Below are 57671 nucleotides of genomic sequence, written 5' to 3' on the forward strand. Positions count from 1 at the left end.
GGGTGGGTGGGCGTCACCCGGGGGGGGGGGGGGGGGGGGGGGGGGTGGGGGGGGGGGGGGGGGGGGGGGGGGGGGGGGGGGCCGGGCGGGGGCGGGGGGGGGGGGGGCCGGCCCCCCCGCCCCCCCCCCGCCCCACCCAGCCCCGCGGCGTCAGCCGTCCAGCTCCGCGAGGAAGTCCAGCGACGCCGCCCAGGCCCGCTCCGCCGCCTCCTCGTCGTAGTCCGGCAGCTCCGGGTCGGTGAACAGGTGCCCGGCACCCCGGTAGCGGTGCACCTCCACCTCCGCACCGGCCCGTCGCATCCGCAGGTACCAGGCGTTCAGCCAGTCCTCGGGCTCGAACGGGTCCGGCTCCGCGATGTGCAGCTGCACCGGGATCTCGGTGGCCGCGTCCTCCCGCAGGTCCGAGGTGCCGTGCAGGAGCAGCAGCCCGCGCGCCTTCTCGTCGGCCAGCGCCAGGTTCTGCGCCACCGCGCCGCCGAGCGAGAAGCCGGCGTACACCAGCCCGCCCTCGGAGACCGGCGCGACCGCCGTCACCGCCCGCCGCAGCAGCTCGTCGCGGCCGCCGAGCTCCTCCTGGAACTCCTGCGCCTCCTCGACGGACTCGAAGGTCCGCCCGTCGAACAGGTCCGGCGTGTGCACGGTGTGCCCGGCGGCGCGCAGCCGGTCGGCGGCGGCGCGCACGGCGGGGCGCAGCCCGTAGGCGGAGTGGAAGAGGACGATCTGGGCCACGGTTCGGGTCCTTCACCAGGGGGGTCAGCTACCCGTCCATGATCCCGCATCCCCCACCGGGCCCCTCGCTCCGCGTCCGGCTACGACACCACGTCCTTGCGCGCGAAGCCGCGGAACGCCAGCGCCAGCAGCACCAGCGCGTACGAGAGCGACAGCGACACCCCCTGCACCATGCCGCCCCACTCCAGCTGCGGTTGCAGGGCGTCCGCCCAGGCGTACTGCCAGTGCGCCGGCAGCCACTCCCGCAGGTCGCCCAGCGCGGTGACGGCGTCCAGCACCCCGGTGATGATCGAGGCGAACACCGCGCCGCCGACCGCGCCCAGCGGCGCGTCGGTGGCCGTGGAGAGCCAGAACGCCAGCGCCGCGATCACGATCTCGCCGAGGAACACGAAGGCCACCGCGATGGCGATCCGGGGCAGCGCCTGCCCGGCCGGCAGGCTGACCCCGGCGGGCAGCTTGAGGTCCCCCCAGCCGTACGCCGCCGTGCCGACGACCAGTCCGATCGCGGGCAGCATCACCACAGCCACGGCCGAGAACAGCAGCCCGACCGCGAACTTGCGGGCCAGCAGCCGGGCCCGGGGCACCGGCGCGGCCAGCAGGTAGCGCAGCGAGGACCAGCTGGCCTCGGAGGCGACGGTGTCCCCGCAGAACAGCGCGACCGGGATGACCAGCATGAAGCCGGTGCCGACGAACAGCATGGTGACCGCGAAGTTGGCCCCCGAGGCGGTGGCCAGTTCGATGAAGCTGGTCCGGTCCGGACGGCCCGGGGTGCCGCCGATCTGGAACGCGGCCAGCAGGACGAACGGCATGGCGGCCAGCACCGCGCCGATCACCAGCGTGCGGCGCCGGCGCAGCTGCCGCATCGCCTCCACCCGCAGCGGCAGTGTCCGGCTCGCCCGGTACCCCTCGGCGTGGTCCATCGACTCCGCCGGGTCCTGCGACCCGGCGCGGTCCGTCGCGACGACGCTCACGCTCCACCTCCGATCAACGACAGGAACGCGTCCTCCAGCCGCCGCTGCGGCCCGGCGCTCTCCACCGGCACCTCCAGCCGCACCAGTTCGGCCAGCAGCTCGCTGGCCGCGAGCCCGTCCAGGCGCACCAGCAGTCCGCCCTCGACGGCCTCCACCGAGCCGACCCCGGCCAGCGCGCCGACCTTCTCGACCACCGGCACCGGGTCGTACGGGCCGGCGACGCCGATCACCAGCAGCTCGCCGGCGCCCACGATGTCCCCGACCGGGCCGGCCGTGACCAGCCGCCCGCGGTCCATCACCACCAGGTCCGTACAGCTCTGCTCGACCTCGGAGAGCAGGTGGCTCGACACGATCACGGTCCGCCCGCCGGCCGCGTACCGGATCATCACCTCGCGCATCTCGCGGATCTGCGGCGGGTCCAGCCCGTTGGTCGGCTCGTCCAGGATCAGCAGGTCCGGCATCCCGAGCATCGCCTGCGCGATGGCCAGCCGCTGCCGCATGCCCTGCGAGTACGTGCGCACCGCGCGGTCCAGCGCCTCGCCGAGCCCGGCGATGGCCAGCGCCTCGTCGAGGCGCGCGTCCGCCTCCGGCCGTCCGGTCGCCTGCCAGTACAGCCGCAGGTTGGCCCGCCCGGTGAGGTGCGGCAGGAAGCCCGCGCCCTCCACGAACGCCCCGACCCTCGACAGCACCGGCGCGCCGGGCCGCACCAGGTGCCCGAAGATCCGGATCTCCCCGGCGTCCGGCCGGATCAGGCCCATCAGCATCCGCAGCGTGGTGGTCTTGCCCGCGCCGTTCGGCCCGAGCAGTCCGAGCACCTGCCCCTGCTCCACCCGGAAGCCCAGCTCCCGTACGGCGTAGCGGTCCTGGGCGCCCTTGTAGCGCTTGCTCAGCCCGCTGATCCGCAACGGCACCGCGGCCAGCTCCGGGTCGAAGCCGGGCCCGTCGGCGGTCCGCCGGCGGCGCAGCCGCGGCGCCAGCACCAGGGCGGCGGCGGCCAGCACGGCGACCACCGGCAGCACCCAGGTGCGGGAGGGCAGCGGCGCCGACTCGGTGACCAGCTCCTCGACGGTCGGCACGGTGACCGCCCCGGCCGGCGCCACCCGGTAGGTGGCCGGCTCGACCGGCGAGGCGTACGCGAGGTCGGTGCTCGCCAGCACCAGCCGCACCCGGTGCCCGGCCGGGAAGGTGTGGTCCACGGTCGGCAGCGCCACCGTGACGGTCCGTCCGGCGTCCGCGCCGGTGACCCGCAGCGGGGCGGCGAGCTGCTGCGGCAGCACCGCCTTGCCGTCCGGGCCGACGTCGTACAGCTTGGCGAAGAGCACCGCGTCCGGCCGGTCCGCCGTCACCCGCACCGGTACGGTCGGCTGCCCGGTCAGGTGCAGCGGCGAGTCCAGCGGCGCCGAGTCGAAGGCGGCGTTCTGCCCGGGGAAGTCCAGCGACAGCCCGGCGCCCAGCGAGGCCGCCTGGCTGAGCGCGCCGACGCCGGGCAGGGTCGAGATCCCGGGCGGGGCGCCGCCGGGCGGGTTGGCGAGGGTCTGCTCGCCGCCCGTCAGCTCGACGGTCCGCGAGCCGGTCCCGCCCAGTCCCGGGTACCGGTCGGCGCTGGCCCCGCGCAGCACGGCCTGGAAGCCGGTCGAGTCCACCCCGCCGGTGCGGGTGACCCGAAACGCGGCGCCGGTGTCGTCGCCGAGCCCCTTCAGATGGTGGTCGAACCAGGCCGTCACCCGGTCGTCGACCCGCGCGGAGGTGTCCGTCCCGCCGTCGTGGCCGCCGGCGAACCAGTCCACCGCCACCGGCGCGCCGTTGGCGGCCACCGCCCGGGCGATGCGGTCCCCCTGGTCCAGCGGGAACAGCGAGTCCTGCTGCCCCTGCACCACCAGCGTGGGCGCCTTGAGCCGCTCCGCCACCGAGGACGGGCTGGAGCGCTCCAGCAGTGCGACGGCCTCCGGATCGGCGTGTCCGGCGGTGGCGACCCGGTCGTACATCCGGCAGAGCGACTCCAGGAACCGCCCGCAGCCGACCGGCCCGTCCTCCTTCGGCCCCGGCCCGGCGTTCTCCCGCGGCGCGCCGCCGGACGGCCCGAGCTCCCCGGCCGAGCCGGTGGTGAAGAAGATCCCGGCCCACAGCTTCTTGAACACCCCGTCCGCGGCGTCCGAGCCCCGCACGCCCTGCGGGAACAGCGCGTCGGCCAGGTTCCACCAGGTGATCTGGGTGGCCACCGCGTCGATCCGGGGGTCGTAGGCGGAGGCCAGCAGCGAGACCGCCCCGCCGTACGAGGCACCGGTGATGCCGACCTTCGGGTCGCCGGCCGCGTCCAGCCGCACCTCGGGCCGCTGGGCCAGCCAGTCCACCAGGTGCCTGACGTCCTCGACCTCGCGGTCCGGCGCGTTCAGCCCGATCCGGCCGCCCGAGTGCCCGAAGCCGCGTGCCGACCAGGTCAGCACCGCGTACCCCTGCCGGGCCAGCTGCTCGGCGCGCTCGCGCTCGCCCTCCTTGGAGCCGCCGAAGCCGTGCGCCAGCAGCACCGCCGGGCGCGGACCGCCGCCGGTGGTGAAGAAGGAGGTGTCCAGCTGGACCTGCTGGGCGCTGCCGGGCGTCTCCGGCATGCTGAGGAAACGGTCCTCCTGCCGGACCGCCCGCTCACCGCCGGACGCCACCGTCGCGGTGCCGGCCGCGGCCACCGCCACCAGGGCCACCGCCCCGGCCAGCAGCCTGCGTCTCACCGATGTTCCCCGGGCGCGCCAGCGACGCCATGCCCCACCGAACTCCATGGCCGCTGATCGTATCGGCCGTCCGGGTAGGCGTCCGATAAAGCCGCCACACCGTTTGACCCTTTTCACCCCGGTCTGCCCGAGTATCGTACGGCGCATGCCCTGGCCGCTGATCTCGCTGCTCGCCACCGTCGCCGCCACCCTGGCGGTCGGCTGGACCGTCGACCAGGCCCTCCAGCGGATCGCCGCCCGCCAGCCCTCGGCCCCGGTCTGGCCGCTGCTCCGCCGCTGCCGGGTCCCGCTCCAACTCACCGTCGTGTCAGGCCTGTTGCTCGCCGCCAAGCCGCTCTAGCGGACCTTCCGCCTGAAGCACGACGACGGCGCGCACCATCTGCTCCTGCTGTTCCTGCTCGCCGCGCTGGGCTGGCTCACCGTCCGCGTGGTGGCCGCCGTCCTGGAGGCGCTGCTCGGCCGCTACGAGACCCGGGTCGACGACCCGGCCCGGATCCAGCGGGTGCGCACCCAGATCAGCATGCTGCGCCGGGCGGTCAACGCGCTGATCGTCGTGGTCACCGCGGCCGTGATGCTGCTGACCTTCTCCGCCATGCGCACCATCGGCGCCAGCCTGCTCGCCTCGGCGGGCATCCTCGGCATCGTGGCCGGCATCGCCGCCCAGAGCACCCTGGGCAACTTCTTCGCCGGCCTCCAGATCGCCTTCGGCGACACCGTCCGGATCGGCGACACCGTGGTGGTGGACGGCCAGCAGGGCACCGTCGAGGAGATCACCCTCACCTACCTGGTGGTCCGGCTCTGGGACTACCGCCGACTGGTCGTCCCGGTCTCGTACTTCGTCAGCAGGCCCTTCGAGAACTGGACCCGCCGCGACCCCGGCCTGCTCGCCGCCGTCCTGCTCCACCTCGACCACACCACCCCGGTGGACGAACTGCGCGCCGCCCTGCGCGCCCGGCTCGACCGGCACCCGCTCTGGGACGGCGCCGAGTGGGCCCTGCAGGTCACCGACACCACGCCCAGCACCATCGTGGTCCGCGCCACCATGACCGCCCGCACCCCCGACGACGCCGCCCAGCTCCGCTTCGACATCCGCGAGCAGCTCATCGCCCACCTGCGCGACGAGCACCCCCAAGCCCTCCCGCGGCTCCGCACCACCGACACCTGACCGGCACCCCGGGAAGCAGGAGTTCCCCGCACCCCGACCGGGGCACGGGGAACCGCGGCGAACGCCTACAGCACCCGGGTCATCGTCCGGTGCGGGATCCCGGCGTCGTCGTACACCGGCCCCTGCGCCACGTACCCCAGCCGCTCGTAGAACCCGAGCGCCCCCACCTGCGCGTGCAGCTCGACCTCCACGGCCCCGCGCCCGGCCCCCGCGGCCTCGACCGCCCGGACCAGCTCGGCGCCCAGCCCCGTCCCCCGGGCCGCCGCGACGACCGCGAGCCGCCCGAGCAGCACCCGTCCCTCGACGCCCCCGGTGAGCTCGCGCGCCTGCTCCCCGAAGATCAGCCGCGCCGTCCCGACGGCCCTGCCGTCGGGACCGATCGCCAGCAGGTGCTCGGAGGTCCCGTCGAGGTCGTCCCACTCCTCGTCCTCGGGGATCCCCTGCTCCACGATGAACACCTCGCGCCGCACGCCGTGCACCAGCGCCAGGTCCGCCTCGCCCTCGGCGACCCGGACCGTCACCCCCGCCGCGGTCACGTCAGCTCTCCGCCGCGATGACGTCCAGCGCCTTGCGCAGGTCGTCCGGGTACTCGCTGGAGAACTCGACCCACTGCCCGTCCGCCGGGTGCTCGAAGCCGAGCGACACCGCGTGCAGCCACTGCCGGGTCAGCCCCAGCCGCTTGGCCAGCGTCGGGTCGGCGCCGTACGTCAGGTCGCCCACGCAGGGGTGGCGCAGCGCGGACATGTGGACGCGGATCTGGTGGGTGCGCCCGGTCTCCAGCTTGATCGCCAGCAGCGACGCGGCCCGGTACGCCTCGATCAGGTCGTAATGGGTGATCGACGCCTTGCCGTCCTGGGTGACGGCCCACTTCCAGTCCGAGCTGGGGTGCCGGCCGATCGGCGCGTCCACCGTCCCGCTCATCGGGTCCGGGTGGCCCTGCACCAGCGTGTGGTAGCGCTTTTCGGTGATCCGGTCGTGGAACTGCCGCTTGAGGTCGGTGTAGGCGCGCTCGGACTTGGCGACCACCATCAGCCCCGAGGTGCCGACGTCCAGCCGGTGCACGATGCCCTGGCGCTCGGCGGCGCCCGAGGTGGAGATCCGGTACCCGGCCGCGGCCAGTCCGCCGATCACGGTGGGGCCGGTCCAGCCCGGGCTGGGGTGCGCGGCGACGCCGACCGGCTTGTCGACCAGCACGATGTCCTCGTCGTCGTGCACGATCCGCATGCCCTCGACCGCCTCGGCGACGATCCGCACGGGGGCCGCCGGGGCGGGGATCTCGACCTCCAGCCAGGAACCGGCGGTGACCCGGTCCGACTTGCCGGCCACGGCGCCGTCGAGCGTCACCTTGCCGTCGGCGGCCAGCTCGGCGGCCTTGGTCCGGGAGAAGCCGAACATCCGGGCCAGGGCGGCGTCGAGGCGCTCGCCCTCCAGGCCGTCGGGTACGGGGAGGCTGCGGATCTGCGCTGCGGTACTCACCCGTACGAGTATGCCGGAAACGCGGCCCTCCCCCGCCCGCCGGTGGCCGGGCCGGCCTCCGGGGCCGGTCCCCGGCCTGCTTCCCGACGGCTACTTCCCGGCCTGCTCCGCCTTGTCGGCCTTGTCGGCCAGCTGGTGGACGGTGCCGTCCGGGTTGCTGCCCCGGAAGGAGAGCAGGACCACCAGGATCCCGCCGCAGACGATCGCCGAGTCCGCGAGGTTGAAGACCGCGAAGTGCTGGACGGAGATGAAGTCCACCACGTGCCCGCGGAAGACGCCGGGCGAGCGGAACAGCCGGTCGGTGAGGTTGCCGAGCGCCCCGCCGAGCAGCAGCCCGAGCGCGATCGCCCAGGGCAGGCTGTACAGCCGGCGGGCGATCCGCCAGATCACCACGATGACGGCGGAGGCGATCATCGTGAAGACGACGGTCAGCGCCTGCCCAATCCCGAAGGCCGCGCCCGAGTTGCGGATCACCTGGAGGGTGACCACGTCCCCGACCACCTTGATCGCCGCGTGGTTCTCCAGCCGGGCGACCACCAGCAGCTTGCTGCCGAGGTCGATCAGGAAGGCGAGCACCGCGACGACCAGCAGCACGCCGACCCGCCGCGGACCCCTGGGCCGCTCGGCCTTCGCCTCGTCCACGGACGCGGACCCGGACTCCCGGGCCGGCTCGGTCGGCTCGGCCACGGGCACCTCCACGGCATCGGCGGGGGACGGGACGGCGTCGTCCCGGGTGTGGGGGGAACCTTGCGTACTGATGATCCGCTCCGCTGCCGATGGAGCTCCCCCGGTCCGCAGGAGGGGGAGGGTGGTGGGCCGGTGACTACCTGCCCGCGTTCGCGAACGCGTCAGGCGACGTTACTCGGGCGACGATACGGGGTCGAGCGTACGGCAAGCCCGACCCCCCGCGTCGCCCCGGTCGCCCGGGTCAGCGGCGTTCCTGCTTGGCCTTGCACTGCACGCAGAGCGTCGCCCGCGGGAAGGCCTGCATCCGGGCCTTGCCGATGGCCTGCCCGCAGGACTCGCAGGTGCCGAACCCGACGCCCTCCAGCCGCTCCAGCGCGCGCTCGGTCTGGGCCAGGCTGTCCCGCGCGTTGTTGGCCAGCGCCAGCTCGCTCTCCCGCGAGATGTTCTTCGTACCGGCGTCCACCTGGTCGTCGCCGGCTCCGTCGTTGGAGTCGCGCATCAGGCCGGAGATGGCCGCCTCGGCGGCGTCGATCTCGTTGCGGAGCCGCTCCAGGTCACTGATCAGCTCGTCGTGCAGCTCGTGGACCTCCTCGGTGGTCCACGGCTCCTCGCCGGGCCGGACCGGCAGCGTGGCCGGGTCCACCGACTCGGCGCCGCGCGGTGCGGTGACGGTGTCGGTGCTGCTCTTGGATGCGGTAGTGGTCACGGTCCCCTCCCCTGGGTCGACCGCCACGGCCTTGCGTGCCCGCTTGGTGGCGGTGCCCGCGCCGGTTCCCTTCTCAGCCATGGCTTTCGACCCCATCTACGAACGAATCGAGCCGCCGGTTCCCGGCGGCTTCCAGTGCCGGAACGATAATCCCGATCAAAACCGGTCACAACCTGACATACCGACGCCCCATGACGATCCCACCCAGGCAGCCGCCCCAACCGTCCCGCCCCGTGTGCCCATGGATTTGTGCCCAGATCGACTCCGGCTAACCTCCGCCGCCGAACGCCCCCGGACCGGCCGCCCGAACACCCGCCCGAGCAGCCGCGGGCCGCCCGCCGGAAACGGTTTGGACAAACCGACTCGCCCGGCCGATACACTGGCCCTGCAAGGCGCAGATGGGACGAGTACCGACGTACGCAGCCACCAGCGACCCGGGGACGGTGCGAGCCCGGGGGTGTGCACGGCGGGAAGATCACCCCGGAGCCGCCGGAAGAACGGCCGCCGCGATGCCGCGGTGGCCCACTAGACCCGGCAGCAAGCCCAAACAAGAGGGCCGCGAACGCAGCACCGCGGCCAAGGAGGGTGGTACCGCGGGACGGCCGGGCCGTCTCGTCCCTCCGGAGGATCCAGTCCCAGCATCCGCCGGAGGTAGACGCCGCGATGGCCAGCTCCCAACCCGCCACCCACCACCACCCTTCCGACGACGCACCGCGTGCGACCGCGCTGTACCACCCCGTCCCCGCGCAGGTGGATCTGCCTGCCCTGGAGCACCGGATCCTGTCGTTCTGGCAGGACAACAAGATCTTCCAGCGCAGCCTGGAGCAGTCCGAGGGCCGCCCCGAGTGGGTGTTCTACGAGGGCCCGCCCACCGCCAACGGCATGCCGGGCGCCCACCACATCGAGGCCCGCGTCTTCAAGGACGTCTTCCCGCGCTTCCGGACCATGAAGGGCTACCACGTCGCCCGCAAGGCCGGCTGGGACTGCCACGGCCTGCCGGTCGAGCTCGCCGTCGAGAAGGAGCTGGGCTTCTCCGGCAAGCAGGACATCGAGGCGTACGGCATCGCCGAGTTCAACGCCAAGTGCCGCGACTCGGTGACCCGCCACACCGACGCCTTCGCCGAGCTGACCACCCGGATGGGCTACTGGGTCGACCTCGACGAGGCCTACCGCACGATGGACCCGTCGTACGTCCAGTCCGTCTGGTGGTCGCTCAAGCAGATCTTCGACAAGGGCCTGCTGGTCCAGGACCACCGGGTCGCCCCCTGGTGCCCGCGCTGCGGCACCGGCCTCTCGGACCACGAGCTGGCCCAGGGCTACGAGACCGTGGTCGACCCCTCGGTCTTCGTGCGCTTCCCGCTGACCAGCGGCCCGCTGGCCGGCCGGGCCTCCCTGCTGGTCTGGACCACCACTCCGTGGACCCTGGTCTCCAACACCGCCGCCGCCGTCCACCCCGAGGTCACCTACGTGGTGGCCACCGACGGCGACGAGCGGCTCGTCGTCGCCGAGCCGCTGGTCGCCAAGGCGCTCGGCGAGGGCTGGGAGACCACCGGCGAGTCCTTCACCGGCGCCGAGATGGAGCGCTGGGCCTACCGCCGCCCCTTCGACCTGGTCGAGATCGAGGACGCCCACTACGTCCTCAACGCCGACTACGTCACCACCGAGGACGGCACCGGCATCGTCCACCAGTCCCCCGCCTTCGGCGCGGACGACCTCGCGACCTGCCGCCGGTACGGCCTGCCGGTGGTCAACCCGGTGCTCGCCGACGGCACCTTCGCCCCCGAGGTCCCGCTGGTCGGCGGCCAGTTCTTCAAGAAGGCCGACGAGGCCCTGGTCGCGGACCTCAAGGAGCGCGGCCTGCTCTTCCGCCACCTGCCGTACGAGCACAGCTACCCGCACTGCTGGCGCTGCCACACCGCGCTGCTCTACTACGCGCAGCCGTCCTGGTACATCCGGACCACCGCCGTCAAGGACGCGATGATCCGCGAGAACGAGGCCACCAACTGGTTCCCGGACACGGTCAAGCACGGCCGCTTCGGCGACTGGCTGAACAACAACATCGACTGGGCGCTCAGCCGCAACCGCTACTGGGGCACCCCGCTGCCGATCTGGCGCTGCGAGGAGGGCCACCTCACCTGCGTCGGCTCGCTGGCCGAGCTGTCCGAGCTCACCGGCACCGACCAGAGCGGCCTCGACCCGCACCGCCCGTACATCGACGCGGTGACCTTCGACTGCCGCGACTGCGGCGGCACCGCCACCCGCGTGCCCGAGGTCATCGACGCCTGGTACGACTCGGGCTCGATGCCCTTCGCCCAGTACGGCTACCCGTACCGGAACAAGGAGCTGTTCGAGAAGCGCTACCCGGCGCAGTTCATCTCCGAGGCGATCGACCAGACCCGCGGCTGGTTCTACACGCTGATGGCGGTCGGCACCCTGGTGTTCGACAAGAGCAGCTACCAGAACGTCGTCTGCCTGGGCCACATCCTGGCCGAGGACGGCCGCAAGATGTCCAAGCACCTGGGCAACATCCTCCAGCCGATCCCGCTGATGGACCAGCACGGCGCCGACGCCGTCCGCTGGTTCATGGCGGCCGGCGGCTCGCCCTGGTCGGCCCGCCGGGTCGGCCACGGCACCATCCAGGAGGTGGTCCGCAAGACCCTCCTCACCTACTGGAACACCGTCGCCTTCCAGGCCCTGTACGCCCGCACCTCGAACTGGGCGCCCTCGGCGAGCGACCCGGCCCCGGCCGACCGTCCGCAGCTGGACCGCTGGGTGCTCTCCGAGCTGAACACCCTGGTCCGCGAGGTCGACGCGGCCTACGAGGCGTACGACACCCAGCGCGCCGGCAAGCTGCTGTCCGGCTTCGTCGACGACCTGTCGAACTGGTACGTCCGCCGCGGCCGCCGCCGCTTCTGGCAGGGCGACGCCGCGGCGCTCGCCACCCTGCACGAGGCGCTGGAGACGGTCACCCGCCTGATGGCCCCGCTCACCCCGTTCATCACCGAGCGGGTCTGGCAGGACCTGGTCGTCCCGGTCGCCCCGGAGGCCCCGGCCTCGGTGCACCTGGCCACCTGGCCGGAGGCCGACGAGTCGCTGATCGACACCGAGCTCTCCCGGCACATGGCGCTGGTCCGCCGCCTGGTCGAGCTGGGCCGGGCCACCCGCGCGGAGTCCGGCGTGAAGACCCGTCAGCCGCTGTCGCGCGCGCTGGTCGCCGCCCAGGGCTGGGAGGAACTGCCCGCCGACCTGCGCGCGCAGATCGCCGAGGAGCTCAACGTCGCCGCCCTGGAGTCGCTGGCCGAGGTCGGCGGCTCGCTGGTCGACACCAGCGCCAAGGCCAACTTCCGCGCGCTGGGCAAGCGCTTCGGCAAGGGCGTGCAGGACGTCGCCAAGGCGGTCGCCGCCACCGACGCCGCCCGCCTGGCCGCCGAACTGCGCGCCACCGGCGAGACCTCGGTCGAGCTGGACGGCGCGACGATCACCCTCTCCCCGGACGAGGTGGTCATCACCGAGACCCCGCGCGAGGGCTGGGCCGTCGCCAACGAGTCCGGCGCCACCGTCGCCCTCGACCTGGCCATCACCCCGGAGCTCAAGCGCCTCGGCATCGCCCGCGACGCCATCCGCCAGATCCAGGAGGCCCGCAAGAACTCCGGCCTGGACGTCGCCGACCGCATCGTCCTGCGCTGGCGCGCCACCTCGGAGGAGACCGCCGAGGCCGTCGCCGAGCACGGCCCGCTCGTCGCCGAGGAGGTCCTCGCGACCGACTTCGCCGCCGGCGCGGCCGACTGGGACTCCGAGACCTTCGCCGACGAGTCCCTCGGCCTCGCGTTCCAGCTCCGCAAGGCCTGACGCTCCGCCACGAAGCCGCCGTCGCCCCCGGGGTGACGGCGGCTTCGTCGTATCCGCCCACGTCCCACGCCCGCCCCGGCTCCCGTACGCCCCCTCCCGGTTCCACGCGCCCCGCGCTGCTCCACCGAGCGCGCCCCCCGCCCTGCCCGCACGCCCCCTTCCCCCGACGCAGAAGGGCGCCCCCTCCCCGACCCGTGGGTCGGAAAGGGGGCGCCCTCGAAAGGCCCTGCTACAACCTCAGTTGTCGCCGTCCTCGTCGATCAGGAAGCCCCGCATCGGCGCGGGAGCCTGCTGCATCGGCTGCGGCGGCTGCGGACGGACCGCCGCCATCGGCTGGGTCATCCCGGCCGGCTGCATCTGCGGAGCACCGCTGTTGCCGCCGCTCGACTGCCCGCCGAAGCTCGGCGCCGAGGAGTTGCCGCCGAAGGAGCCGTTCCCGCCGAAGGACGGCGAGTTGCCCCCGAAGGACGGCTGGTTGCCACCGAAGCTCGGCGCGCCACTGCTCATCGCACCGGCACCGGCCGGAGCCATCGACGAGGCCGCCGGCGGCAGCGACGCGGTGGCGGGGATCCGCGGCGGGGCGAGCGAGTCGTCGGCCTGCGACTCCAGCTGGCGCAGCTGGGTCTCCAGGTACGACTTCAGACGCGTGCGGTACTCACGCTCGAACGCCCGCAGGTCCTCGACCTTGCGCTCCAGCGTGGCCCGCGCCGACTCCAGGGAGCCCATCGCGACCCGGTGCTTCTCCTGCGCGTCCCGCTCCAGCGCGTCGGCCTTCGCACGGGCGTCGCGCTCCAGACCCTCGGCCCGGCTGCGCGCCTCGCCGACGATCTTGTTGGCCTCGGAGCGGGCCTCGGAGATCGCCTGGTCGGCGGTCTGCTGGGCGAGCGCGAGCACCCGGGCGGCGCTGTCGCCACCGGGGCCCTGCTGCTGCATCGGGGCGCCCATCGGGCCGCCCATCTGCTGCGGGCCGCCCATCGGGCCACCCATCGGCTGCATCTGCTGCTGGCCCATGCCCTGGCCCATCGGGTTGCCCATCTGCTGCGGGCCACCGGGGCCGCCCATGGGCTGCAGCATCTGACCGCCCATCGGCTGGACCAGCTGCTGCTGGCCGCCCATGGTCTGGTTCATCTGCTGCTGCTGGCCGCCTCCGGCGGGAAGCTGCGGGGCGGAGCCGGCGGGCAGGCCGAGGGGCTGGTTGCCCATCTGCTGCTGCGGGCCGCCGGGGCCCATCTGCTGCGGACCACCCGGACCCATCTGCTGCGGACCGCCGGGACCCATCTGCTGCGGGCCGCCCGGACCCTGCTGGCCGGGGACCGGAGGACCGGATATGGCGGCCGGCACGGGGGCGCCGCCCTGGCGGGGGGCGTCCTGCTGCGGCTCCTTGCGCAGGTTGGCCTGGTTCTGCGCGGCGGCACGAGTCGCGGCGGCCAGCTTGGCGCGCAGGTCCTCGTTCTCCCGGAGGAGGCGGGTCAGCTCCGCCTCGACCTCGTCGAGGAAGGCATCGACCTCGTCCTCGTCATAGCCTTCACGCAGGCGGACGGTCGTGAACTGCTTGTTCCGAACGTCCTCGGGGGTCAATGGCATCTCTTCACCTCAACGTGATCGTCGGCACACCGGCATCCTGTCGCATCGCTCACCTACGACTAGGGGTGCACAAGCGAGATCAGGACATACACAATGATCATCAGTACGAAGAAGGACAGGTCGAGCGCCACGCCCCCGAAACGCAACGGCGGAATGAGCCGCCGAAGAAGCTTGAGCGGCGGATCCGTGACAGTGTACGTGGCCTCCAGGACCAGGACCATGGCCTTGCCGGGCCGCCACGAACGCGCGAACTGGAAGACCCAGTCCATGACCAGTCGTACGAGCAGGAACACCAGGAAGACGGTCAGGGCGTAGTAGAGCACCGCCCACACGATGTCCATCGCGTTTCCCTCTCCCCGGTCCCGATCCCTCGGGCCTGCCGCTCGTCACCTGTCGCTAAACCACTGTTGATCAGATCCACACGTAAAGTCGTGGCCGGGTCAGCTCTGGTTGAAGAACCCACCCTCGGCGATCCGAGCCTTGTCCTCCGCCGTGACATCGACGTTAGCAGGCGACAGCAGGAACACCTTCTGTGTCACGCGCTCGATACTGCCGTGCAGACCGAAGACGAGTCCAGCGGCGAAGTCTACGAGGCGCTTCGCGTCGGTGTCGTCCATCTCGGTCAGATTCATGATCACGGGGGTCCCGCCGCGGAACTGTTCCCCGATGGTACGGGCCTCGTTGTAGGTCCGGGGGTGCAGCGTGGTGATGCGGTAGGGCTCTCGTTCGTTCACGACCTTGGGCATGATCACCGGTGCGCTCTTCTCCAGGTTTTGGCGACGTTCGGGTGTGATGGACGACACGGGTGCCATCCTCGGAGTCTCCTGTCGGATCGGCACCGCCGCGGGCACCGGCTGCGGGGTGATGGAGGAGACCGGGGCGGGCGCGGCGGCCGCGGGAGCCGGTGCCGGCCGGGGGATGTCCTCGGTCCGCTGGCCCGTCCGGATCGGTTCGGGATCCGCGTCGTAGTCGTCGTCGGGGTCGTACCCCTGGCCGTCGTACGTCTCGTCCTCCACGAGGCCGAGGTAGACCGCCATCTTGCGCATTGCGCCGGCCATGCTCCTGTCTCCTCCGCTCATAGCCACCTCGCTGACGCTCGGTGGCGGCTTCGCGATGCGCGCGCCTTCTGGTGGTCGCCCGCTTCGCTCGCTCCGTACGGACCGGCTCCGGCCCGGGCCGTACGGCCCCGCCTGCGGATTCCGTGGCCCTTCCACGACGGCGTGTCAGCCCGACGGCCGGTCAGAGTGCGTGGAGCGGGGGCCGCGGAGCTGCGATCCACGGTTCGCTAGCGCTCCGAAGAGCTGCTAGATTCTGTCCTATTTTGTCCTGCTGTCTGATCTACTTACCCGGTGACGTTACCTGAGCGGTGACCTCACTCCGAGGACCGCCGTTCCGACGCGCACATGTGTCGCTCCGGCGGCAATCGCCTGCTCAAGGTCGCCGCTCATCCCTGCGGAGACCATGGTGGCAGCCGGATGGTCCGCCCGTACGGCGGATGCGATTTCCGCCAGCCGATCGAAGGCGCGGGCCGGGTCCCCGGCCAGCGGACCGGCCAGCGGAGCGACGGTCATCACACCGTCCAGCCGCAGCCCGGGCGTGTCGGCGATCGCGTCGGCCAGTTGCGCGACGTCCTCCGGCGCGACCCCCGCCCGGTGTTCACCCTCCCCGTACGCCTTGTCCAGTGCCACCTGCGCCAGGCAGCCCAGCTCCGGGCGCTCCGCCTTGAGCACCGCCGCGGAGAGCGAGCCGACCAGCCGGAGCCGGTCCACCGAGTGCACGTGGTTCGCGTACCGGACGACCGAGCGGACCTTGTTGGTCTGCAGCTGGCCGACGAAGTGCCAGTCAAGAGGAAGGTTTCTGCACTGCTCCGCCTTGGGGGCGGCGTCCTGGTCGCGGTTCTCCGCGACGTCCGTCACGCCGAGTCCGGCCAGCAGCGCGGTGTCCTCGGCGGGGTACGTCTTGGTGACGACGACCAGGGTGACCTCGCTCCGGGCGCGCCCGGCGGCCGCGCAGGCGTCCGCGATCCGGCGCTCGACCACGTCGAGGTTGGTGCCGAGTTCCTCGTACCGGGCCCGCTGGCCCTCCGTCAGCGCGGCGGTGAACCCGGCGCTGCCCGGGAACGGTCCGTAGATGTCGTTCGTCATCAGTGATCAGAGCCCAACCAGACGTAGCTCGCGAGCCGGCCGGTGCGCTGCTCGCGGCGATAGGAGTAGTGATCGGCGGATTCGAGGGTGCAGACCGGTGACCGCACCAGCTCGTTGACCCCGGCCGCGGCCAGCTGGGCCGCGACTCCCTCCGGCACGTCCAGGGCCGGAGTCCCCCAGGACGTCTCGGCGAAGGCCTCCGGCACCACCGCGGCGACCTCGGCGCGCAGTTCGGCCGGCACCTCGTAGCAGCGGCCGCAGACCGCGGGCCCCGTGGCGGCGGTGATCCGCCCGGGCTCCGCGCCCAGGGCGACCATCGCCCGGACGACCGCGGGGACCACCCCGGCCGCCAGCCCGGGCCGGCCCGCGTGGGCCGCGCCCACCACGCCCGCCACCGGATCGGCCAGCAGCACCGGGGTGCAGTCGGCGGTCAGCACCGCCAGCGCGAGCGGCCGGTCGGAGACCACCGCGTCCACCGCGGGGGCCTCGCCGAGCGGCTGGCGCTCGGTCACCACGGCGACCTCGGCGCCGTGCACCTGGTTCATCCACACCACGTCGGCCGGGTCGAGCCCCAGCCGCCGGGCGGCCAGCGCCCGGTTCTCCCGCACGGCCCCGGGGTCGTCCCCCACCGCGCCGCCGAGGTTGAGCTCCCCGTACGGCGAAGTGCTCACCCCGCCCCACCGGGAGGTGAAGGCGAAGTGAGCACCCGCGCGGATCGAGTGATCGATCACTTAAGGAAGTCCGGGACGTCGAGCTCCTCGGCCGGGCTCTCCACGAACGGCTGCCGGGCCGGCTGCACCTGCGGCGGCACCGGGGCGGCGGCGGTCGTGGCGGCCGGGGTCTCGGCGGTCCGGCTCGGCGCGGAGGCCGGGGACTCGCCCTCCGAACGGGACGTCACCGAACCGATGGTCCCGTACGGGCGGCCGGCCGGACGCTCCGGCGCGGCCGGCGGGGTGGCCGGGCGGTCCGGGGTGGTGGACTTGACCACCGGGTCGCGGACGATCGCCGGCGGCTGCCCGCCGTCGAAGCCGGCCGCGATGACGGTGACCCGGACCTCGTCGCCGAGCGCGTCGTCGATGACCGCGCCGAAGATGATGTTCGCCTCGGGGTGGGCCGCCTCGCTGACCAGCTGGGCCGACTCGTTGATCTCGAACAGGCCGAGGTCGGAACCGCCCGAGATGGACAGCAGCACGCCGCGGGCGCCGTCGATCGAGGCCTCCAGCAGCGGCGAGGAGATCGCCATCACGGCGGCGGCCTTGGCGCGGTCCTCACCGCGGGCCGAGCCGATGCCCATGAGCGCCGAACCGGCGTCCGACATGACGGACTTGACGTCGGCGAAGTCGAGGTTGATCAGACCCGGGGTGGTGATCAGGTCGGTGATGCCCTGGACACCGGAGAGCAGGACCTGGTCGGCCGAGCGGAACGCGTCGAGGACGCTGACCTGGCGGTCCGAGATGGACAGCAGCCGGTCGTTGGGGATCACGATGAGGGTGTCGACCTCTTCGCGCAGGGAGGCGATGCCGTCCTCGGCCTGGTTGGCCCGGCGCCGTCCCTCGAAGGTGAACGGACGGGTGACCACGCCGATGGTCAGGGCGCCCAGCGAGCGCGCGATGTTGGCGACGACGGGCGCGCCGCCCGTGCCCGTGCCACCGCCCTCGCCGGCGGTCACGAAGACCATGTCGGCCCCCTTGAGGACCTCCTCGATCTCCTCGCGGTGGTCCTCGGCGGCCTTGCGGCCGACCTCGGGGTTGGCGCCGGCGCCCAGGCCCCGGGTGAGTTCACGGCCCACATCGAGCTTGACGTCGGCGTCGCTCATCAGGAGGGCCTGCGCATCGGTGTTGATCGCGATGAACTCGACGCCCTTGAGACCGACCTCGATCATCCGGTTGATGGCGTTGACACCACCGCCGCCGATTCCGACGACCTTGATGACTGCGAGGTAGTTCTGCGGTGCTGCCACGTCGAAGGCCTCTCGCCTCGAATTTCCGGGTCGGTGCGGCCCGGAGCGGGGCCGTACCGACGGATGTCGATGGGTAGGGAGCCTGGTTTCTGACTGAATGTCCGAAATGCCGACCGCCGACCCCAACCCTAAACTTGACCTTTAGGGTTAGTTCTGTGCCTCCGTCACATCACCAGGAAACACAGTCTGGTGACACAGGACACTAGGTGGCTCCAGGCACGTGTTTCAACGAACACGCCGAGCTTCCCTTTTTCTTTTGAGCCTATGTGATCATCGGCCGGCTTAGGAAACCGGGGGTGACCACCAAGAGTCGGGCCGACACTTCAAGGCGTCAACCCCTCCCTCAGGCAGAGAACCTACCGGATCATCCCGACACCGCCGGCGCCTCGGGCGCCGTCACATCGAAGTTGGTGCCCTTCTGGTTCATCAGCGCGACCAGCACCCGGGCCTTCCGGTCGATCTGCTCCGGACTCCCCCAGCGCACCGTCGCACCCCCGCTGAGCTGCAACTCGATGTCGTCGTACGAGTGCACCAGCACCGAGCCGGCCCGCTTGGCGACCTCCGGCGGCAGCCCGGCGGCCACCGCCACCGCGCCCCGCACCAACTGCGGACGGGAGATCACCCCGTCCACGTCGTTCGCCTGCTGACTGAGTCGCAGCTCGACCACCGGGACGCCCTCCGGCGGGGCCGGTTCGGTGGCGAAGCTCACGCCCCCGGCATCCACCTGGGTGAACCGGCCGTCCTCCCCCTTGACGGCGGCCACCGCCTTGCGCTGGACGACCTTCACCCGCAGGGTGTGCGGCCAGCCCCGCCAGACCTCGGCCCCGGCCACCCGGGGGATGGCCTCCACCCGGTGCCGGACCTCGTCCAGGTCCACGCGCGCCAGCGGCCCCTGACCGAGCCCGCCGACCGCCTCACGGACCTGGTCCGCCGTCAGCCTGTCGTCGCTCGCCCCCTGGACGGCGACGCTGCGCACGTCCAGGACCGAGGAGAGGAACACCAGCCAGGCCAGCACGCCGAGCACCACGGCGCCGAGCGCGCCCAGCACCACGATGCCCCGCCGGGAGAGCCGGAGGCGGGGAGCGGACTCCTCCTCCTCCAGCTCCTCCTCCAGCGGGTCGGCGAGCCGGCCGTCAGCCACGGCGGCGGCCGCCGCGGTGCGCCTGGATCGCCTCGTACACCATGCCGACCAGCAGGTCGTCGGCGTCGCGCCGGCCGAACTCGGCGGCCGACCGGCTCATGTCCCAGAGGCGCTGCGGGTCGGTGAGCACCGGCAGCACGTTCTGGAGCACCCAGTCCGGGGTCAGCTCGGCGTCGTCCACCAGCAGGCCGCCGCCGGCCTTGACCATCGGCTGGGCGTTCAGCCGCTGCTCGCCGTTGCCGATCGGCAGCGGGACGAAGGCGGCGGGCAGGCCGACGGCCGCCAGCTCGGCCACCGTCATGGCACCGGCCCGGCAGAGCATCATGTCGGCGGCCGCGTAGGCGAGGTCCATCCGGTCCAGGTACGGCACCGGGCGGTACGGCGGCATCCCCGGGACGTCCGCCACCTGCGGCAGCTCGTTCTTCGGGCCGACCGCGTGCAGGATCTGCACGCCGTACTGCTGGAGCCGCGGGGCGATCGCGGTGATCGTCTCGTTGAGCCGACGCGCGCCCTGGGAGCCGCCGGACACCAGCAGGGTGGGCAGCCGCTGGTCGAGGCCGAAGTACTGGCGGGCCTCGGGACGGGCGGCGCCCCGGTCCAGGGTGGCGATGGTCCGGCGCAGCGGGATGCCGATGTACCGGGAGTCGCGCAGCTTGCTGTCCGGCGTGGAGACCGCGACGAAGTCGCTGTAGCGGGCGCCGATCTTGTTGGCCAGGCCGGGGCGGGCGTTCGCCTCGTGCACCACGATCGGCACCCCGGCCCGCTTGGCGGCCAGGTAGGCGGGCATCGCGACGTAGCCGCCGAAGCCGACCACGGCGTCCGCGTTGACCCGCTCGATGATCTCCTGGGCGGCCCGGACGGTGCCGCGCAGCCGGCCGGGGACGGTGATCAGCTCCGGGGTGGGCTTGCGGGGCAGCGGGACGGCCGGGATGAGCTCCAGCTGGTAGCCGCGCTCGGGTACCAGCCGGGTCTCCAGTCCGCGCTCGGTGCCCAGGGCGGTGATCCCGACGGACGGGTCGTGCCTGCGGAGGGCATCCGCGAGGGCCATGGCCGGCTCGATGTGACCGGCGGTCCCCCCGCCGGCGAGTACGACATGCACCGAAATTCACCGCTCCCTGCGTGCCGGCCCCGGGGCCGGGCGCGCTGTGGTTCGTCGTCGTGGCAGCACCCGGGCCAGTTGTCTCCTGATCCGGGAGTTCTTGCTCCGGGCGGCCAGGGCCGCCTTCGCGCCCGAGGCGCTGCGTGCCAGGCACAGCAGCACTCCGACCGCGGACATGGCCGACAGCATGGCGGAACCGCCGTAGGAGAACAGCGGGAGCGGGACGCCCGCGATGGGCAGCAGTCCCAGTGCCGACCCCAGGTTGATCATGGCCTGCGCCATGATCCAGGTGGTGGCGGCTCCCGCGGCGTACCTGACGAAGGGGTCCTTCGTACCGATGGCCACACGGATACCCGCGTAGCCTAGTGCCGCGAAGAGACCGAGGACGGACAGCGTCCCCACCAGACCGAGTTCCTCACCGGTCGCGGCGAAGATGAAGTCGGTGTGCGCCTCGGGCAGCTGGCCCCATTTCTCCACGCCGGCGCCGAGGCCGGTGCCGAAGCCACCGCCGTTGGCGAACGCGAAGACGCCGTGCAGGGCCTGGAAGCAGGCGCCCTCCGGGTCGATCTTGGTGACGCCGATGCAGCTCAGCCGCTCCGCCCGGTGCGGGACGGTGACCACCAGGGCGGTGCAGACCACGACCGCCACCCCGAGGGTGGCCACGAACAGCCGCAGTGGCGCTCCGACCATCCAGAGCAGCGCGAACACCATGGCCACCAGGATCATCGAGGTGCCCATGTCGCCGCCGAACATGATCAGCGCGAGCAGCAGCAGGGCGCCCGGCACCAGCGGCACCAGCAGGTGCTTCCAGGAGTTGAGGGTGCCGGCCTTCTGCTTGCGGGCGAGCAGGTCGGCGCCCCAGAGCACCAGCGCGAGCTTGGCGAACTCCGAGGGCTGGAACTGGAAGAAGCCGAAATCCAGCCAGTTCTGGTTGCCGTTGATCCGCACCCCGATGCCGGGGATGGCGACCAGGGTGAGGGCGCCGATCACCCCGATCATCACCGGGTAGGTGATCACCCGCAGCACCGCCACCGGGACGGAGGCGAAGCCGATCAGCAGGACCAGGCCGAGGATGGCCGCGATCAGCTGCTTGAGGAAGTAGTACTGCGCCGTGTGGTGCTGGTTCAGGGCGAGGATCTGCGAGGCCGAGAAGACCATCATCAGGCCGAGCACGACCAGCAGCAGGGTGCTGCCGACGACCAGCAGGTACGGGGCGAGCGGCCGGTCCAGCCAGTACCGGACCCGGGCCCGGAAGGCCTGGACCCGGGCCAGCGGACCGGCCGACTTGTACTTGGTCGTGGTGGCGGAGATCACCCTCATCGGCTCCGCGGCGTCCCGCTTCGCAACGCCGGAATCCGCTCTGCCCTGCCCCGCCACCGCTCCCCGCTCCCGTCTTACGGCTCGTCCGCCTCCGGGCCGCCAGGACCCGAGGGGCTCACTCGCCGGAGTCCGCCAGCTCCCGGACGGCCGCCGCGAAGAGGTCGCCGCGCTCGCCGTAGTTGGTGAACATGTCCATCGAGGCGCAGGCCGGCGCCAGCAGCACCGTGTCACCCGATCGGGCGAGCGACGCGGCCGTTCGAACGACCTCGGTCATCGCCACCGCGCCAGTCTGGCCCTCGGCCGCCTCGATCACCGGCACATCCGGAGCGTGTCGCTCCAGCGCCTCCCGGATCACCGCGCGGTCCTGGCCGATCAGCACCACCGCGCGCAGCCGCTCGGCCGCGCCCTGCACCAGGTCGTCGAAGGTCGCGCCCTTGGCCAGGCCCCCGGCGATCCAGACGATCGGCCGGTAGGCGGCCAGCGAGGCGGCCGCCGCGTGGGTGTTGGTGGCCTTGGAGTCGTCGATGTACGCGACCTCGCGGACCACGCCGACCTCGGCGATCCGGTGGGCGTCCGGGCGGAAGGCCCGCAGGCCCTCCCGGACGGCCTTCGGCTCGACGCCGTACGCCCGGGCCAGCGCCGCCGCGGCGAGCGCGTTGGCGATGTTGTGCGGGGCCGGCGGGTTCACGTCCGACACGGCGCCCAGCTCGGCCGCGTTCTTGGCCCGGTCCTCGACGAAGGCGCGGTCCACCAGCAGCCCGTCCACCACGCCGAAGTTCGACGGGCCGGGCGCGCCGAGGCCGAAGCCGATCGCCCGGCAGCCCTCCTCGACGTCGGCCTCGCGGACCAGCGCCTCGGTGGCCGGGTCGGCCAGGTTGTAGACGCAGGCGACCACGTTGCCCTCGTAGATCCGGCCCTTGTCGGCGGCGTACGCCTCCATGGAGCCGTGCCAGTCGAGGTGGTCCGGCGCCAGGTTGAGCACCGCCGCCGAGTACGGGCGCAGCGAGGGCGCCCAGTGCAGCTGGTAGCTGGAGAGCTCGACGGCGAGCACGTCGTACGGCTCCTCGGCGAGCACCGCGTCCAGCACCGAGACCCCGACGTTGCCGACCGCGGCGGTGCGCCGGCCGGCGGCGGTGAGGATCGAGGCGAGCATCTGGACGGTGGTGGTCTTGCCGTTGGTGCCGGTGACGGCCAGCCAGGGGGCGGGCTCGCCGGTGCCCGGCAGCGGCCTGCGCAGCCGCCAGGCCAGCTCGACGTCGCCCCAGACCGGCACGCCGGCCGCCTCGGCGGCGGCGAACAGCGGGCTGTCCGGCGCCCAGCCGGGCGAGGTGACGACCAGTTCGGTGCCCTCGGGCAGGCTCGCGCCGTCGCCGAGCCGCACCGTGACGCCCAGCGCCTCCAGCTCGGCGGCCCGGACGGCCAGGCCGGGCCCGCTGCCGCCGTCCACGACGGTGACCCGGGCGCCGAGGCCGTGCAGGACGCGCGCGGCGCTGATGCCCGAGACGCCCAGGCCGGCGACGGCGACCGGCAGGCCGTCGAAGTCCGGGTTGGCCGGGCCGGTCAGGTCGGGGTCGGTCATCCGGTCACCCATCCCGCGTAGAACAGGCCGAGGCCGACGGCGACGCAGAGGCCCTGGATGATCCAGAACCTGACCACGATCAGGACCTCGGTCCAGCCCTTGAGTTCGAAGTGGTGCTGCAACGGCGCCATCTTGAAGACGCGCTTGCCGGTCATCCGGAAGGAGCCGACCTGGATGATCACCGAGAGGGTGATGATCACGTAGAGGCCGCCGAGCAGGGCGAGCAGCAGCTCGGTGCGGGAGCAGATCGCCAGACCGGCCAGGGCGCCGCCGAGGGCGAGCGAGCCGGTGTCACCCATGAAGATCTTGGCGGGCGAGGTGTTCCACCACAGGAAGCCGAAGCAGGAGCCCATCAGGGCGGAGGCCACGACGGCGAGGTCCAGCGGGTCGCGGATGTCGTAGCAGTTGGCGGTCGCGGTGATGGCGTAGGCGCAGCTCTGGGTGTGCTCCCAGATGCCGATGAAGGTGTAGGCGCCGAAGACCATCACCGAGGCGCCGGTGGCGAGGCCGTCCAGACCGTCCGTCAGGTTCACGCCGTTCGACATCGCGGCGATCATGAAGTACGCGAAGATGACGAACAGGACCGGGCCGATCGCCCACTTGAAGTCCCGGACGAAGGACAGGCTCTGGGACGCCGGGTTGAGCCCGCGGTCGTCCGGGAACTGCATCGCCAGGACGGCGAACCCGAGGCCGACGATCGACTGGCCGGCCAGCTTCGCCTTGGCCCGCAGGCCCAGCGAGCGGCGCTTGACCACCTTGATGTAGTCGTCCAGGAAGCCGACCAGGCCGAGGCCCGCGGTCAGGAAGAGCACCAGCAGCCCGGAGGCCGTCGGGCTCTCGCCCGTTATCGCCTTCGTGGCGAAGTACGCGATCAGGGTCGCCAGGATGAAGGCGATGCCGCCCATGGTGGGCGTGCCCTTCTTGCTGTGGTGCGCCTTGGGGCCGTCGTCACGGATGTACTGGCCGTAGCCGTGCTTCGCGAGCAGCTTGATCAGCGCCGGGGTGCCGAGCAGCGACAGGATGAGACCGATCATCCCGGAGAACAGGATCTGCTTCATTATTCGGCCACACCGTCCGCCAGGAGGGCCTCGGCCACCTTCTCCAGCCCCACCGAACGGGAAGCCTTCACCAGGACCACATCCCCCGGCCGAAGCTGACTGCGCAGCAGCTCGACCGCCGCGTCCGCGTCGGACACCAGCACCGACTCCTCACCCCACGAACCTTCGTTCCTCGCGCCGAGTTCCATGCAGGCCGCCTCGCGTCCGCCGACCGCCACCAGCTTGGTGACGTCCAGCCGGACGGCGAGCCGCCCGATGGCGTCGTGCTCGGCCAGGCTCTCCTCGCCGAGCTCCCGCATCTCGCCGAGCACCGCCCAGGTGCGGCGGCGCTCCGGGCCCCGGCCCCCCATCGACACCAGCGCCCGCAGCGCGGCCCGCATCGAGTCGGGGTTCGCGTTGTAGGCGTCGTTCACGACGGTGACACCATCGGCCCGGTCGACGACCTCCATGCGCCAGCGGGACAGCGCACCCGCTTCGCCCAGGGCTGCCGCGGTGTCGTCGACGGACATCCCGAGCTCCACCGCCACCGCGGCGGCGGCGAGGGCGTTCGAGACGTGGTGCTCACCGTACAGGCGCAGCTGCACGGGCGCGGAACCGGCCGGGGTGGTGAGCGTGAACGATGGCCGTCCGGTGGCGTCCAGGCGAACGCCGGTGGCCCGTACGTGGGCGTCCGGGGATTCCCCGAACAGGACCACCTTCGCCCTGGTGCGGGAGGCCATCGCGCGCACCAGCCGGTCGTCCGCGTTGAGGATCGCGGCGCCGTCGGCGGGCAGCGCCTCGACCAGTTCGCCCTTGGCCTCGGCGATCGCCTCCTGGGAGCCGAACTCGCCGACGTGGGCGGTGCCGACGTTGAGGACCAGGCCGATCCGGGGCGGGGTGATCGAGGTGAGGTACTCGATGTCGCCCTTGTGCCGGGCGCCCATCTCGATGACCAGGTGCCGGGTGTCGTCCTCGACCCGCAGCGCGGTCATCGGGTGGCCGATCTCGTTGTTGAGCGAGCCGGGCGGGTAGACCGTGTCGCCGAGGCGCTGGAGCAGCTGGGCGATCAGGTCCTTGGTGCTGGTCTTGCCGGCCGAGCCGGTCAGCGCGACCACGGTGGTGCCCTCGGCACGGGAGACCACGGTGCGGGCCAGCCTGCCGAGCGCCTCCACCACACTGTCGACCAGGACGGCGGGCACGCCGACCGGACGGGAGGCCAGCACCGCGACGGCGCCGTCCTCGACCGCCTTGGCCGCGTAGTCGTGGCCGTCCACGTGCTCGCCGACGAAGGCCGCGAACAGGCCGCCGGGGCTGACCTTCCGCGAGTCGATCTCGACCGGGCCGGTGACCAGGGCGTCCGGGTCGGCGCCGTCCAGGGTGCCTCCGACGGCGGCGGCCACCTCGGCGAGGGTCAGTGCGATCACTGCTGCTCTACTCCTCGGTCGCCCCGCGCGGCCGCGGTCTGCGCGATGGATTCGCGCAGCACCTCCCGGTCGTCGAAGGGGCGGATCTCGTCTCGTACGTACTGGCCGAGCTCGTGGCCCTTGCCGGCCACCAGCACGGTGTCCCCCGCCCGGGCGCGGGCGACGGCGAGCCTGATCGCCTCGGCCCGGTCGGGGACGACCAGGACGGCCCCGCGCTCGGCCTCGGGCACCGCGGCGGCACCGGTCAGCATGGTGGCGAGGATCGCCAGCGGGTCCTCGCTGCGCGGGTTGTCGCTGGTCAGCAGGGCGGTGTCGGCGAGGCGGGCGGCGATGTCGCCCATCGGGCCGCGCTTGTGCGGGTCGCGGTCGCCGCCGCAGCCGACCACGACGTGCAGCCGGCCCTCGGTGACCTCGCGCAGCGAGGCGAGGACGGCCCTGAGGGCGTCCGGCTTGTGCGCGTAGTCGACGACGGCGACGAACGGCTGTCCGGCGTCCACCCGCTCCAGCCGGCCCGGCACCCCGGGGACGGCGGCGACGCCGGCCACGGCGCGCTCCAGCGGCAGCCCGGCGGCGACCAGCGCGGTGATCGCGGCGAGCGCGTTGGCGACGTTGAACGGGCCGGGCAGCGGCACGGAGGCGTCGGCCCCCGCACCGTCCGGGCCCAGCACCCTGAAGGTGGAGCCGACCGGCCCGAGCCGGACGTCCACGGCCCGCCAGTCGGCCTCGGCGTCGCCGGTGGCGGAGAAGGTGGTCACCGGGATCTTGGCCTCGGCGGCGAGCCGGCGGCCGTAGTCGTCGTCCAGGTTGACCACGCCGTGGCGGGACTTGCCGGGGTGGAAGAGCCGGGCCTTCGCCTGGAAGTAGTCCTCCATGTCCGGGTGGAAGTCGAGGTGTTCGGGGGTCAGGTTGTTGAACAGCGCGACGTCGTACGCGACCCCGTCGGTGCGGCCGAAGACCAGGGCGTGGCTGGAGACCTCCATGGTCACCGCGTCGGCGCCGCGCTCGGCCATCACGCCGAGGATCGCGTGCAGGTCGGTGGCCTCGGGGGTGGTGCGCTCGCTCTTGATCCGCTCCTCGCCGACCCGCATCTCGACGGTGCCGATCACGCCCGGGCTGCGCCCGGCGCCGCGCAGGCCGCCCTCGACCAGGTACGAGGTGGTGGTCTTGCCGTTGGTGCCGGTGAGCCCGATCATCAGCAGCCGCTGGGAGGGGCGGCCGTAGACGATCGCGGCCAGCTCGCCCATGACGGCCCGCGGCCGGTCGACGACCAGCAGCGGCAGGCCGGTGCCGGCCGCCAGCTCGGCGCCGGCCGGGTCGGTGAGCACCGCCACCGCGCCGGACTCCGCGGCCTTGGCGGCGAAGGCCGCGCCGTGGTGGTTGGCGCCCGGGAAGGCCACGTACACGTCGCCCGGACGGACCGCACGGGAGTCGTGGGTGACGCCGCTGACGGCGCCGCCCTCGACGGGCGGCAGGCCCAGCTCGACGGCCAGCTCGGCGAGCGGCAGGGCGGTGGTCCCGGTCGGGCGGGGCGGACTCACGGTGGTTTGATCGGGTTTCGGCACGGCGGGAAGGCTATCCGCCGAAGGGTGTCCAGGGCCAAACCGGCCCTGCGCCGCGCCGTGCTCCGGCCCGGCCGGTTCGTTGCTCATCGCTCGCTCACGGCTTCCAGTCGACGGCCAGGTTGGGTGCCGGGCTGCCGCTCGGCGGGACCTGCATGGTCTTCAGGGTGAACTCCATCACCTGCTTGAACACCGGGCCGCACAGCTGGCCGCCGAAGTGGCCGTTGACCGGGCCCTGGAGGGTGCAGGAGACGGTGTAGCGGGGGGCGTCGGCGGGGGCGAAGCCGATGAAGGAGGCGGTGTAGCCGTCGTAGCCGACGCCGTTGGCGGCGCCGCGGTTGGCGGTGCCGGTCTTGCCGGCGACCCGGTAGCCGGGGATGGCGGCCTTGCCGCCGGTGCCCTGCTCGTCGTCGACGACCGACTCCAGCATCGAGGTGAGCGTCCTGGCCGTCTCCGGGCTGACCACCTGGGTCTGCTCCCCCGGCCTGCTCGGCTTGTACTTGCCGTCGGGGTCGGTGACGCCCTGGACGATGCTGGGCGCGACCCGCACCCCGCCGTTGGCGATGGTCGAGTAGACCGAGGTGGCCTGCAGCGCGTTCATCTGCATCGGGCCCTGGCCGAAGGAGATGTTGTACTTCTCCGAGGCGACCAGGTCCTCCGGCTTCTTGAGCTTCCCGGCGGTCTCCCCGGGGAAGCCCAGGCCGGTCGGCTCGGCCACGCCGAACTTGCGCATGTAGCCGTCCAGGACCTTGTTGGCCTCCAGCTGGTCGCCGCCGCCGAGGGTCTCCACCGCCTCGATGGTGCCGATGTTGGAGGACTTGGCCAGCACCCCGGCCAGCGTCAGGTACCAGGTGTCGTGGTCGACGTCGTCCTTGAACTGCTGCCCGGCCCGGACCAGCCGGTTGGGCACGGTGACCTTGGTGTCCCAGGTGGCCTTGCCGGAGTCCAGCACGGCGGCCATGCTCATCAGCTTGGCGGTGCTGCCGGGCTCGTACGCGTCGGCCAGGGCGGGGTTGCCCAGGTTGGCCTGCTTGGAAAGGCTCAGGTCGTTCGGGTTGAACCCGGGCGCGGTGGCCATCGCGAGGACCTGACCGGTCTTCACGTCCTGGACCACCACGTAGCCCTTCTCCGCGCCGGAGTTGGCGACCTGGTCGGTGATCGCCCGCTGGGCGGCCCACTGGATGTCCCGGTCGATGGTCAGCTTGACGTCGCTGCCCGGCACGGCCGGTTCCATCGAGCCCCCGGCGGTGGGCACCAGCCGCCCGCCCGACTGGGCGTAGCTGCTGTGGCCGTCCTTGCCGGCCAGCAGCTTCTGGTACTGGAGCTCCAGGCCGCCGGCGCCCTCGCCCTCGGCGTTGACGAAGCCGACCAGGTTGGCGGCCAGCCCGTCCGCCGGGTAGATCCGCTTCTGGGTCTCCCGGTTGAACACCCCGGCCAGCGGGTTGGCGCACTCGTTGTCCACCCGGGTGCGCCCGCCCTGGTCGGCGGGCTTGCCGAGCAGCTTCTTCTGGGCCTGGCAGGCCCGCGAGCCGGCCTGCTTCTCCAGGCCCGACTTGAGGTCGCTGATCTGCTTCTTGGCGACCGGGGTCTGCTGGGCCGCGAGCCGCTTGTAACGGCTCTTGGGGGTGTGCAGGTCGGCGGCGAGCTTCTCCCTGGGCACGCCGAGGATCGGCGACAGCAGCGCGGCCGCCTGCTCCGGCGCGTCCGGGATGCCGGTCGCCTCCGGGGTGAACATCGCCGGGTCGGCGGTGATGTCGTACGCGTCCACGGTGGCCGCCAGGGCGACCCCGTCGGAGGACGTTATCGAGCCGCGCTCGGCGGTGATCGGGATGTTCAGGTAGCGGTTGGTGTTGGCGTCGGCGGCCAGCGCGTCGGCGTCCACCAGCTGGAGCTGCACCAGACGCCCCGCGAAGACGGAGAGCACCAGCGACAGCACCACGCCGATCACCCGCAGCCGGCGCTTGGGCTCGGCCAGCTTGAGCGCCTTGGGGCGCAGCGGCGGACGGCTCTTCGGGCGCACCGCCGCCTGGCCGCGGGCCGGCGGGCGTCCCTCGGGGCGGCGCTGCTGCGGCGCCCGCGGGGTACGGCCGGCGGAGGCCGACCGGGCGGGCTGGGCCTTGGCGGGCTGGCTCCGCGCGGACTGGCCCCTGGCGGGCTGAGCGCGGTCGGGCTGGCCCTTGGCGGGCTGGCTCCTGGGCGGTTGCTGCCCCTTGGCGGGCTGGCCCTTCGCGGGCTGGCCGCGGCCGGTGCCGGACTGCGCGCGCGGCGCGGCGCTCCGGGGCACCGGACGGCGGCCGTTGCCGCCGCCGGAACCTCCGGAGGGCTGACGTGGAGTGCTCATGCGACCACCTCGCCGCGCTCGGCGGGCGCTTCGCACTCGGCGCACCCTCTGCTGGTCCGCTCGTTCCGCCCGCTCATCGGGCCGCACCCCCGCTCGGCTTGGCGGTCGCGGCGGGCGAGACCGGGTTGAGCTGGATCACCGCGTCACCGGCGGACGCCGCCGGGGTCGGCGCCGGCGGCGGTGCGGCCGGCGCCGGGGCGCCGCTCGGCTGGGGCGCGGCCGTCGACGGCCCGGCGGCGGGCTGGGCCGCGCCGGACTGGGCCCTGGTCGGCCACGGCTCGGCCGTGGAGCGCTTGACCGGCGGGCTGTCCTGCGCCGGGCCCGGGGTGCCGACCACCTTGCCGCCGTTCGGGACGTCCAGGAAGGCCATCCCGCCGGCCGGGACCATGCCCAGCTCGGCGGCGCGCCTGGCCAGCGCGTCCGGCGCCGAGCTCTGGTCGATCTCGTGCTGGAGGCCCTGCTGCTCGTCGGTCGCCACGGTGGTCTGCTTCTGCAGCCGGGACAGCTCGAAGGAGCCCTCGTTGAGCGCGGTGTTCAGCGCGAGCAGGCCGAGCAGCCCGGCCGCCAGCAGCACCACGATGAGCACCGCGAACGGGGTACGCCCCCGTACCGGACGCCTGCCCGGCCGGACCGTGATCCGCGCCCTGCCCTGCCCGGGGAGTCCTCCCCGCCCCGCCCGGACCTCACCGGCCACCGGCCCCACCGCTCTCCTCCGCCCTTCGGACCCCGCCGGGGCCGGTTCGTCAGCCCCGCTTGCTTCGGTCCCTGATCCTCTCCGCCACCCGCAGCCGTACGGGCGCGGCGCGCCGGTTCTCCTCGATCTCCTCCTCGGTGGCCAGCTCGGCACCGCGGGTGATCAGTTTGAGCCAGGGCTGGTGCTCCTCCGGGATGAACGGCAGCCCCGGCGGAGCGGTGTTGGTCGCACCGGCGGCGAGGTACTGCTTGACCAGCCGGTCCTCCAGCGACTGGTAGGACATCACCACGATCCGGCCGCCGACCGCGAGGACGTCCAGCGCCCCCGGGATCGCCCGGTCCAGGACCTCCAGCTCGCCGTTGACCTCGATCCGCAGCGCCTGGAACGTCCGCTTGGCCGGGTTCCCGCCGGTCCGACGGGTCGCCGCCGGGATCGCGTTGCGCACCAACTCGACCAGACGCGCGCTGTTGGTGAACGGTTCCTTCTCCCGTTCCCGGAGGATCACCGAGGCGATCTTCCCGGCGAACCGCTCCTCGCCGTACACCTTGAGGATCCGGGCCAGGTCGCCGTGGCTGTAGGTGTTCAGCACCTCCGCCGCGCTGATCCCCCGGGTCTGGTCCATCCGCATGTCCAGCGGCGCGTCCTGGGCGTACGCGAAGCCGCGGTCCGCCTCGTCCAGCTGCATCGAGGAGACCCCGAGGTCGAACAGGACGCCGTCGACCCGGTCGATGCCCAGGCGCTCCAGCACCTCGGGGATCTCGTCGTAGACGGCGTGCACCAGGGTGGCCCGGTCGCCGAACCGGGCCAGCCGCTCGCCGGACAGCTTCAGCGCCGCCGGGTCGCGGTCCACCGCGACCAGCCGGACCTCCGGGAACTGGGTCAGCAGCGCCTCGCTGTGCCCGCCGAGGCCGAGGGTGGCGTCCACCACGACGGCGCCGGGGCGCGAGACCGCCGGGGCCAGCGCGTCCACGCACCGCTGGAGCATCACCGGAACGTGCTTGGGGCCCGGTTCGTTGGTGGTCATGCGCGGTGGCGCCCTTCCTCGGTGCGGAGCAGCCCGACGTCCGGGAGCTGCGACCATTCTCGCCCACCGTGCCCCGGCACGACGAAGCGGCCCGTGGTCCCCGCCCGCTCGAGGGGAAGGTCGTGACCGCCCGGCGCCGGGGAAGGTGCGCCAGGTGAGCACGGAGCGGGTGGAGGCCACGGACCGCGTCGACCGGCCGCACCGGCCGGGAAGGCCCCGTTGACGGGCCCCGGCGGGTGTGCTCCACTGCGCCGCAAACTCTATCGCGCGGGCCCCGGCAGTCAATGGTCCGCTCCGGCGCACCACCCGGGCGGCGGTACGGATCACCGCAGGTCGCGGCCGTCGGCGCGGTCCGGCGACGGTACGGATCGGGGGCCTTCGGCGACGGGCGCGCGCCCCCTGCCCGCCACCGCGTGCGGCCACTGCGGGAGCAGCCCGGACGAACCCTCCCGTTGTGGCCATGCGCTCGGTCACGGCGCCCCGTTCTGTAGCTCTCCGCCCCACCGCGCGGGCCCGCACCGCACTAACGTCGCCACCATGACAGTGACACCCGACCGGCCCTCGCCGAACGCCGCTGCCGAACCCGCCGGACCGACCGTCATCGACCGCTTCGTCACGGCCAACCGCGCCTACGCGGTGAACTTCCGGGACGGCGGCATGGACGCCCGCCCGGTGCAGCGGATCGCCGTGGTGGCCTGCATGGACGCCCGCCTGGACCTGTTCGCGGCGCTCGGCCTCGAACTCGGCGACGCGCACGTCATCCGCAACGCCGGCGGCGTCGTCACCGACGACACCATCCGGTCCCTGACCATCAGCCAGCGCGCCCTCGGCACCCGCTCGATCGCGCTGATCCACCACACCGGCTGCGGCCTGCTCGGGCTCACCGAGGACTTCCGCCGCGAGCTGGAACTGGAGGTCGGCCAGCGCCCGCAGTGGGCGGTGGAGGCCTTCGTCGACCTGGACGGCGACGTCCGCCAGTCCATGCAGCGCGTCCGCACCTCGCCCTTCCTGCCGCACACCGACGACGTCCGCGGCTTCGTCTTCGACGTCCACACCGGCCTGCTGCGCGAGATCGACTGAGTCCTCCCGCCCGGACCCCGCCCGGCCGACGGCGTCCCGGGGTCCGGGCGTCCGGGCATTCGGGCGCCTCCGAATGGTGACTTCCGGCCGTCGCACGAGGGAGAATGCGCCTGCCGGTCGGACCCCGAACCACCTGGGGCGGCCAGGCCGCAGGCCGCCTTCCCGGCGCCGGGACCCCTTCGGAACCGCCCCCGGGACGGCCGCGTCAAGCATGGGGTGGGGTCCGGCCTCGGGACGGGGCGGGCACAGGGTGCCAGGGAGCGTAAACGGGTGACGAGCTACAACGACCAGGCCGGACTCGGGAGTCCCGCGGGGGGCGGGCAGCAGAGGGCGAACGGGTACCAGCCGGTCGGGCTCCCCGAGCTCGCGGCGGTCGTCGACCGCGTCCGCACCAACGTGGAGAGCGTGATCGAGGGCAAGCCGGAGGCCGTCCGGATCGCCCTGACCGTCCTGCTCGCCGAGGGCCACCTGCTGCTGGAGGACGTGCCCGGCGTCGGCAAGACCATGCTGGCCAAGGCGCTCGCCCGCTCGCTCGACTGCACCGTGCGCCGCATCCAGTTCACGCCCGACCTGCTGCCCTCGGACGTCACCGGCACCAACATCTACGACCAGCAGCGGCACGACTTCGAGTTCCGCCCGGGCGCGATCTTCGCCCAGGTCGTGGTCGGCGACGAGATCAACCGCGCCTCGCCCAAGACCCAGTCGGCGCTGCTGGAGTCGATGGAGGAGCGCCAGGTCACCATCGACGGCACCAGCTACGAGCTGCCCTCGCCGTTCATGGTCGTGGCCACCCAGAACCCGGTCGAGATGGAGGGCACCTACCCGCTGCCGGAGGCCCAGCGCGACCGCTTCATGGCCCGGATCTCGATCGGCTACCCCAGCCCCGAGGCCGAGCTCGCGATGCTGGACGTGCACGCCGGCGCCAGCCCGCTGGAGGACCTCCAGCCGGTCGCGCACGCCTCCGACATCCTCAAGCTGATCGACCTGGTCCGCACCGTGCACATCGCCGACCCGGTCCGCCGCTACGCCGTCGACCTGGTCGGCGCCACCCGCACCAGCCCCGAGCTGCGCCTGGGCGCCTCGCCGCGCGCGACCCTGCACCTGGTCCGGGCCGCCCGCGCCGCCGCCGCGCTGGACGGCCGCGACTACGTCACCCCGGACGACATCCAGCGCCTCGCCGTGCCGGTCCTGGCGCACCGTCTGATGCCGACCGCCGAGACCCAGCTCAGCCGCCGCACCTCCGAGCAGATCGTGGCCGACCTGGTCGCCCGGCTGCCGCTGCCGCGCCCGCAGGGCGGCCCGGCCGTCCGGAGGGGCTGAGGTGGCCGAGTCCGACTCCGCATCGGGGCTGCGGGCCGGGTTCCGCGGCCTCACCACCCGGGGGCGGTCCTTCCTCGCCGCCGGGGTCACCGCGGTGGTCTGTTCCTACCTGCTCGACCAGGACGCCCTGCTGCGCGTCGGCGTCCTGCTCGCCGCGCTGCCGCTGGTCGCCGTGGTGGTCGTCGCCAACACCCGCTACCGGGTGGCCAGCGGACGCCGGCTCAGCCCGCGCCGGGCGGTCGCCGGCCAGGAGGCCCGGGTCCACCTGCGGGTCGACAACGTCTCCCGGGTGCCCACCGGGGTGCTGCTGCTGGAGGACAGGGTCCCGTACGTGCTCGGGCCGCGCCCGCGCTTCGTGCTGGACCGGGTCGAGCCGCGCGGCCACCGCGAGGTCTCCTACCGGGTCCGCTCCGACCTGCGCGGCCGCTACCCGCTCGGGCCGCTCCAGCTGCGGCTGTCCGACCCGTTCGGGATGTGCGAGGTCACCCGCGCCTTCACCGCCTCGGACGTCCTCACCGTCGTCCCCCAGGTCCAGGCGCTGCAGTCGGTCCGGCTCAGCGGCGAGTGGATCGGCCAGGGCGAGAGCCACAGCCGCACCCTGGCGCTGGCCGGCGACGACGACGTGATCCTGCGCGAGTACCGGCCCGGCGACGACCTGCGCCGGGTGCACTGGCGCTCCACCGCCAAGTACGGCGAACTGATGGTGCGCCGCGAGGAGCAGCCGCAGCAGGCCCGGGCCACCGTCGTGCTGGACACCCGGGAGATCGCCCACCGGGGCAGCGGCCCCGCCTCCTCCTTCGAGTGGGCGGTCGGTTGCGCCGCCTCCGTCGCCGTGCACCTGCTGGAGCGCGGCTACCAGACCCGGCTGCTCACCGACACCGGGCAGTCGGTGCCCGGCCCGGGCGCGGGCGGCGGCCACGGCACCGCCGACGCCTCCGGGCTGATCCTGGACGCCCTCGCCGTCGCCGACCTGTCCGACGGCGGCACCCTCTCCCGCGCCGAGGACCCGCTGCGCACCGGCGGCGAGGGCCTGCTGGTCGCCGTCCTCGGCGAGCTGGACGACGCCCAGGCCGCCCGGCTGGGCCGGCTGCGCAGCCGCGCCGGCGGGGCGATCGCCTTCCTGCTGGACACCGGCACCTGGGCCGGCCTGCGGATGCTCGCCCCGGACACCGGCGGCGACGACTTCCAGGCCCGGGTGCGGCAGCTGCGCGAGTCCGGCTGGACGGTGATCCCGGTGCGCGCCGGGGACTCCGTACCGGACCTGTGGCGGGCCGCCGACGGCAGCAGGACGACCGCCCCCTACCGAGAAGAGGCCGGCGCGTGACCACCCGGGCCAAACTGACCGTCTACTCGGCGCTGGCCACCGCCCTCGCCGCGCTGTGCATGATGCCGCTGCTCACCAACCGCGGCTGGCTCACCCACGCCGCCCTGGTGATCGCCGTGATCGCCGGGGTCGGCGCCGGCCTGCGCCGCTCCCCGCTGTACCGCTGGACGGTGCCGGTCGGGCAGCTGCTGGCGCTGCTCCTGCTGATGCTGCTCGGCTTCGCCGGTGCCGGCGGGGTGCTGCCGGGGCCGGCCACGATGCGGGTCCTGGACCAGGTCCTCGCCTCCGGCCTGGACGACATACAGCAGTACGCCATCCCGGCTCCGCCCACCCCCGGACTGCGGCTGATCCTGGTCTCGGCGATCGGTCTGATCGCCGTCGCGGTCGACGCCGTCGCGGTGACCTACCGGCGCTCGGCGCTGGCCGGACTGCCGCTGCTGGCGCTGTACTCGGTCGGCAACGGCCTGGCCGGGGAGCACGGCAGCTGGGTGTGGTTCGCCGCCGCCGCGGCCGGCTACCTGCTGCTGCTGTTCGCCGAGGGCCAGGACCGGGTCTCCCGCTGGGGCCGGGTGTTCCACGGCGGCGCCCGCGGCTCCGTGGAGTCCGCCCGGGTCAGCCCGGGCGGCCGGCAGGTCGGCGTGCTTGCCCTGGCGGTGGCGCTGCTGCTGCCGGTGGTCCTGCCGCACTGGAGCTCCGGGCTGCTGCACTCCGGCTCCGGCGGGTCGAACGGCAAGGGCGCCGGCGGGAGTCTGGCGACCAGCCTCGACCCGCTGGTCAGCCTGGAGGCCGCGATCACCAAGCCCAGCGACGCGGAGCTGCTCAACTACACCCTGGACAGCCCGCTGGCCGACCAGATCTACCTGCGGACCGGCTCGCTCGACCAGTTCGACGGCACCAACTGGAAGCTCGGCAGCACCACGGTCAGCGACCTCCCGGCCACGCTGCCCACGCCGGAGGGCCTGCGCAACGCCCAGGTCCCCCGGATCGAGGGCGACTTCACGGTCACCGACCGGCTGGAGGGGAGCTGGCTGCCGATGCCGTACCCGGCCGCCGCCGTCCAGCTCCCCAACCGGGGGGACTGGAGGCTCGACCCGCTGACCCGTACCGTCCTGCCGGCCAACGACAAGGCGATGCGCAACCTGCGCTACCACGTCAGCGCCCTGGACCTGCGGCCCACCGCCGCCGAGCTGCGCCTCGCGGCCACCGCCCCGCAGGACGTCAGGGACCGCTACACCGCCCTCCCGACCGACCTGCCCCCCGTGGTCGCCGAGAAGGCCAGGACCGTCACCGCCGGCGCGCAGAACGACTACGACCGGGCGACGGCGCTGGTCAACTGGTTCACCGGGCCGGACTTCAAGTACGACACCACGGTCAGCGGCGGCACCGGCAGCAACGCCATCGCCGTCTTCCTGCGCGACCGCCGGGGCTTCTGCGTGCACTACGCCTCGACCATGGCGGCGATGGCCCGGACGCTGAAGATCCCGGCCCGGGTGGCCGTGGGCTTCACCCCCGGCGACAACAAGGGCGGCGACGTCTACTCGGTGACCGGCCGGATGTACCACGCCTGGCCCGAGCTGTACTTCGCGAACTACGGCTGGCTGCGCTTCGAGCCGACCCCGAGCCGCGGCGTCCCGGCCCGCTACACCGAGCCGGCCAGCACTCCGACCAGCGCGCCGACCCAGCAGGCGACCGCCGCCCCGCAGCCCACCGCGGCCGCCCCGGCGCCGACCGCCGCCTCGGACTGCACCGCCAAGCAGCGCCAGCTCGGCGAGTGCGGCGCCCAGGACCGGGCCGTCGCCAGGGCCGCCGAGGACTCCTGGCTGCTCTCCGGCCAGGTGCTCGGCACCCTGGCCGCGGTGCTCGCGCTGATCGCACTGCTGCTCGTCCCGATGCTCTGGCGCGCCGCCGTGCGCCGCCGCCGGCTGGGCGGCGGTGGGCGGCGCGGGCCCGGCGGGGGCCGACCGGCGGAGCTGACCGACGCCCAGGTGCTGGCCGCCTGGGACGAGCTGGTCGACTCCGCCTGGGACCTCGGAATTCCCCCGGACGAGTCACGCACCCCGCGTTCGGCGGCCCGCCGGATCGCCGAGGAGGCGCGGCTGGACGAGGACTCGGCGGCGGCCACCGGCCGGCTCGCGCTGGCCACCGAGCGGGTGCTCTACGCCCCGCCCGGGCAGCCCTCCCCGGAGCCGCTGGCCGCCGACGTCCGCACCGTGCGGCGCGGCCTGCGGGCGACCGCCGGCCGGGCCGGGCGGACCAGGGCGCTGCTGCTGCCGCCGTCCTCGGCGCAGCTGTGGTGGCGGATCTCCGACGCGGTGCGGGCGGCCCGCACGGCGGCGGGCACCGCGGTCGGCCGGACGGTCGGGACGGTGTCCGCGCCGGTGCGGCGGCTCCTCACCCGGCGCGAGCGGTCCACCCCGGAGTCCTGATCCGGACACGAAGCCGGGGCGGGCAGTCGACCGACTGCCCGCCCCGGCTTCGTACGTAGGTGGGGCCTCGTGCGCAGGTGGCCGAGCGGCTCAGAAGCCCCCGGTCTGCTCGTCCCTGCGGCGCTGCCAGCGCTGCTCGACCCGGTCCATCATCCCGGCCTTGCGGCGCGGGGCGGCGGCCGGGCGGGCGCCGGCGCCCTGGCCCGCGGGCCCGCGGCGCCAGCCGGTCACGGCGAACACCGCGCAGCCGAGCATCACCAGGAAGCCCACGACGCTGACCCAGATCTGGTCCGGCACGACCATGCCGCCCATCAGCAGGCCGATGCCCACCACGAAGCCGGCGACGGCCAGGTAGACCCGCCGACGGGTGTAGGTGCGCAGCCCGGTCCCCTCAAGCGCAGACGCGAATTTGGGATCTTCGGCATACAGCGCTCGCTCCATCTGGTCGAGCAGTCGCTGCTCGTGCTCCGAGAGCGGCACGGAGTCCTCCTACTCGTCGGTCGCGGTCGCGACCGGTCCGCCCACCCCGGTCGGGGGGGCAAGTCCAATCAGCCGTGGGCACACGGTCGGACGCCCGTGCGGGGGACCCGGCCCGTGTCGTCCATATGCCCCACGCGTCCGGCTGTCATGCTTTCCGGCTTTACCCAGATCATACGGTCCGTGGGCCCGATACGGGGTGGTCTGTGCCGCGTGGGGCAGGCCACTTCGAGCGGGGACGGCCGCACCGGTGTCAACGCGCCACGCCCCGGACAAGTGCCCGATCGGATGGAATGGTCCTGGACCTGGGCAGGTCCCCCGCCGGGCGGCGCGCCCGGCAGGGGACCGACCGGCGCGCGGACGGCGTACGGACGGCGTACGGACCGGGGAACGGGGGGCCTCCGGGGCGCGAACGGCCGGCGTCCGGTGTGCGCGGAATCCGCACGACGGCGGAAGGGTTCGTGAAGGGGCGCGCGGGTCGGGAGGGGCGCCTCAGGCCAGGGTGGCCAGCAGGTGCAGCTGGGTCGCCACGGCGTGGAAGGCGGGCTGCGCGGCGGCGGCCTCCTCCAGCTTCAGCAGCGCCTCCAGCGCGCCCGGCTCGGTGTCCACCAGCACACCGGGGACGAGGTCGGAGAAGACCCGCACCCCGTGCACCGACTCCACCCGCAGGCCCGCGGCCTGGGCCAGCCGGCCCAGCTCCTCGCCGGTGAAGCGGCGCGGCATCGGGTCCTGCTCGCCCCAGCGGCCGTCGGCGGCGGAGAGCACGGTGCGGGCCTCGGTGAAGTGGCCGGCCAGCGCGCGGGCCAGCACGGCGCCGTTGCGGTTGGCCGCCAGCAGGCTGACCACGCCGCCCTTGCGCAGGGTGCCGGCCAGGCTGCCGAGGGCCTCGGCCGGGTCGTCCACGACCTCCAGCACGCCGTGGCAGAGCACCGCGTCCACGCTGCCGGCCGCGACCAGCTCGGGCAGGGTCTGGGTGTCGCCCTGGACGGCCCGCACCAGGTCCGTCACCCCGGCCTCGGCGGCCCGGCGCTCCAGGGCGAACAGGGCGTCCGGGCTCGGGTCGACCACGGTGACGCGGTGGCCGAGCCTGGCGACCGGCACCGCGAAGTTCCCGGTGCCGCCGCCGGTGTCGACCACGTCGAGCACCGGCTGGTCCAGCTCGGCCGACCGCTTCTCCAGGGCCGCCCGGACCACCTCCCACACCACGGCGGTACGCAGGGCACTGCGGGGACGCGTCGGGTACAAGGTGGGGCTCCTTGGCACGTGCAGTTCGATCAGGATGCCTCCACCTTAGAGCCTGTCCCCCGGATCACCGCCGGGCCACGGGCCCTGACCGGCCCGGCGGCGGCCCCGCCCTCACCCGGCGGCGGCCCCGGTCCCGCCCGGCGGCTCGTCGCCGTCCAGCGGCAGCCGGGGCGGGGGCGGCTCGGCGTGCAGGCCGAGCAGCCGTTCGACCAGGCGCAGGAAGAGCGCGGAGTTGCGGATCAGGTCGTCGGCGTCGCGGGCCGAGGCGGCGCCCCTGATCCCGGCCTCGGCGGCGGCCCGGCGGCGGGCGCCGGCCCCGTAGTAGAGCGCCCACTCGGCGAGCTCCGGGGCCACCTCGGGCAAGACCTCCCAGGCGCTGCGGATGGCCTTGCGCCGGCGCGGGCTCTTCTCCGGGCGGCCGCGCACCGCCAGGACGGCGGCCACCGTGCGCAGCGCGGCCAGGTGGGCGGTGGCGTAGCGCTCCAGCGGATCCTCCAGGGCGCGGGCCCGGGCGAGGGTGCGGTGGGCGTCGGCGAGCAGGTCGAGGGCGGCCGGCGGCGCGCCGACCCGGCGCAGCACCGGGTGGACGTCCGATCCGGCGGGGCGTCCGACGGACGGACCCGGCAGGTGCGGCAGGGCGGCGGAGCGGAGGCGGGCGGTGACGGGCTCAGGATGGCTGATGGTCATGGTCTCCCCCTTCCGAGGCAGCGCGCGGACCGGGCGGTCCGTGCCCTTCCATCGTGAACGGCACCACTGACAATCCGTCGGGCAATTCCGGCCAGGCCGTCCGCGACCGCCGAAAGGGGCCGGAAACGGCGTAGCGGCGGCGGGCGCGGGACTCCCCCGGTTCCGCGCCGCCGCCGTGCCGTCGCTCCGCCGTTCCCCCGTGGTCGGCGGAGGCGAACTCCCCCCGTGGCCGGCTCCCCCCGGTCCGCTCCGCCGCCCCGTGCCGGCGGTGCGGGGACCGTGACCAGCCCCGTGGCGGTCCGTCCACCGCCTCCCCCGTCGTTCGCGGCCGGGGGACGGACGGATCCGCCGCCCGGGTGGGCCGGCGCCCGACGCGCCGCCCTCCCGGGTGCCACCACTCTCCCGTCTCCGCAGGTCGACGGCCATCCGCTGAGGTACTCAACCGCGGATCTGAGTATCCGTACTCAGTCCGCGCCGCCCGGCCCGCCACCGGAACCGCGACGTGCGTCCACGGCGTCCCGGGTGCCGGTACGGTACGGCGGAGCCGGGCGGAACCGGCCCCACCGGAGGACGAGGGGGATGCCATGACGAGGAGGGGGACGCGATGACGGTCCTGCCGCTGATCTTCACCAGCGGACTGGCCAGCGGCATCAACGCCTACGCGGTGGTGCTGCTGCTCGGCCTGCTGGGCAGGTTCGCCGACGCGGAGTCGGTGCCGCGGGCGCTGGAGCGCACGGACGTGCTGGTCGTGGCCGGCGTGCTGTTCGCGCTGGAGGCGGTGGCCGACAAGATCCCGTACGTGGACAGCGTCTGGGACGTGGTGCACACGGTGATCCGGCCGGTCGCCGGTGCCACCGTCGGCGTGCTGATCGCGGACAACGACCCCGGCTCGCTGGGCGAGGTCGCGGCCGGCGCGATGGGCGGCGCCTCGGCGCTGGTCAGCCACCTGGTGAAGGCCTCGCTGCGGATGGCGGTCAACACCTCGCCCGAGCCGGCCAGCAACATCGTGGTCAGCATGGCGGAGGACCTCTCGGTGGCCGGCCTGGTCACCCTGGCGATCTTCCACCCCTGGCTGGCCGCCACGGTCGCCGCCGTGGTCCTGGCCGCCGGCCTGCTGCTGGTCCGGCTGGCGGTGAGCAGGATCCGCGCCTTCCGGGCCCGCCGCCGCGAACGCCGGGCCGCCCGGGCGGCGGGAGTGGCGTAAGGATCGTCCTAGGATCAGGTGCCATGGCACGGATCGTCATCATCGGCGCAGGAATGAGCGGGCTCGCGGCGGCCTCCCGGCTGGCGACCCTCGGTCACCGGGTGACGGTCTGCGAGGCGAGCGGCACCTACGGGGGCATGGTCGGGAGGTACGAGCGCGACGGTTTCGCCTTCGACACCGGACCCGGTCTGCTCACCCTCCCGGCGGTCTACCGCGACCTCGCGCTGAAGACCGGCAAGGAGCCGCTGGAGCAGCTGGTCGAGCTGGCCCCGGTCGACCCGGAGAGCCGGCACCTGTTCCCCGACGGCACCGCCGTCACCCTGCCGAACGCCTCCCGCGGCGGTGTCAGCCAGGCGCTGGACGCCGCCTTCGGGGCCGGGTCCGGCGCCCGCTGGAGCGCGGTGATGAACCACGGCCGGACGGTCTGGGAGGCCACCCGCCGCCCGCTGCTGGAGGAGGCGCTGCCGGCCGACCTCGGCGTGCCGTCCCCCGCGGGCCGGGCCCGGGTGGACACCGACCCGTACCCCGTCCCGCCGCGCACCGGCCTGGCCCGGCTGCGCAAGCCCGTCCCGTGGACCCTCGACGACGTGGCCCGGCGGCAGCTCGGCGGCCACCCCGGCCTGACCGCCCTGCTGGGCGAGCCCGCGCTGCGGCACGGCCTCCTGCCCGGCCAGGCCCCGGCCGGGGCCGCCGTGCTGCCGTACATGGAGCAGTCCTTCGGCGTCTGGTACGTCCGGGGCGGTCTGCGGGCCCTCGCGGACGCGGTGTTCCGGCGGTGCGAACTGCGCAAGGTGGAGTTCCGCTTCGACACCCCGGTCACCCGGGTGGTCGTCGAGGGCGGCCGGGCGGCCGGGGTCGAGACGGCGGACGGCCGGATCGACGCGGACCTGGTGGTCTCCGCGATGGACACCGGCGCGCTGTTCCGCCACGGCATCGCCGAGTGGCCCGGGCTGCCGGCCGGGGAATGGGAGCCGTTCGAGGTGCCCGGCCGGTTCAGCGTGCTGCTCGCCCTGCGCGGGCCCCGGCCCGAGGGGACGGTGCACCGGACGGTGGTGCACGCGGCCGACCCGGCCGCCGAGGAGAACGCCCTCACCCACTCGGCGCCGCTGTGCGAGCGCCCCACCGTGCAGGTGCTGCGCCCGGACGACCCGTCCCTGCGGCCGGACGACGCCCACGAGAGCGTGGTGCTGACCGCGACCGTCCCGGCCCAGGAGGAGGACGTCGACTGGACCGCCCCCGGTGTCGCCGACCGCTACGCCGACCGGTTGCTCGCCCACGTGGACGCGGCCGGCCTGGGCCTGCGCGAACGGGTGCTGTGGCAGGTCGTGCGGACCCCGGAGGACACCCGCCGGGAGACCGGCGCGCTGTTCGGCTCGGTCGCCCGCCCGGTGCTCGCCGGTTCGTACGCGGGGCTGCACGCCGCGAACGAGTCCCCCGTCCCCGGCCTCTACCTGGTCGGCGGCAACGCCCACCCCGGCGGCGGACTCGCCCGGGTCGGCATGTCGGCCTGCATCACCGCCGGGCTGATCGGCCCGGCGTAGGGCCTGCTCAGCCCTGGTGCCAGGTGTTCTGCTGCTGGTAGCCGTTCTGGTCGTACACCGGCTGCTGCGGGATGCCCTGGATGTGCTGCTGGTCGGGCTGGGGCTGCCACTGCTGCTGGGGCTGGGCGTTCGGGTCCCAGGCCTGCTGGTGCTGCTGGTGCTGGGGCTGCTGGTAGGCCGCGTACTGGTCCTGCTGCTGGTAGCCCCCGTACGGGTCCTGCTGGTGCTGGGGGTAGCCGCCGCCGTAGGCCTGCTGCTGGTCGTAGGCGTAGGCGGGCTGCTGCTGGGTCTGCCACTGCTGCTGGTCGTAGCCGGCCTGGTAGGCGGCGGCGTACGGGTCCTGGGGCTGCTGCTCGAGCTGCGGCTGCTGCTGCTCGTAGTACGCGGGGGCGTAGACGCCGTCCTGGGCGAGCTCCTGCATCTCGAAGGCGGCGGTCTGCTCGACCTCGGGCACCTCGTCGGCCACCGGCGCGGGGGCCGGGGCCGGGGTCTCCTCGACGGGGCTGACCTCGCCGACCCGCTCGCGGGCGGCGGCGACGGCCGCCACCGCGGCGCCGCCGCCGGTGAGGGCGCCGAGCAGCGGCACCTTGGCGAGCGGGCCGGGCAGGCTGCCGTCGCGCTTCCGCAGGGACCAGCCGGTCCGGTAGCCGCGCTTGACCGAGAGGGTGACGAAGGCCTGACCGACCGCGAACAGCGCGGCGCCCGCCCCGATCACCACGACGGATCCGAGGACCATCCCGGCGGCCACCCCGAGGAAGCCGGCCAGGGCCAGCACGCGCCAGTGCAGCGGCGCCCGGTTCTGCAGCAGCACCTCCGCGACCAGCCAGAGCGCCACCACCGCCAACGCGGCGTACAGCAGCAGGTATCCGATGCCCATCCGCCCGCTACCTCCAGTCGCGTACCCGCGCGTGTGCGCCGCGCGTGTGCGGCGACTGTACCGGTTCAACGGCCCGGGTACCGCATCGCGTTCCCACCGCCGCCGGACACCGGCCGCACACGACCGAGCCCGCCACCGTCGGTACGGTGACGGGCTCGTGAACGCCTGCCGAAGAACGTCCGGAGACGGCCCGGAAGCGGGCCTACCGCTGGTGCAGCCCCAGGTTCTGGTAGATCTCCAGCGTCGCCGTCGAGTGGTTCAGCGTGATGAAGTGCAGACCGGGCGCGCCCTCGGCGAGGAGGCGCTCGGCCATCGCCGTGGCGTGCTCCATGCCGACGGCCCGCAGCGCCGCCGGGTCGTCGATGGCCGCCCGCAGGCGGGCCTCCAGCTCGGCGGGGAAGGCCGAGCCGCTGAGCTGCGGGAACCGCTCCAGCTGCTTGGCGTTGGTGACCGGCATGATCTCCGGGATGATCGGCGTCTCGCAGCCGGCGGCCGTCACCCGGTCGCGCAGCCGCAGGTAGTCGTCCACCTCGAAGAACATCTGGGTGATCGCGTAGTCGGCCCCGGAGCGGATCTTCGCCACGAAGTGCCGGATGTCCTCGTCCCAGTCGGTCGAGCGCGGGTGCATGTTCGGCGAGGCGGCGACGCCGACGCAGAAGTCGCCGATGCCCTTGATCAGCTCCACCAGCTCGTACGCGTAGGTGACGCCCTCGGGGTGCTTGACCCACTCGCCCATCGGGTCGCCGGGCGGGTCGCCGCGGACCGCGAGGACGTTCCGCACGCCCTGGTCGGCGTACTGGCCGATGATGTTGCGCAGCTCGGCGATCGAGTGGTCCACCGCGGTGAGGTGGGCGACCGGGGTCAGGGTGGTCTCGGTGGCGATCCGGCCGACCATGTTGACGGTGCGCTCGCGCGAGGAGCCGCCGGCGCCGTACGTCATGCAGACGAAGTTGGGGTCGAGCGGTTCGAGCCGCCGGATGGCGTCCCAGAGCCTCTGCTCGCCGACCTCGGTGCGCGGCGGCATGAACTCGAAGGAGAAGGAGCGCTTACCGGCCGCCAGGAGTTCGCGCACCGTCAGTGCGCGATCCGTTCTCGTGGAAGCGATTCCGAGTGCCATGCTGGCAGGCTATCGGGCCTTCGAAGGGGCCGGACAGCTGGATTCCATCTATTGAGACAACTGATGGACGATGTTCCGTTTCCGTTCGGAACGGCTCACGGCACCTCCCCCGCACCCCCGGCGGGGCCGCTCGCACACCCGTTCCCAGCCGCACCGCTACGCTTGCTGCACCCCAGACAACCAGCGGAGCCCCATCGTGACCTCGTCCAGCACCCGGCCGGCCAACCCCATCGACGTGGAGGACGTCCGCACCCGCGTCAACGCGGCGCTCGCCGCGTTCATGGACGGCCAGTCCGTGCTGCTCGCCAAGATCTCGCCCCAGCTGGTCCCCGCCGCCGACGCGCTGCGCGACTTCCTGCTGGACGGCGGCAAGCGGCTGCGTCCGGCCTTCTGCTACTGGGGCTGGCGCGCCGCCGGCGGCCCGGCCGGGGGCGCCACCGGTGAGGCGGTCGCCAACGCGGCCGCCGCCCTGGAGCTGCTCCAGGCGAGCGCCCTGGTGCACGACGACCTGATGGACCGCAGCGACACCCGCCGCGGCCTGCCCTCGGTCCACCGCCGCTTCGAGGCGCTGCACCGCGACAACGGCTGGCGCGGCGACCGCGAGCAGTACGGCACCTCGGCCGCGGTGCTGCTCGGCGACCTGCTGCTGATCTGGTGCGACGAACTGTTCCTGCGCTCCGGCCTGGAGCCCGCCGCCGTCCTCGCCGCCAAGCCGGCGTTCGACCTGATGCGCACCGAGGTCATGCTCGGCCAGTACCTGGACGTGCTGGAGCCGGTGGCCGGCGACTCGACGGACGAGGGCGCGCTGGACCGGGCCCGGACCGTACTGCACTACAAGTCCGCGAAGTACACCATCGAGCGGCCGCTCCAGGTCGGGGCGCTGCTGGCCGGCGCGGAGCCGGAGCTGGTCGAGGCGCTCGGGGCGTTCGGCCTGCCGCTCGGCGAGGCCTTCCAGTTGCGCGACGACCTGCTCGGCGTCTTCGGGGACCCGGCCGTCACCGGCAAGCCCGCCGGGGACGACCTGCGCGAGGGCAAGCGCACCCTGCTGGTCGCGCACGCGATGCGGGGCCTGCCGGCCGCCGACGCCCGGCACCTGGACGAGCGGCTCGGCGCGCCGGACCTGGCCGCCCCGGAGGTCGCCGGGCTGCGCGAGCTGGTCGCCCGCAGCGGCGCGCCGGAGCTGGTGGAGCGCCGGATCGAGGCGCTGATGCGCCAGTCGCTGGCCGCGCTGGAGGCCGCGCCGCTCGCCGACGAGCGGGCCCGTACGGTGCTGCTGGCACTGGCCGAGGCCGCCACCGTCCGCAAGTACTGACGGACGGCGACGGCCTCGGGCGGGGTCCTGCGGACCGGGTCGGTCAGAGCGCCGCGCGCACCCGGCGGGACAGCTCGGCGGCGGCCGCCCGCGGGTCCGCCGCGGCGGTGACGGCCCGCACCACGACGATCCGGCGGGCACCGGCCGCCAGCACCTCGTCCAGGTTGCCGAGGTCGATCCCGCCGATCGCGAACCACGGCCGGTCGGTGGCCTGCCTCGCCGCGTACGAGACCAGGCCGAGGCCCGGCGCCGGGCGGCCCGGCTTGGTCGGGGTCGGCCAGACCGGACCGGTGCAGAAGTAGTCCACGCCGGGCTCGGCGACCGCCGCGTCCACCTCGGACTCGGCGTGGCAGGAACGGCCGATCAGCACGTCCTCGCCGAGGATCGCCCGGGCGGCGGGCACCGGCAGGTCGTCCTGGCCGAGGTGCAGCACGTCCGGCCGGGCCGCGTGGGCGACGTCGGCGCGGTCGTTGACGGCCAGCAGCTTGCCGTGCCGGCGGCAGGCGTCGGCGAAGACCTCCAGGGCCTCCAGCTCCTGCTTGGCCTCCAGGCCCTTGTCGCGCAGCTGGACGATGTCCACCCCGCCCGCCAGCGCCGCGTCCAGGAACTCGGCGAGGTCGCCCTGCTCGCGGCGGGCGTCGGTGCACAGGTACAGCCGGGCGTCGGCGAGCCGGGCGCGCGGGTCGGTGGTCACAGCGCCATGGCCTGGGCGCGGCGCTTGACCTCGGTCGCCCGGTTCTCCCACAGCGCCTGCACCGGGGTGCCGGGCAGCGACTCGTCCTCGGTGAACATCCACGCGATGATCTCGTCGTCGGAGAACCCGCTGTCCCGCAGCACGGTCAGCAGCCCGACCAGGTGCTTGACCGGGCCGTCCTCGTCGATGAAGGCGGCCGGGACCTGCAGGGACTTGTTGGGGCCGCGGCGGACCGCGATCAGGTCACCCTTCTTGACCATGTTGCGGACCTCGGTGACCAGCACACCCCACTTCTCGGAGATGTCGGGCAGGTACAGCCACTCGGGGACCAGGGCTTCAGTCTTGGCATCGATCTCGCTCACGGCACCAGACTGCCACCTCGGACGCCTCCCGCGCACACGGCCCTACGCCGTGGCCGCCTTCAGCGGCACCGCCGGGTCGGCCGCGCGGACCGGATCCAGCGCGGTGCCGCGCTCGATCAGCCGGCGCCCCTGGGTGAGGTCGCGCGGCCGGTCCACGGTCAGCAGCGCGCTGGGCACGCCGTCGCGCAGCCAGAGCACCGACCAGTCGGCGTCCCGCGGGTCGCCGCGCCGGACCAGCTCGTCGCCGTCGGCGTGCCGGCCGGCGTACTGGACCATCCGCCCGAACTGCTCGGACCAGAAGTACGGCACCGGGTCGTAGGCCGGCCCGTCCGCGCCCAGCACGGCGGCGGCCACCGCCTCGCCGGACTGCAGGGCGTGGTCCCAGTGCTGGACGGCCAGCCGGGCCCCGGCCCGGGCCGAGGGGTAGCTGACGCAGTCGCCCGCCGCGAAGACGCCGGGCACCGAGGTGCGCAGCCGCCCGTCCACCACGACGGCGCCGGTCGGGTCCAGCTCGACCCCCGAGCCGGCCAGCCAGCCGGTCGCCGGGCGGGCCCCGATGCCGACCACCACCTCGTCGGCGGGCAGGTGGGAGCCGTCCGCCAGCAGCACCGCGCCGGGCTCGACGGCGGCCACGCCGACCCCGCAGCGCAGGTCGACCCCGGCCCCGGCGTACCAGGCGGCCATCGCCGAACCGATCCCCGTCGGCAGCGCGCCGGGCAGCGGCGCCGGACCGGCCTCGACCACCGTCACCGCACAGCCCGCCGCGCGGGCCGCGGTGGCCACCTCGGCGCCGATCCAGCCCGCGCCGACCAGCACCAGCCGCAGCCCGGGGCGCAGCAGCGCGCGCAGCGCCAGGGCGTCGTCCAGGGTGTGCAGCAGGTGCGCCCGTTCGGCGCCGGGCAGTGCGCGCGGGACGGCGCCGGTGGCGATCACCAGCGAGCCGTACGGGAGGTCGCCGCCGTCGGTGTGCAGCACGCCGGGGGTCAGGCCGGTGGCGCGGCGGCCGGTGAGCAGCTCGATGCCGAGCTGCCCGTAGTCGATGTCCAGAGCCGTGGAGTCGGTCTTGCCGAGCAGCACGTCCTTGGAGAGCGGCGGCCGGTCGTACGGCGCGTGCGGCTCCTCGCCGACCAGGGCGATCCGCCCCCGCCAGCCGCCCTGCCGCAGCTTCAGCGCGCACTGCGCCCCGGCCAGCCCGGCTCCGACGACGACCACCCGATCCGTTCCGCTCAGCTCTGCCACGCCCGTCACTGTACTCAGCCGCCGGCCGGCGGCCGCGGGCCGTCCCGCCCCGCCGCCCCCCGCTGTCCCACCCCACCGTCCCACCCCCGTCCACGCCTCGTACGCGCCTTCGGCCGGGACGACCCCCGGCGTTAAGGTGGGAACACCACACGGGAGCCCGGCGTACCGGGCTGAGAGGCGGGCTGACACGGCCTGCGACCGTCCGAACCTGATCCGGGTCATACCGGCGAAGGGAGAAGAGCAGCCTTGTCACGCTTGCCATCGGGCGCCCACGCCGACGTGCTGGTGATCGGCGGGGGGATCATCGGCCTCGCCGTCGCCTGGCGCGCCGCCCAGCGCGGCCTGCGGAACGTGGTCGTGGTCGACCCCTCCCCCGGTGGCGGCGCGGCCCAGGTCGCGGCCGGGATGCTCGCCCCGGTCACCGAGCTGCAGTACGGCGAGGAGCCGCTGCTGCGCCTCGGGATGGCCTCGAACGAGCGGTACGCGGCCTTCGCCGCCGAACTCACCGAGGCGAGCGGCGGCCAGGACACCGGTTACCGCCGGTGCGGCACGCTCGCCGTCGCGCTGGACTCCGACGACCGCGAGGAACTGCGCGAACTGCACGCCTTCCACCAGCGGCTCGGCCTGGACTCGGCCTGGCTGACCGGCCGGGAGGCCCGCAGGCTGGAGCCGATGCTCGCCCCCGGCGTGCGCGGCGGCCTGCACGTGGCCGAGGACCACCAGGTGGACGGCCGCCGGCTGCTCCGGGCCCTGGTCCTCGCCTGCGAGCGCGCCGGTGTCCTGGTCCACCGGGCCGAGGCGGTCGAGCTGCTGGTCGGCGACGGCCGGGCGGCCGGCGCCCGCCTGAGCACCCACGAGACCGTGACCGCCGACCGGACCGTGCTCGCCGCCGGCCCGCACAGCCACCGGCTGCCCGGCCTGCCCGAGGGGGTGCTGCCCGCGATCCGCCCGGTGAAGGGGCAGGTGCTGCGGCTGCACGTCCCGGACGCCTACCGCCCGTTCCTGTCCCGCAACGTCCGCGCCGTCGTCCGCGGCCGGCACCTCTACCTGGTACCCCGGGAGAACGGCGAGCTGGTGGTCGGCGCGACCACCGAGGAGCAGGGCTACGACACCACCGTCACCGCCGGCGGGGTGTACGAACTCCTCCGCGACGCGCACGAGTTGGTCCCGGGCATCACCGAACTCCCGCTGCTGGAGACCTCGGCCGGGCTGCGCCCCGGCTCGCCGGACAACGCCCCGCTGCTGGGCCCGACCTCGCTGCCCGGGCTGGTCGCCGCCACCGGCCACTACCGCAACGGCGTCCTGCTCACCCCGGTGACCGCCGACCTGGTCGCCGAGTACCTCGCCACCGGCGAAGTCCCCGAGCTCGCACGGCCGTTCACCCCCCTGCGCTTCTCCCCCGACCGCTCCACGACGAAGGCCTCCGCATGACCGAGACCACCCACGACCAGACCGCCCGGAACTCGATCGCCCTGACCGTCAACGGCGAGCCCCGCCGGGTGCCCGCCACGACCACCCTCGCCGAGGTGGTGTCCGCCGTCAGCGCCGCCAACACCGGTGTCGCCGCCGCGCTCAACGAGGCCGTGGTGCCCCGCGGTTCGTGGCCGGGAACGGCGCTGAACACCGGCGACCGGATCGAGATCCTCACCGCCGTGCAGGGAGGCTGAACCATGGCCGACGCCCTCCTCTCCACCGATGGGGACAGCCTCACCATCGCCGGCACGGCCTTCTCCTCCCGGCTGATCATGGGCACCGGCGGCGCCCCCAGCCTGGAGGTCCTGGAGCGCGCGCTGCTCGCCTCCGGCACCGAGCTGACCACCGTCGCGATGCGCCGGGTCGACGCCTCCACCCAGGGCTCCGTCCTGGACGTGCTGACCCGCAACGGCATCCGGGTGCTGCCCAACACGGCCGGCTGCTTCACCGCCGGCGAGGCCGTGCTGACCGCCCGGCTGGCCCGCGAGGCGCTCGGCACCGACTGGGTCAAGCTGGAGGTGATCGCCGACGAGCGCACCCTGCTGCCCGACCCGATCGAGCTGCTGGACGCCGCCGAGACCCTGGTCGACGACGGCTTCACCGTCCTGCCGTACACCAACGACGACCCGGTGCTGGCCCGCCGGCTGGAGGACGTCGGCTGCGCGGCCGTCATGCCGCTGGGCTCGCCGATCGGTTCGGGCCTGGGCATCCGCAACCCGCACAACTTCCAGCTGATCGTGGAGAACGCGGGCGTCCCGGTGATCCTGGACGCGGGCGCCGGCACCGCCTCCGACGTGGCCCTGGCGATGGAGCTGGGCTGCGCCGCGGTGATGCTCGCCTCCGCGGTGACCCGGGCTCAGGATCCGGTGCTGATGGCCGGGGCGATGCGGCACGCCGCCGAGGCCGGCCGGCTCGCCCACCGGGCCGGCCGGATCCCGCGCCGCTTCCACGCCGAGGCCTCCTCCGCGATGGCCGGCCGGGCCGACCTGGACACCCGCGAGCACCCCGCGTTCTGACGCGCCCGCGTGTCACAACCCGGGCACAGCCGGGCCCGGCGGCGACGTCCTCCGGGCCCGGCCGCCGGGGCCGCCACTAGACTCCTCGGGTGGACATGGCACTGCACGACCCCCTGATCGGCACCCTGCTCGACAACCGGTACCGGGTCGAGCAGCGCGTCGCGACCGGCGGGATGTCCACCGTCTACCGGGGCACCGACACCCGGCTGGACCGGGTCGTCGCGCTCAAGGTGATGCACCCCTCGCTGGCCGGCGACGAGGGCTTCACCGCCCGCTTCATCCGCGAGGCCAAGGCGGTCGCCAAGCTCAGCCACCCCAACGTGGTCAACGTCTTCGACCAGGGCGCGGACGGCGGCCACGTCTTCCTCGCCATGGAGTACGTGCCCGGCCGCACCCTGCGGGACCTGCTGCGCGACCGCGGCGCGCTGTCCGTCCGGGCCGCGCTGGACGTGCTGGAGCCGGTGCTGGCCGCGCTCGGCGCCGCCCACCGGGCCGGGCTGGTCCACCGCGACGTCAAGCCCGAGAACGTGCTGATCACCGAGGGCGGCCTGGTCAAGGTCGCCGACTTCGGCCTGGTCCGGGTACTCGGCACCGCCGACGGCGCGCCCACCTCGACCACCACCGCCACCGGCGGCACGGTCATGGGCACCGTCTCCTACCTGGCCCCCGAGCAGATCCTCCCGGACGCCGCCACCGACCAGCGGGTGGACGTCTACGCGGCCGGCATCCTGCTGTACGAGATGCTCACCGGCCGCCGCCCGCACACCGGCGACAACCCCGTCCAGGTCATGTACAAGCACCTGCACGAGGACGTCCCGGCCCCCTCCCTGGTCGCCCCCGCCGTCGGCCCCGAACTGGACGCGATAGTCGCCGGCGCCTGCGCCCGGTCCGCCGGCGCCCGCCCGCACGACGCGGTCGAGCTGCTCGCCGCCCTCCAGCGGGTCCGCCGCACCCTCGCCCCGGCCGAGCTGGACGCCGAGCCGCCGGCCTCCACCCGGCCCAGCCCTCGCTACCCCACCAGCGAGCCGACCTCGGTGATCCAGCCGCTGCCGCGGCCCGCCGACGCCCCGCCCACCGAGCGCACCAGCGTGCTGGACATGCCGCCGGAGCTGATGGACGAGCTGCTCGCCGAGCCCCGCCCGTACGACGAGCCGACCCCGGTGCAGCAGCGCCGGCCGGGCCGGCTGCGCCGTCTCCCGCGCCGGACGCTGATCTGGACGGCCGCGCTGGCCGCCCTCGTGCTGGCGATCGGCGGCGCCACCTACGGCATCTCCCAGGGGCTGTACGGCTCGGTGCCGGGCGTGCTCGGCAAGGACCGGGCCGAGGCGCAGCGGGTCCTGGACAAGTCGGGCCTGCACGGGAGGTTCGTCGAGGTGTTCAGCGAGTCCGTCCCGTCCGGGCAGGTGATCTCCACCGACCCCGGGGTGGGCGCGCGCACCCGCAAGAGCGACAGCGTCACGGTCACCGTCTCCAAGGGCCCCAAGCGGATCGCGGTGCCGGAGCTCGTCGGCAAGAGCACCGCCGACGCCGCCGCGGCTCTGACCGGCGCCCAGCTGACCAGGGGCGGGGTGACCGAGACCTACGACGACACCGTGCCCGAGGGTTCGGTGATCAGCAGCTCGCCGGCGGCCGGGCAGCTGCTGCAGGAGAACTCCGCGGTCGCGCTGGTGGTCAGCAAGGGCATGGTGCCGGTCCCGAACGTCACCGGGATGAGCAAGGACGAGGCGCAGAAGGCGCTCCAGGCGGCGGGCTTCACCATGCAGACCAGCGGCTGGGACGTGTTCGGCGCGGTCACCTCGTCCGGCCAGAGCCCGGCGGCGGGCGAGCGGCGCCCGCAGCGCAGCACGGTGACGGTCAAGTTCTCGCTGTTCTAGGGCCGGTACGGGGTCAGCGCAGCGGCCCGTCGCCGGGCTCCTCCTGGTAGGAGTACCGCTGCTCGCGCCAGGGGTCGGCGAGGTTGTGGTAGCCGCGCTCCTCCCAGAAACCGCGCCGGTCGGCCCGCATGTACTCCACCGCGCGGACCCACTTGGGGCCCTTCCAGGCGTACAGCCGCGGCACCACCAGCCGGACCGGGAAGCCGTGCTCGGCGGTGAGCGCCTCGCCGTTGCGGTGGGTGGCGAGCAGGGTGCGCGGGTCGGCGAAGTCGGCCAGCCGCAGGTTGGCGCTGTAGCCGTACTCGGCCCAGACCATGACGTGGGTGACGCCGGGCGCGGGAGGCACCAGGTCGAGCACGGCGGCGGCCGACACGCCCGTCCACTCGTTGCCGAGGACCGAGAACCTGGTCACGCAGTGCAGGTCCCCGACGACGGTGGTGCGCGGCAGGGCGTTGAAGGCCTCGAAGTCCCAGCTGTGCTTCTCCGCCGAGGCGGTGGCACCGAACACCTGGAGGTCCCAGGTCAGCGGTTTGAAGCGGGGCACCGGCCCGTAGTGCAGGGCGGGCCAGCCGCGCTGCGCGCGCTGGCCCGGGGGGAGCCTCGGGTCAGGCGGCGGAAGCGGTTCGTGTTTCGACTGACCCATGGATCCATGGTGACAGACGGCGGACATGCCTCGGCGCGCGCCCCTTTGCACGGCTTCGCGCCCCCGCCCGTACGGACCAGTGGTCGACCGCCCACCGACACCCTTCGGCATGAACCGGATATTCCGGCACATGTCCTAGTGAGTGTGAACTTACTGGAATTTCCTCCCGAAGCGGTGCCAGGATGCCCAGCACAGGACCCAGCACAGGACCCAGCACAGGACAACGCAGGACACACGCAGGACTCACGGCAGCAGCACGAGCGCAGGAGGCAGCACCATGCAGGGCGATCCCGAGGTCATCGAGTTCCTCAACGAGCAGCTCACCGCCGAGCTGACCGCGATCAACCAGTACTTCCTGCACGCCAAGATGCAGGAGAACTTCGGCTGGACGAAGCTCGCCAAGTACACCCGGCACGAGTCCTTCGACGAGATGAAGCACGCCGAGACGCTCACCGACCGGATCCTGTTCCTGGACGGGCTGCCCAACTACCAGCGGCTGTTCCACGTCCGGATCGGCCAGACGGTCAAGGAGATGTTCGAGGCGGACCGCCAGATCGAGGTCGAGGCGATCGACCGGCTCAAGCGCGGGATCGTGGTGATGCGGGCCAAGAACGACGTCACCTCGGCGAACATCTTCGAGGATATCCTGGCCGACGAGGAGCACCACATCGACTACCTCGACACCCAGCTGGAGCTGCTGGAGAAGCTCGGCGAGGCGCTCTACCTCGCCCAGGTCATCGAGCAGCCGGAGTCCTGAGGCCGTACACCCGGGCCGCTCAGGGGCCGCTCGGGCCGCCCGGACCGCTCAGGCGGCTCGCAGCGGGACCACCGGGGCGGCCCCCCGGGCCTCCCCGGCCGGCTCCGCCGGGACCTCCGGGGCCCCCGGGTCCGCGAGCCCGAGCTTCGCGGCCAGCCGGGCGGTCGGGCAGGGGCGGGCACCGTGCTCGCCGAGCAGCGCCTGGATGCGGCGCACGCAGGAACCGCAGTCCGTACCGGCCCGGCAGCCCTTCGCGATCTGGCGCGGGGTGTTGGCACCGCCGTCGATCGCCTTCTTCACCTGGTCCTCGGTGACCGCATGGCACATGCACACGTACATCGCGGTGTCTCCCGGGGGTGAAGCGGAGTGGATCTTGACTAAGGTCTACCTTAGTTCGCTGAGGCTTACCTTACCCGGCGGAACGGGTACGAAAAAGCCCCTCCGGGCTCGGGAAACCCGAATCCGGAGGGGCCTTCGTCACATCGGACGGGCACCGGGCCTACTGGCCGCGGTACATCTCCGCCACCAGGAACGCCAGGTCCAGCGACTGGCTGCGGTTGAGCCGCGGGTCGCAGGCCGTCTCGTAGCGCTGGTGCAGGTCGTCCACCATGACCTCGTCGCCGCCGCCGACGCACTCGGTGACGTCGTCGCCGGTCAGCTCCACGTGGATGCCGCCCGGGTGGGTGCCGAGCGCGCGGTGCACCTCGAAGAAGCCCTTGACCTCGTCCAGGACGTCGTCGAAGCGGCGGGTCTTGTGCCCGCTGGAGGCCTCGAAGGTGTTGCCGTGCATCGGGTCGCAGATCCACACCGGCTTGGCGCCGGAGGCGGTGACCTTCTCCACCAGGCCGGGCAGGTGGTCGCGGATCTTGCCCGCGCCCATCCGGGTAATGAAGGTCAGGCGGCCGGGCTCGCGCTCCGGGTCCAGCTTCTCGATCAGGGCGAGCGCGTCGTCCACCGAGGTGGTCGGGCCGAGCTTGACGCCGATCGGGTTTCGGATCTTCGAGGCGAACTCGATGTGCGCGTGGTCCAGCTGGCGGGTGCGCTCGCCGATCCACACCATGTGGCCGGAGACGTCGTACAGCTCGCCGGTGCGCGAGTCCACGCGGGTCAGCGCGGTCTCGTAGTCGAGGATCAGCGCCTCGTGCGACGAGAAGAACTCGACCGCCTTGAACTCCTCCGGCACCACGCCGCAGGCGCTCATGAACGCCAGGGCGTTGTCGATCTCCCGGGCGAGCTGCTCGTAGCGCTGGCCGGCCGGCGAGTTGCGGACGAAGTCCTGGTTCCACGCGTGCACCTGGCGCAGGTCCGCGTAACCACCGGTGGTGAACGCGCGCACCAGGTTGAGCGTCGCGGCGGACGCGTTGTACATCCGCTTCAGGCGCTCCGGGTCCGGGATGCGGGACTCGGGGGTGAACTCGAAGCCGTTCACCGAGTCGCCGCGGTAGACCGGCAGCGTCACGCCGTCGCGGGTCTCGGTCGACTTGGAGCGCGGCTTGGAGTACTGGCCGGCGATGCGGCCGACCTTCACCACCGGGACGGAGGCCGCGTACGTCAGCACGGCGGCCATCTGGAGCAGCGTCTTCAGCTTGTTGCGGATGTGCTCCGCCGAGACGCCGTCGAAGGCCTCGGCACAGTCACCGCCCTGAAGGAGGAAGGCCTCCCCGCGCGCCACGGCTCCGAGCCGGGCGCGCAGCTGGTCGCACTCGCCGGCGAAGACGAGCGGCGGATAGGAGGCGAGCTCGGCAAGGGTCTTGCGCAGAGCCTCTTGGTCCGGCCATTCAGGCTGCTGCGCCGCGGGCAGGGACTCCCAGGAATGGGCAGCCCTCGATGTCTCAGTCGTAGCGGTCACACCGCCAAGGCTACGGGGTGACTGGAGTGACTCGTGACTATTGCCCGAGTGATGAGACACATCTCGGACAAAGACGTGATCGCCCTCACCCGTCCCGACGCATCCGCTACGCTCCAACCATGCACGCGCCCCACACCCACTCCTGGTGGTGGACCTCCCCCAAGGGTGGCCCACAGATGACGCGTTCCTAGACGAACACGACGGCCGCCCCTCGGGGCGGCCGTCGACGTCTGAGCAGACGGCCCTCCGGGAGCGGACCTTGCACCGCCTCTCAGCAGTCCATCCGGAAGGAAGCCGTTTCCCGTGACCACCGCCGTCGACCTGCTCACCCGTCTCACCGGCCCGGACGCCCCCGCGTTCGCCCTGCTGCACCGCCGCACGCCCCGGCTCAGCCCGGACACCGTCGAGGTGCTGGTGGGCACCGTCGACAGCTACGAGCACCTCGCCGACCTGCCCGTGCGCAGCGGCGCGCCGGCCGACGGCGGGCCGGTGCACGACCTGCTCGCACTCGTCCCGTACCGCCAGATCCGCGAGCGCGGCTTCGAGGCGCACGACGACGGAACCCCCCTGCAGGCCCTCTCGGTGGCCGAGCAACACGTGCTTCCGTTGGCCGAATTCACCTACGCCCTACCGAAGTTGCCGGTCTCACTTGCCGGTGGCGGGTTCGACGTGGACGACGACGCGTACGCCGCGATCGTCCGCCGGGTGATCCGCGACGAGATCGGCAACGGGGAGGGCGCCAACTTCGTGATCCGGCGCGACTTCCACGCGACGCTGGAGGACTTCTCCCCCGAGCTCGCGCTGACGCTCTTCCGGCGACTGCTGGAGCAGGAGCGCGGCGCCTACTGGACCTTCCTGGTGCACACCGGTGACCGGGTGCTGGTCGGCGCCTCCCCCGAGGTGCACGTCCGGCAGAGCGGCGGCACCGTCGTGATGAACCCGATCTCCGGCACCTACCGCTACCCGACCGGCGGCTCCGACCTCGACTCGCTGCTCCAATTCCTGCACGACCCCAAGGAGTTGGAGGAGCTCACCATGGTCGTGGACGAGGAGCTCAAGATGATGTGCACGGTCGGCGACCTCGGCGGCCAGGTGCTCGGCCCCCGGCTCAAGGAGATGGCCCACCTCGCCCACACCGAGTACGAGCTGCGCGGGCGCACCTCGATGGACGTCCGCGAGGTGCTCCGCGAGACGATGTTCGCGGCGACCGTCACCGGCAGCCCGGTCGAGAACGCCACCCGGGTGATCAGGCGCTACGAGCCCTCCGGGCGCGGCTACTACTCCGGCGCGCTCGCCCTGATCGGCCGCTCCGCCAGCGGCGGGCAACTGCTGGACTCGCCGATCTGCATCCGCACCGCCGACATCGACCCGGCCACCGGCCGGCTGGTCGTCCGGGTCGGCGCCACCCTGGTGCGCCACTCCGTCCCGGAGTCCGAGGTCGCCGAGACCCACGCCAAGGCCGCCGGGGTGCTCACCGCGATCGGCGCCCGGCCCGCGCCCGCCCGGCTGCCCCACCCGGTCGGGCCCCGGCTCGCCGACGACCACCGGGTGCAGGCCGCCCTGGACGCCCGCCGGGCCGACCTCGCGCCGTTCTGGCTGCGGATGCAGGAGCCGGCCGAGATCACCGAGGCCGAGCCGACCCTGGTCGTGGACGGCGAGGACACCTTCACCTCGATGCTCTCCCACCTGCTCGGCTCGCTCGGCCACCGGGTGACGGTGGCCCGCTACGACGAGCCGGGGCTGCGCGAGCGGGTCGCGGCGCACCGGGGCGCGCTGGTGCTCGGCCCCGGCCCGGGCGACCCGGCGCTCGCGGACGACCCCAAGATGGCGGTGCTGCGGCCGATCGTCGCGGACGCACTGGCCGCCGTCCGCGCCGGCGCCCGCACCTCGCCGCTGCTCGCGGTCTGCCTGAGCCACCAGCTGCTGGCCGCCGAACTCGGCC

Annotated in this window: 50 protein-coding genes and 1 riboswitch (1 of these 51 cut by a window edge); of the genes, 16 read left to right on the forward strand and 34 right to left on the reverse strand. The window is 73.7% G+C overall.

Annotation, left to right across the window (positions count from 1 at the left end; genetic code table 11):
• Positions 1-150: 150 nt before the first annotated feature.
• The 3 genes from ACIQI7_RS09770 to ACIQI7_RS09780 all read right to left on the reverse strand — a co-directional run bounded on the left by ACIQI7_RS09770 (position 151) and on the right by ACIQI7_RS09780 (position 4471).
• On the reverse strand, positions 151-729 hold the full coding sequence (locus ACIQI7_RS09770; protein ID WP_401107010.1) for a dienelactone hydrolase family protein: 579 nt from the start codon (positions 727-729) through the stop codon (positions 151-153).
• Positions 730-809: 80 nt separating this feature from the next.
• On the reverse strand, positions 810-1649 hold the full coding sequence (locus ACIQI7_RS09775; protein WP_401107995.1) for an ABC transporter permease: 840 nt from the start codon (positions 1647-1649) through the stop codon (positions 810-812).
• Between the two features lie 47 nt (positions 1650-1696).
• Positions 1697-4471, reverse strand: a complete 2775-nt coding sequence (locus tag ACIQI7_RS09780) for an alpha/beta fold hydrolase (RefSeq protein ID WP_401107012.1) — start codon at positions 4469-4471, stop codon at positions 1697-1699.
• A gap of 97 nt (positions 4472-4568) precedes the next feature.
• On the opposite strand from ACIQI7_RS09780, the gene ACIQI7_RS09785 reads away from it, so the two are divergent.
• Positions 4569-4763, forward strand: a complete 195-nt coding sequence (locus ACIQI7_RS09785) for a hypothetical protein (protein ID WP_401107014.1) — start codon at positions 4569-4571, stop codon at positions 4761-4763.
• A 90-nt stretch (positions 4764-4853) separates the two neighbouring features.
• The gene (locus tag ACIQI7_RS09790) at positions 4854-5588 is read left to right on the forward strand and encodes a mechanosensitive ion channel family protein (RefSeq protein WP_401107016.1); all 735 of its coding nucleotides are present in this window, start codon (positions 4854-4856) and stop codon (positions 5586-5588) included.
• A gap of 65 nt (positions 5589-5653) precedes the next feature.
• On the opposite strand, the gene ACIQI7_RS09795 is transcribed toward ACIQI7_RS09790, so the two are convergent.
• The 4 genes from ACIQI7_RS09795 to ACIQI7_RS09810 all read right to left on the reverse strand — a co-directional run bounded on the left by ACIQI7_RS09795 (position 5654) and on the right by ACIQI7_RS09810 (position 8457).
• Positions 5654-6124 carry a GNAT family N-acetyltransferase gene (locus tag ACIQI7_RS09795; RefSeq protein ID WP_401107017.1) on the reverse strand — a complete coding sequence of 157 codons (471 nt, stop codon included), beginning with the start codon at positions 6122-6124 and terminating at the stop codon, positions 5654-5656.
• Between the two features lies 1 nt (position 6125).
• A complete protein-coding gene (locus tag ACIQI7_RS09800; protein WP_387748970.1) occupies positions 6126-7064 on the reverse strand; it encodes an RluA family pseudouridine synthase in 939 nt (312 codons plus the stop codon).
• Between the two features lie 90 nt (positions 7065-7154).
• Positions 7155-7751 (reverse strand): signal peptidase II, encoded by a 597-nt coding sequence (gene lspA, locus ACIQI7_RS09805; protein ID WP_401107020.1) that lies wholly within the window; start codon positions 7749-7751, stop codon positions 7155-7157.
• 241 nt (positions 7752-7992) lie between these two features.
• On the reverse strand, positions 7993-8457 hold the full coding sequence (locus tag ACIQI7_RS09810; protein WP_387748967.1) for a TraR/DksA family transcriptional regulator: 465 nt from the start codon (positions 8455-8457) through the stop codon (positions 7993-7995).
• A gap of 663 nt (positions 8458-9120) precedes the next feature.
• Between ACIQI7_RS09810 and ileS the strand changes: the two genes are divergently transcribed.
• Positions 9121-12306 (forward strand): isoleucine--tRNA ligase, encoded by a 3186-nt coding sequence (ileS, locus tag ACIQI7_RS09815; RefSeq protein WP_401107022.1) that lies wholly within the window; start codon positions 9121-9123, stop codon positions 12304-12306.
• A 237-nt stretch (positions 12307-12543) separates the two neighbouring features.
• On the opposite strand, the gene ACIQI7_RS09820 is transcribed toward ileS, so the two are convergent.
• The 16 genes from ACIQI7_RS09820 to rsmH form a co-directional block, all read right to left on the reverse strand.
• The gene (locus tag ACIQI7_RS09820; RefSeq protein WP_401107025.1) at positions 12544-13890 is read right to left on the reverse strand and encodes a DivIVA domain-containing protein; all 1347 of its coding nucleotides are present in this window, start codon (positions 13888-13890) and stop codon (positions 12544-12546) included.
• A 59-nt stretch (positions 13891-13949) separates the two neighbouring features.
• The gene (locus tag ACIQI7_RS09825) at positions 13950-14231 is read right to left on the reverse strand and encodes a YggT family protein (protein WP_030060143.1); all 282 of its coding nucleotides are present in this window, start codon (positions 14229-14231) and stop codon (positions 13950-13952) included.
• A gap of 99 nt (positions 14232-14330) precedes the next feature.
• The gene (locus ACIQI7_RS09830) at positions 14331-14948 is read right to left on the reverse strand and encodes a cell division protein SepF (protein WP_401107028.1); all 618 of its coding nucleotides are present in this window, start codon (positions 14946-14948) and stop codon (positions 14331-14333) included.
• A 297-nt stretch (positions 14949-15245) separates the two neighbouring features.
• Complete coding sequence (locus ACIQI7_RS09835; RefSeq protein WP_401107030.1) at positions 15246-16034, reverse strand: YggS family pyridoxal phosphate-dependent enzyme; 789 nt, start codon at positions 16032-16034, stop codon at positions 15246-15248.
• On the reverse strand, positions 16034-16765 hold the full coding sequence (gene pgeF / locus ACIQI7_RS09840) for a peptidoglycan editing factor PgeF (RefSeq protein ID WP_401107033.1): 732 nt from the start codon (positions 16763-16765) through the stop codon (positions 16034-16036). The genes ACIQI7_RS09835 and pgeF overlap by 1 nt, the downstream gene beginning before the upstream one ends.
• Entirely contained in the window at positions 16762-17994 is a 1233-nt protein-coding gene (gene ftsZ / locus ACIQI7_RS09845) for a cell division protein FtsZ (RefSeq protein WP_401107036.1), read from the reverse strand. Before ftsZ ends, pgeF begins: the two co-directional genes overlap by 4 nt.
• Positions 17995-18358: 364 nt before the next feature.
• The gene (locus ACIQI7_RS09850) at positions 18359-19135 is read right to left on the reverse strand and encodes a cell division protein FtsQ/DivIB (RefSeq protein ID WP_401107039.1); all 777 of its coding nucleotides are present in this window, start codon (positions 19133-19135) and stop codon (positions 18359-18361) included.
• Entirely contained in the window at positions 19128-20234 is a 1107-nt protein-coding gene (gene murG / locus ACIQI7_RS09855; RefSeq protein ID WP_049649525.1) for an undecaprenyldiphospho-muramoylpentapeptide beta-N-acetylglucosaminyltransferase, read from the reverse strand. The genes ACIQI7_RS09850 and murG overlap by 8 nt, the downstream gene beginning before the upstream one ends.
• Before the next feature lie 6 nt (positions 20235-20240).
• On the reverse strand, positions 20241-21554 hold the full coding sequence (gene ftsW, locus ACIQI7_RS09860; RefSeq protein ID WP_387748948.1) for a putative lipid II flippase FtsW: 1314 nt from the start codon (positions 21552-21554) through the stop codon (positions 20241-20243).
• 115 nt (positions 21555-21669) lie between these two features.
• A complete protein-coding gene (murD, locus tag ACIQI7_RS09865) occupies positions 21670-23133 on the reverse strand; it encodes a UDP-N-acetylmuramoyl-L-alanine--D-glutamate ligase (RefSeq protein WP_401107043.1) in 1464 nt (487 codons plus the stop codon).
• A complete protein-coding gene (mraY, locus tag ACIQI7_RS09870) occupies positions 23130-24191 on the reverse strand; it encodes a phospho-N-acetylmuramoyl-pentapeptide-transferase (protein WP_355249882.1) in 1062 nt (353 codons plus the stop codon). The genes murD and mraY overlap by 4 nt, the downstream gene beginning before the upstream one ends.
• On the reverse strand, positions 24191-25594 hold the full coding sequence (gene murF / locus ACIQI7_RS09875; protein ID WP_401107047.1) for a UDP-N-acetylmuramoyl-tripeptide--D-alanyl-D-alanine ligase: 1404 nt from the start codon (positions 25592-25594) through the stop codon (positions 24191-24193). The genes mraY and murF overlap by 1 nt, the downstream gene beginning before the upstream one ends.
• A complete protein-coding gene (locus ACIQI7_RS09880) occupies positions 25591-27243 on the reverse strand; it encodes a UDP-N-acetylmuramoyl-L-alanyl-D-glutamate--2,6-diaminopimelate ligase (protein WP_401107050.1) in 1653 nt (550 codons plus the stop codon). Before ACIQI7_RS09880 ends, murF begins: the two co-directional genes overlap by 4 nt.
• Before the next feature lie 7 nt (positions 27244-27250).
• The gene (locus tag ACIQI7_RS09885) at positions 27251-29494 is read right to left on the reverse strand and encodes a penicillin-binding transpeptidase domain-containing protein (RefSeq protein ID WP_401107052.1); all 2244 of its coding nucleotides are present in this window, start codon (positions 29492-29494) and stop codon (positions 27251-27253) included.
• A 73-nt stretch (positions 29495-29567) separates the two neighbouring features.
• Positions 29568-30080, reverse strand: coding sequence for a hypothetical protein (locus ACIQI7_RS09890; RefSeq protein ID WP_401107055.1), 513 nt, complete (start codon positions 30078-30080; stop codon positions 29568-29570).
• Positions 30081-30237: 157 nt separating this feature from the next.
• The gene (rsmH, locus tag ACIQI7_RS09895; RefSeq protein WP_401107057.1) at positions 30238-31212 is read right to left on the reverse strand and encodes a 16S rRNA (cytosine(1402)-N(4))-methyltransferase RsmH; all 975 of its coding nucleotides are present in this window, start codon (positions 31210-31212) and stop codon (positions 30238-30240) included.
• Positions 31213-31749: 537 nt separating this feature from the next.
• On the opposite strand from rsmH, the gene ACIQI7_RS09900 reads away from it, so the two are divergent.
• The 4 genes from ACIQI7_RS09900 (at position 31750) to ACIQI7_RS09915 (ending at position 37362) form a co-directional block, all read left to right on the forward strand.
• The gene (locus tag ACIQI7_RS09900) at positions 31750-32292 is read left to right on the forward strand and encodes a beta-class carbonic anhydrase (protein WP_401107059.1); all 543 of its coding nucleotides are present in this window, start codon (positions 31750-31752) and stop codon (positions 32290-32292) included.
• Positions 32293-32562: 270 nt separating this feature from the next.
• Complete coding sequence (locus tag ACIQI7_RS09905; protein ID WP_401107061.1) at positions 32563-33612, forward strand: AAA family ATPase; 1050 nt, start codon at positions 32563-32565, stop codon at positions 33610-33612.
• Position 33613: 1 nt separating this feature from the next.
• Complete coding sequence (locus tag ACIQI7_RS09910) at positions 33614-34936, forward strand: DUF58 domain-containing protein (protein WP_387748924.1); 1323 nt, start codon at positions 33614-33616, stop codon at positions 34934-34936.
• Positions 34933-37362 carry a DUF3488 and DUF4129 domain-containing transglutaminase family protein gene (locus tag ACIQI7_RS09915; protein ID WP_401107065.1) on the forward strand — a complete coding sequence of 810 codons (2430 nt, stop codon included), beginning with the start codon at positions 34933-34935 and terminating at the stop codon, positions 37360-37362. Before ACIQI7_RS09910 ends, ACIQI7_RS09915 begins: the two co-directional genes overlap by 4 nt.
• 90 nt (positions 37363-37452) lie before the next feature.
• On the opposite strand, the gene ACIQI7_RS09920 is transcribed toward ACIQI7_RS09915, so the two are convergent.
• The 3 genes from ACIQI7_RS09920 to ACIQI7_RS09930 all read right to left on the reverse strand — a co-directional run bounded on the left by ACIQI7_RS09920 (position 37453) and on the right by ACIQI7_RS09930 (position 39765).
• Positions 37453-37842, reverse strand: a complete 390-nt coding sequence (locus ACIQI7_RS09920) for a DUF3040 domain-containing protein (RefSeq protein ID WP_074000911.1) — start codon at positions 37840-37842, stop codon at positions 37453-37455.
• A 489-nt stretch (positions 37843-38331) separates the two neighbouring features.
• Complete coding sequence (locus ACIQI7_RS09925) at positions 38332-39084, reverse strand: methyltransferase domain-containing protein (protein WP_401107068.1); 753 nt, start codon at positions 39082-39084, stop codon at positions 38332-38334.
• A 111-nt stretch (positions 39085-39195) separates the two neighbouring features.
• A complete protein-coding gene (locus tag ACIQI7_RS09930) occupies positions 39196-39765 on the reverse strand; it encodes an SAV_6107 family HEPN domain-containing protein (RefSeq protein WP_401107998.1) in 570 nt (189 codons plus the stop codon).
• A gap of 610 nt (positions 39766-40375) precedes the next feature.
• Between ACIQI7_RS09930 and ACIQI7_RS09935 the strand changes: the two genes are divergently transcribed.
• Positions 40376-40975 carry a DUF4126 domain-containing protein gene (locus ACIQI7_RS09935; RefSeq protein ID WP_401107070.1) on the forward strand — a complete coding sequence of 200 codons (600 nt, stop codon included), beginning with the start codon at positions 40376-40378 and terminating at the stop codon, positions 40973-40975.
• A 23-nt stretch (positions 40976-40998) separates the two neighbouring features.
• Positions 40999-42516, forward strand: coding sequence for a phytoene desaturase family protein (locus ACIQI7_RS09940; protein WP_401107073.1), 1518 nt, complete (start codon positions 40999-41001; stop codon positions 42514-42516).
• Between the two features lie 7 nt (positions 42517-42523).
• On the opposite strand, the gene ACIQI7_RS09945 is transcribed toward ACIQI7_RS09940, so the two are convergent.
• Positions 42524-43393 carry a hypothetical protein gene (locus tag ACIQI7_RS09945; protein WP_401107076.1) on the reverse strand — a complete coding sequence of 290 codons (870 nt, stop codon included), beginning with the start codon at positions 43391-43393 and terminating at the stop codon, positions 42524-42526.
• A 202-nt stretch (positions 43394-43595) separates the two neighbouring features.
• Positions 43596-44510, reverse strand: a complete 915-nt coding sequence (gene metF / locus ACIQI7_RS09950) for a methylenetetrahydrofolate reductase [NAD(P)H] (RefSeq protein WP_401107079.1) — start codon at positions 44508-44510, stop codon at positions 43596-43598.
• A 196-nt stretch (positions 44511-44706) separates the two neighbouring features.
• Here metF and ACIQI7_RS09955 point away from each other — a divergent pair, with 196 nt between their 5' ends.
• Positions 44707-45822, forward strand: a complete 1116-nt coding sequence (locus tag ACIQI7_RS09955; RefSeq protein ID WP_401107082.1) for a polyprenyl synthetase family protein — start codon at positions 44707-44709, stop codon at positions 45820-45822.
• Positions 45823-45865: 43 nt separating this feature from the next.
• Here ACIQI7_RS09955 and thiE read toward each other — a convergent pair whose 3' ends face one another.
• Genes thiE through ACIQI7_RS09970 form a run of 3 tightly spaced genes read right to left on the reverse strand, consistent with a single transcriptional unit; the run spans position 45866 to position 48126 of the window.
• On the reverse strand, positions 45866-46516 hold the full coding sequence (gene thiE, locus ACIQI7_RS09960; RefSeq protein ID WP_401107085.1) for a thiamine phosphate synthase: 651 nt from the start codon (positions 46514-46516) through the stop codon (positions 45866-45868).
• Positions 46513-46878 (reverse strand): Rv2175c family DNA-binding protein, encoded by a 366-nt coding sequence (locus tag ACIQI7_RS09965; RefSeq protein WP_387748901.1) that lies wholly within the window; start codon positions 46876-46878, stop codon positions 46513-46515. Before ACIQI7_RS09965 ends, thiE begins: the two co-directional genes overlap by 4 nt.
• A 42-nt stretch (positions 46879-46920) precedes the next feature.
• Positions 46921-48126: an NAD(P)/FAD-dependent oxidoreductase gene (locus tag ACIQI7_RS09970; RefSeq protein WP_401107088.1), complete on the reverse strand. Its 1206-nt coding sequence runs from the start codon at positions 48124-48126 to the stop codon at positions 46921-46923.
• Positions 48127-48256: 130 nt separating this feature from the next.
• Positions 48257-48369: riboswitch (TPP riboswitch) on the forward strand.
• On the opposite strand from ACIQI7_RS09970, the gene thiO reads away from it, so the two are divergent.
• From thiO to pknB, 4 genes are all read left to right on the forward strand, one after another.
• On the forward strand, positions 48364-49548 hold the full coding sequence (gene thiO, locus ACIQI7_RS09975) for a glycine oxidase ThiO (protein WP_401107091.1): 1185 nt from the start codon (positions 48364-48366) through the stop codon (positions 49546-49548). It overlaps the preceding riboswitch by 6 nt.
• Positions 49545-49784: a sulfur carrier protein ThiS gene (gene thiS, locus ACIQI7_RS09980; protein WP_401107094.1), complete on the forward strand. Its 240-nt coding sequence runs from the start codon at positions 49545-49547 to the stop codon at positions 49782-49784. The genes thiO and thiS overlap by 4 nt, the downstream gene beginning before the upstream one ends.
• 3 nt (positions 49785-49787) lie before the next feature.
• Entirely contained in the window at positions 49788-50606 is an 819-nt protein-coding gene (locus ACIQI7_RS09985; RefSeq protein WP_401107097.1) for a thiazole synthase, read from the forward strand.
• Positions 50607-50701: 95 nt separating this feature from the next.
• Positions 50702-52480 (forward strand): Stk1 family PASTA domain-containing Ser/Thr kinase, encoded by a 1779-nt coding sequence (pknB, locus tag ACIQI7_RS09990; protein ID WP_401108000.1) that lies wholly within the window; start codon positions 50702-50704, stop codon positions 52478-52480.
• A 13-nt stretch (positions 52481-52493) separates the two neighbouring features.
• On the opposite strand, the gene ACIQI7_RS09995 is transcribed toward pknB, so the two are convergent.
• Positions 52494-53123: a molybdopterin-dependent oxidoreductase gene (locus tag ACIQI7_RS09995; RefSeq protein WP_401107100.1), complete on the reverse strand. Its 630-nt coding sequence runs from the start codon at positions 53121-53123 to the stop codon at positions 52494-52496.
• Between the two features lie 277 nt (positions 53124-53400).
• Between ACIQI7_RS09995 and bfr the strand changes: the two genes are divergently transcribed.
• Positions 53401-53880, forward strand: a complete 480-nt coding sequence (gene bfr / locus ACIQI7_RS10000; protein WP_063347260.1) for a bacterioferritin — start codon at positions 53401-53403, stop codon at positions 53878-53880.
• Between the two features lie 48 nt (positions 53881-53928).
• On the opposite strand, the gene ACIQI7_RS10005 is transcribed toward bfr, so the two are convergent.
• Positions 53929-54219: a bacterioferritin-associated ferredoxin gene (locus tag ACIQI7_RS10005; RefSeq protein ID WP_401107103.1), complete on the reverse strand. Its 291-nt coding sequence runs from the start codon at positions 54217-54219 to the stop codon at positions 53929-53931.
• A 160-nt stretch (positions 54220-54379) separates the two neighbouring features.
• Complete coding sequence (locus ACIQI7_RS10010) at positions 54380-55729, reverse strand: class II 3-deoxy-7-phosphoheptulonate synthase (RefSeq protein WP_387748887.1); 1350 nt, start codon at positions 55727-55729, stop codon at positions 54380-54382.
• A gap of 303 nt (positions 55730-56032) precedes the next feature.
• On the opposite strand from ACIQI7_RS10010, the gene ACIQI7_RS10015 reads away from it, so the two are divergent.
• Positions 56033-57671, forward strand: partial view of a chorismate-binding protein gene (locus ACIQI7_RS10015; RefSeq protein WP_401107106.1) — the 5' portion only. 299 nt of this gene lie beyond the right edge of the window; the window shows 1639 of its 1938 coding nt (coding positions 1-1639); the start codon lies at positions 56033-56035; its stop codon lies off the right edge, out of view.

This window comes from Kitasatospora sp. NPDC092039, from assembly GCF_044756065.1.
In the GTDB taxonomy this organism is placed as follows: Bacteria; Actinomycetota; Actinomycetes; order Streptomycetales; family Streptomycetaceae; genus Kitasatospora.

What these genes read in the sequence shown, in the direction of transcription:
- ACIQI7_RS09775 (WP_401107995.1), bottom strand. Translation starts at nt 1,649, where the DNA reads ATGGACCACGCCGAGGGGTACCGGGCGAGCCGGACACTGCCGCTGCGG.
- ACIQI7_RS09780 (WP_401107012.1), bottom strand. Translation starts at nt 4,471, where the DNA reads ATGGAGTTCGGTGGGGCATGGCGTCGCTGGCGCGCCCGGGGAACATCG.
- ACIQI7_RS09785 (WP_401107014.1), top strand. Translation starts at nt 4,569, where the DNA reads ATGCCCTGGCCGCTGATCTCGCTGCTCGCCACCGTCGCCGCCACCCTG.
- ileS (WP_401107022.1), top strand. Translation starts at nt 9,121, where the DNA reads ATGGCCAGCTCCCAACCCGCCACCCACCACCACCCTTCCGACGACGCA.
- ACIQI7_RS09820 (WP_401107025.1), bottom strand. Translation starts at nt 13,890, where the DNA reads ATGCCATTGACCCCCGAGGACGTTCGGAACAAGCAGTTCACGACCGTC.
- ACIQI7_RS09825 (WP_030060143.1), bottom strand. Translation starts at nt 14,231, where the DNA reads ATGGACATCGTGTGGGCGGTGCTCTACTACGCCCTGACCGTCTTCCTG.
- ACIQI7_RS09830 (WP_401107028.1), bottom strand. Translation starts at nt 14,948, where the DNA reads ATGGCCGGCGCAATGCGCAAGATGGCGGTCTACCTCGGCCTCGTGGAG.
- ACIQI7_RS09835 (WP_401107030.1), bottom strand. Translation starts at nt 16,034, where the DNA reads ATGACGAACGACATCTACGGACCGTTCCCGGGCAGCGCCGGGTTCACC.
- ftsW (WP_387748948.1), bottom strand. Translation starts at nt 21,554, where the DNA reads ATGAGGGTGATCTCCGCCACCACGACCAAGTACAAGTCGGCCGGTCCG.
- murD (WP_401107043.1), bottom strand. Translation starts at nt 23,133, where the DNA reads ATGACCGACCCCGACCTGACCGGCCCGGCCAACCCGGACTTCGACGGC.
- mraY (WP_355249882.1), bottom strand. Translation starts at nt 24,191, where the DNA reads ATGAAGCAGATCCTGTTCTCCGGGATGATCGGTCTCATCCTGTCGCTG.
- ACIQI7_RS09880 (WP_401107050.1), bottom strand. Translation starts at nt 27,243, where the DNA reads ATGAGCAACGAACCGGCCGGGCCGGAGCACGGCGCGGCGCAGGGCCGG.
- ACIQI7_RS09885 (WP_401107052.1), bottom strand. Translation starts at nt 29,494, where the DNA reads ATGAGCACTCCACGTCAGCCCTCCGGAGGTTCCGGCGGCGGCAACGGC.
- rsmH (WP_401107057.1), bottom strand. Translation starts at nt 31,212, where the DNA reads ATGACCACCAACGAACCGGGCCCCAAGCACGTTCCGGTGATGCTCCAG.
- ACIQI7_RS09900 (WP_401107059.1), top strand. Translation starts at nt 31,750, where the DNA reads ATGACAGTGACACCCGACCGGCCCTCGCCGAACGCCGCTGCCGAACCC.
- ACIQI7_RS09935 (WP_401107070.1), top strand. Translation starts at nt 40,376, where the DNA reads ATGACGGTCCTGCCGCTGATCTTCACCAGCGGACTGGCCAGCGGCATC.
- ACIQI7_RS09940 (WP_401107073.1), top strand. Translation starts at nt 40,999, where the DNA reads ATGGCACGGATCGTCATCATCGGCGCAGGAATGAGCGGGCTCGCGGCG.
- ACIQI7_RS09945 (WP_401107076.1), bottom strand. Translation starts at nt 43,393, where the DNA reads ATGGGCATCGGATACCTGCTGCTGTACGCCGCGTTGGCGGTGGTGGCG.
- metF (WP_401107079.1), bottom strand. Translation starts at nt 44,510, where the DNA reads ATGGCACTCGGAATCGCTTCCACGAGAACGGATCGCGCACTGACGGTG.
- thiS (WP_401107094.1), top strand. Translation starts at nt 49,545, where the DNA reads ATGACCGAGACCACCCACGACCAGACCGCCCGGAACTCGATCGCCCTG.
- ACIQI7_RS09985 (WP_401107097.1), top strand. Translation starts at nt 49,788, where the DNA reads ATGGCCGACGCCCTCCTCTCCACCGATGGGGACAGCCTCACCATCGCC.
- pknB (WP_401108000.1), top strand. Translation starts at nt 50,702, where the DNA reads ATGGCACTGCACGACCCCCTGATCGGCACCCTGCTCGACAACCGGTAC.
- ACIQI7_RS09995 (WP_401107100.1), bottom strand. Translation starts at nt 53,123, where the DNA reads ATGGGTCAGTCGAAACACGAACCGCTTCCGCCGCCTGACCCGAGGCTC.
- bfr (WP_063347260.1), top strand. Translation starts at nt 53,401, where the DNA reads ATGCAGGGCGATCCCGAGGTCATCGAGTTCCTCAACGAGCAGCTCACC.
- ACIQI7_RS10005 (WP_401107103.1), bottom strand. Translation starts at nt 54,219, where the DNA reads ATGTACGTGTGCATGTGCCATGCGGTCACCGAGGACCAGGTGAAGAAG.